A 57671-nucleotide genomic window follows, 5' to 3' on the forward strand; every position below is an offset into this window, starting at 1 on the left:
TTCGAGGCCACAGTGCAGGTCACCGCCACGTCGGTGACGTTCGCGCTGCCTATCGTGCCGCTGCCATTGCTGACGTTGCAGACCTGGCCCGCAGGCTGGGTGCCCACCGTGACCGCATAGCTCGCACCGCCAGTCAGGCCGGTCGGGAAGGTGAACGCACCATCCGCGGCGACTGGCAAGGTCTGCGCGCCGGCATTGAGCGAAAGCACCAAGCCCGAACCCGTGAGACCGCTCACGCTGCCGCCCACCGTGTAGGTGGCCCCGGTCGCGGTGGTCGGGATCAGGCACCACTCGGCGAGGCTGCCGGTGTCGCCGCCGGCATTGTCGCTCGCCGTCAGCGTCCAGGTGCCGTTGAACGGTGCGCCCGCAAACACGGAATTGATCGGATTGTTCGGCTTGACCACACCCGACAGCGCCGGCGGCGTCGCATTGCACTGCCCCTCGACCGGGGTGGTCGCGGCATCATCGAGCACGATGTCGAAGTCATTGTTGCTGCAACCGAAGCCCGAACCGGTGTAGCCCGGACGGTCGACCATCATCACGTTGCCCGCACCGCGCGAGAGCTGGAACTTGAGGTCACCCACCCAAGTGTGCGTGCCCTTGATCGAGACCTTGAGATTGGTCAGGGTCGAGGTATCAGCCACCGTGATCGAATTGCTCAGACCGGTCGTGTTGTTGTCGGGAATCGCCGTGTTGACCGTGCTGCAGATCAGGTTGGCGGTGGTGAAGCTGAACACCGTCGACGTGCTCTGGCCGCAGGTGTTGTTCGCCTTGACGCGCCAGTAGTGCAAGGTGTTCGGCGCCAGCTGCACGTTCGAGGTCCAGCTGTTCGTCAACGTCGTGCCGGTGGCAACGATGTTGGTGAACGCGGAGTCGGTGGCAACTTCGATGACATAGCCCTGCGCTTCGGGATCGGAGGCCCAAGCGAACGCCGGCATCGTTGCCGTACCGGTGGCGCCGTCGGCAGGCGTGGTCAGCCCAACGGCACCGGGAATCGCCGCGTTGACGTTGAGCGTGGCGCCCGTGCTGTGGCTGATCGGCGTACCGCCGCTGGAGATGCCATCGATGCTGAACAGGTAGCTGCCACTGGCAAGGCCCGCGGTATTGCCGATCGTGAGCACGCTGACCGCAGCCGGGTCGGCCGGCGTGACCGGATTGACGCTGAAGCCGCTGGTGGTTGCGCCAGGCAAGCTCGAGGTGCTGAGCGTGACCGGATCGGTGAAGCCATAGAGACTACGCACGCCGATCGAGTAGCTGGCGGGCGTACCGGCACAGATCGACATCGAGCCCGGCGTCGGCGACAGCAGGTAGTCCGGATCGGTGCTGAGATCGAAGTTGCCGGTGACCGCCAACGCGAATGTCTGCGGGCCGGTCGGCACGTTGATGCCGCGAACGCGGATCTGGTACGGACCAGCCGCAGGCGTATCGAACTGGATACGCTGCATGGTGTTGATGCCGTCATAATCCGTCGTGGTGATGCTCTGCGTCGGATTGGCATTGTTGACGTTGTAGCCCGCCGGCAATTTCTGCGTCCAGACATCGCCGTTGGGTGCCTGCACTTCCAGGCGCAGCGAGTTGACGGTTGCCGGACTCGCATTGACGGCGCCGGGAACGTCACTCCAGTTCAGGACGAAGGTCAGGCGCTGGCTGCCGACTGCGGTGACCTGGAAATTGGCCACGCCACCTGTCTGCAGACCGGTGGTCTCGTCATGGATGAACAGCTTGCTGGCATCCCCCGCGAAGAACAGCGAATCGTCGAGCAGGATGCGGCCATAACCCTGATCCTGACCCGGGTTGGCGTTGGCACCCGTGCCGGTCATCTTGAACGCACCGGCGGCGAGGATCGCCTTGATCAAGGCACCCGAAGGATTGGGTATCGCATCGCCCGGCGTCTTGACACCGCTCGGGTAGAAACCATTGGCAAGATAGTCGCGCACGAGCGCTGCATTGCCCGCCGCGGTCGGCGTTGCCATCGAGGTGCCGCTCATCGTCACGGTACCCGAAGCGCTGCGTCCGGCCGAGATGATGCTGCTGCCCTGGGCGTCGAGATCAGGCTTGGTGCGGCTGTCGAGCGTCGGGCCGCGCGAGGAGAAGCTCGCCATGTTGTTGCCGGCGGTGCCGCGACCGGTCGCGCCGATCGTCAGCACGTTCTTGGCGTTGCCGGGGCTGCCCACGTTGTTGCCGTTGGGGCAGGCGGTGGCATCGTTGCCTGCCGCGAACACCACCAGCAGGTCGTCGCGATCGGCCATGACCGAATCGGCGTCGCGTGCCATCTGGTCATAGGTCACGGTGCATCCGGAAACGCATGCTCCGAACTGGTCGGTACAGCCACCGCCCCAGGAATTGCTGTGGATGCGCGCGCCGTTCTGATAGGCCGTGTCGGCTGCGTGGTAGGGCGTGCCGCCCATGGTGTTGAGATAAGCGAGGTTGGCACCCGACTCCTGCATCACGAGCTTGGCGTAGGGCGCCATGCCGACCAGGTTGCTGGTGCCGTTGGGAGCCGGCAGGCCGGCACAGCTGTTGCCCAGATCGAAGCCGTTGTCATTGCCGATGATCGAACCGGCAACGTGGGTACCGTGGCCGTGGTTGTCTTCCCAGCCCGTGCCGGAAAGGCCCGACCACTTGTAGTAGGCCACGACCTTGCGCGCGGCGTAGTTAGGTGCCGCAATCACCGGGCAACTCGCACCCGTGGTGCAGATGTCGATCGGCATCGTGTGGTTGGGATCGCTGAACGCGATGTTGTCCATGTACACGCCGGTATCGAGCTCGCCGATGATCTGGCCGCAACCGTAGATGCCCTTGTCCCAGACCGAGTACGTCGGCGGCGAAGAGATGTTGCTCTGGTGCAGCCAGTGGCCCTGCGAGTTCGACGCTCGCACCGGCCTGTGGAAGCCGACCGCGAGCACGTCGTCACGCAATGCAAGTGCTTCGATCGTGTTGGCCAGCTGCGCGCGCGCAAAGGTGGCGCGCACGCGCACATCATCGCCGCTGTTGATGACCTGCGTGGCCAGCACGCCGGGAATGCTCGAGAACGCGCTCTGCAGACTGACGCTGCCAGCCTGGCTGTCGAGCGAGATTTCCAGCGCGTCGATGCCCAGGCCGCTGACGATGTTGCCGGCCTTGAGCTCGTTGTAGATATTCGGGTCGATCTTGAGCGCCGGCATCAGCGGGCCGCTCCAGTTCACACCGTCGATCGCGTGCATCGCATGGTCGCGCTCGGCGGGCATGCGCACGATGTAGGCGTTGTAGGGCGCATAACTGATGATGCGCGCGCCGGCCGCTTCGACCGCAGCACGCTGCGCGGCCGTGATCGGACCGGAGAACTTGACCAGGCGCAGGCTCGAGTCCTTCACCGCATCAAGCGAAAGCAGATTCTGCAAATTGGCTGCGGACGTCGAAGCCTCACCCGTGCAGACATTCTGCTGGGCACCCGCGAACGACACCAGACAGTCCTGTTCGCCCGCGCTCGCTGCCATTGGCAGCGCCAGCACGATGGCGAGGGACAAAAGATTACGCATGGAATTTCTCCCCAGAAAAGTACGATCGACACGACCACGACCACGACCACGACCTTGCCATCGGCAGACTGCACCAGCGGCATGGCCACACCATTGCCATCTTTGGCATCGGATACAGCCCCAACACCCGCGACATTGCCTCACGGCAGTTCGCAACAACAACCCGCCAAGTCACATTCCGGGCGTCCCGTCGATCCGCGCAAGGCGCGTACCGGCAATCCCGAACCGCAACCCAAGCCCGCGGCACGGGACACGCGGATCGACTCGGTCCGCGCCCGCACAGCGAACATCGTGCAAGCCTAACACGGCAAGCTTGCTTCGGCCCATGCTGCATCTGCCGCATTTTCTGCGCGAACCTGTTCCGGAACACGCGCACCAGCGCAGTGCACCCATGCAGCCAGCGCAGCTCTGCCGTCAGGGTTGCCTGCCCCCATTTTTGCATTGCGTGCGCTGGTCGCTCGGCCCCGCACCCGGCTGCTTTTCGCCGATCTCCGCTTGCCAGGCGGCTGTGCGACTTGATCGGCGTTGCCCTAGACTCCGCGATCATGCTCAAGATCGACACCCACGCCCACATCCTGCCGCCGGACTGGCCTGATTTCGCGTCTCGCTTTGGCGAGCCCCGTTTCCCGGTGATGGTGCATACCGAGGGGCGGCACCGGATCTACAAGGACGGCAAATTCTTCCGCGAGGTCTGGGCCAGCGCCTTCGATCCCGAAGTGCGCATCGCCGACTATGCGAAATTCGGCGTCGACGTCCAGGTGATTTCAACCGTACCCGTGCTGTTTTCCTACTGGGCCCAGCCACATCAGGCGCAGGAGCTGCACCGCTTCCTCAACGAGCACACCGCCAGCGTCTGCCGGCGGTTTCCGCGCAACTACATCGGCATCGGCACGGTGCCGCTGCAATCGCCAACGCTCGCCATCCGGGAACTGGAACGCTGCATCGACGAGCTGGGTCTGGCTGGCGTGCAAATCGGATCGCATTGCGGCCAATGGAACCTCGACGCTGCCGAACTGTTCGAGTTTTTCGAGGCCGCCGCGGCGCTGGGCGCGGCGATTCTCGTCCACCCGTGGGACATGATGGGCGCGGAATCGATGCCCAAATACTGGCTGCCGTGGCTGGTCGGCATGCCGGCCGAGCAGGCGCGCGCGATCTGCTGCCTGATCTTCGGCGGCGTGCTCGAACGCCTGCCCAAGCTGCGCCTGTGTTTCGCCCACGGCGGCGGCGCATTCCCGTATACCATCGGCCGCATCGAACATGGTTTCCGCATGCGTCCGGATCTGGTCGCCACCGACAATGCGCGCAATCCGCGCGAGTATCTTGGCCGCATCTGGTTCGACTCCTGCGTTCACGACCAGGCCGCGCTGCGCTACCTGCTCGACGTGGCAGGCACCGAGCGCGTCATGCTCGGCAGTGACTATCCGTTCCCGCTGGGCGAACAGGCGCCGGGCCGCGCGATCGCGGACTTGGGGCTGCCCGCCGACGACCAGGCGAGGCTGTTCCACCGCAGCGCGCTCGATTGGCTCGACCTGCCGCTTTCCCGCTTTGCCAACCCGCCGGAGTGACCCTGTGAAATCCCTGTCAATCCCGACTCTCGCTGCCACGCTCGCACTGGCCACATCGGCCCTGTGTGCGCAGACTTCGCCGCAAACCGATTATTCGCTCAACGATGGCAAGGTGAATTTCAAGGCGCCTTCGCCGTGGAACTCGGTGATGGAAAAGAAAGAGGGCAATCCGCAGGCGATTGCGTTCTTCATCCCCGATCCAGGCGCACAGGGAAGCGAAGACAGCACGACCGCCACGGTCAAGACGCGCCAGCTTGCCGATGCGTCGGCATTTGCGGCAACCATCCAGGAGGAATTCGAACGCGCACGCTCGCAGAGCGGCTTCGAAATCGACCCGGCGAACAAGGATGCCGGCGTCCGTCAGTATTTCGTCACCCGCGGCAAGACCCGCTACCGCGTGCGCGATGTCGCGCGACTGGTCGGCAATATCGCCGTGGAAGTGCGCTGCCAGCGGCCGCTGCCCGCCGCCGCGCAGGCGGCCTGGACGGCGCAGTTCGACGCCGATTGCGAACGCGTGGTTGCTTCGATCACACCGTGAGCACGCAGCTGGATCCGCCACTTGCCGAAAACGATGCGCTGGCTCGCGACGCCGCAGATCCGCTGGCCGCCCTGCGTGACCGGTTCCTGATCCCGCCTCACGACGCCAGTCACCCGCAGGCTTATTTCTGCGGCAACTCGCTCGGCCTGCAGCCACGCGCGACTCGTCAGGCCGTGCTCGACGAACTCGACGATTGGCGAGACCTCGCGGTCGAGGCGCACTTTCGCGGCCGTCATCCGTGGATGCCCTACCACCAGTTCGTGCGTGACGACCTGGCGCTGCTGGTCGGCGCACAACCGCAGGAAGTGGTGGCGATGAACTCCCTCACCGTCAACCTGCACCTGATGCTGGTGAGCTTCTATCGTCCCGACGCAAGCCGCAATGCGATTCTCATCGAACGCGGCGCGTTTCCATCGGACCGCCACGCAGTCGAGTCGCAGATTCGCCTGCATGGTCTCGATCCGGCGCAGGCCTTGATCGAAATCGACGCCGACGAAGCCGAAGGCACGTTTTCACCCACTGCCATCGCCCGCGCGATCGATGAACACGGCGCACGCACCGCGCTGGTGCTGTTGCCCGGCGTGCAATACCGCACCGGCGAGTCATTCGACCTCGCCGCGATCACGCGCAGCGCGCAGGCCCGGGGTTGCCGGGTTGGCTTCGACTTGGCCCATGCAGTTGGCAACGTGGCGCTCAACCTGCACGATGCGGGCTGCGATTTCGCCGTCTGGTGCAGCTACAAGTACCTCAACGCCGGGCCGGGCGCGGTGGCTGGCTGCTTCGTCCACGAGCGCCATGCACGCAGCGATTTGCCGCGCCTGGCCGGCTGGTGGGGGCATGACCAGGGCACGCGCTTTCGCATGGAGCCCGGTTTCGTCGCCGCACCCGGGGCCGATGGATGGCAGTTGTCCAATCCACCGATCCTCGCGCTGGCCCCGCTGCGCATCTCGCTGGAAATTTTCCGCGAGGCGACGATGCCTGCGCTGCTGAAGAAATCACGCAGCTTGACCGCGTACTTCGCCGAACTCATTCGCGCGCACCTCGGCGACGTGCTGCACATCGTCACGCCCGCCGACCCGGCGCGTCGCGGCTGCCAGCTCTCGCTGCGCGTGCGTGGTTCACGCGAGGCGGGCCGATCGCTGTTCGAGCATCTGACCCGCCACGGCATCATCACCGATTGGCGCGAGCCCGACGTGATCCGCGCCGCGCCGACACCGCTGTACAACTGCCACCTCGACTGCCTGCGCTTCGTGAGCGTCGCGCGCAGCTGGGCCGACGCGCAGCGCTGAGCATTACAGCGCAAGGCCAATCCGGAATGCACAAAGGCCCGCACAGGGCGGGCCTTTGCAAATCTGCATCGCCAGGCGAAGTTCAGAAACGCATGCGCGCAAACAGCGATGGTCCGTGGAAATCGATATCCAGCGCCGCACTCGAACTGATGCGTTCGCGATACAGGCTTACCGCGGTCTTGCCGTACTCCACCGCAAAACCGACATTGTTGAAGGGGAACCACTCGACACCGGCACGAATGTCGTAGAGATGGCCCGACAGCGAGCCGCCATTCTTCTTCACGCCGCCCGCATCCACGTACAGGCGCAGCGAATCGGAAAACGCATGCTTGTAGGCCAGTGTCAAGGTCGGCGCAACCGCCGTGCCACTCCAGCTCGTATGCTCGCTCACGGGCGGCATGCCGTTGATGATCGCGGTGCCGTCGAGCTGGAGTTCGGCGCGGTAGAACGCGGCGCCCACGCCAACACCGAACACGTCGGCGTTGCTGCCGAACCACCAGTGATAGGCCGCCGAACCGAGCGAGACATCGAAGTCGCTATGCAGACCTGCCTGCAGATCGTAGATGTCGCCATCGTATTCGAACATGCCCGAACGCGAGTGGTTCTTGGAACGTCCCAATGAGTAATAGTCGAAACTGAATCCCTGCGAATCGAACACCAGCAAGTCCAGACGCGCGTGCCCGACAGTCTGGCTGCCCTTGCCGAGATCGATCTTCGACAGCGACCCCACCGACGTGTGGGTGGCGTCCAGATCCGCACGCGTGTCGAGCACCGAACCACCGATCCAGACGCTGATGCGATCAAGCGCCTGCGCGGGCTCTGCCTGCGCCACACCGCACATCGTCATCGCCGCTGCCACCGCGCTCACGGATTTTTTGACCCAGCCTGCCGTCATCGTCGTTCCCCTGGATTGATTGCAAATGCGAACGATCCATGGTGGCGCCAAGCCCCTCGGTTTGTAAAGGGGAATCGCGCGGGCGCGCAACTGGAGATCAGGGTTGCGCGGCAGTCGCTGGAACCTCATCGACTTCGTCGGGTGCTTCGACGCGATAGCCGCGCTCCACAAGGGCCGACAAATATTTTTCGTCGCCGATGATGTCCGAGATAGGCAACAGCGCTACCGTGCTTGCATGGGTCTCCAGCGCCTTGCTCGCAGCCTCGATCCAGGCCTGCTTGGTCTGCACACCGACGTCGCCGAAATCCTTGAGCACGGTCGCACTCTGCATCGCCTCCATGCATGCCACATACTGGTTGGTGTATGGCAAGGCGCGCAGCGCATCGATATCACCTGTAGCCCAGGCATTGGCGCGCAACTTCATGTTGTCCAGATCGGCCTCGATGCGATCGAGTGTCTTGCTGAAGCAGTCGAGGTCATCGAGCGTGGAATGCTTGAACTCCTTGATCGCGGCACGCGGCTGCTTGACCTCCACCGTCACCTTCACCGCAGTCGGCTTGATGCCGGCCTGTTTGCTGAACGCCGCGACCCGCTCACCGATCAGATCGTTGCCGCCGGTCATGCCGTTGCGCTTGATCGCCTCGCTGTAGAGTTCCATCGCGGCAAACAAGGGCCGCCATTTCTCGACCTTGTTGCCTCGCCCCAGATAGCGCTGTTTGAGTGGCTGCCAGCGTGCGTACTGCTCGGCCGGCACGATCTGCGCGAGCTTCTTGCCGTCGGGATTGTTGCGAATGCCGATCAAGGACGGGATCAAGGCCAGACGGCCCCAGAACCCGACGCCGGACTTGATGTACAGCCCCGGCGACAGCAGCACGGCCTGCGACTGCGCGACGCGCTCTTCGACTTCCCTGGCGCGCCACTGCATCTTCTGCGGCAAGGGCGACTGAGTGCCCAGCACCCACAACACATGATCGCCCTTGCTCACCTTCCACAGACCGGGACCCGGTTGCTCGCCGGTCACAACCACGGTATCGAGCTGGGCCGTGGTGCCGTCGGCCGTGGCTGCAGGCGGCTCCTGCGCAAGCGCAGGGACACTCGAAACAAACAGGCACGACAACAGACCGGCGAACAGTGCGCGCATGGATAGCTCTCGGTTCAGGGGCACGCAGTGTTCCTGAACCGGGCGTCCGGATGCGTCAATATTTCGTTGCCGCGCGTGCCATGTTCATCGCCGATAAAGACACCCGGTGAAACGCGTCAAACGCTGCGTGCGAGTTCGCCTGCGACCTCGCGTGCCGCGGCGAGCGTCGCGGCGATGTCCGCGCGCGTATGCGCGGTCGACACGAACAGGTTTTCGTAGGCGCCAGGATGGAACAGCACGCCGCGCGCGAGCATGCCCTGCCACCAGCGACGGAAGATTTCCTGGTCGGCACGGCGCTCGGCATCGCGGTAGTTGTGGATCGGCTCGCGCGCGAACCACACCTGCATCAGCGGACCGATGCCGACCACATAGGCCGGCAGGCCCGCGTCGGCGAGCACCTGGCCCAGGCCCGCGCGCAGTTCATCGGAAACCGCATCGAGCTGTGTGTACAGACCCGGCGTTGCGAGCTCGTCGAGCGCCGCATTGGCCGCGGCGATGGCGATGCCGTTGGCGCTGTAGGTGCCGGCCATCGACACCGTGCCATTGGCGACCAGCGCCATGATGTCGGCGCGTCCGCCCATCGCTGCGACCGGGAAGCCGCCGCCGATGCCCTTGGCGAACACCGAGAGATCCGGCTTGATGCCCAGCCGCGCCTGCGCGCCACCCAGTCCCAAGCGAAAGCCCGTGATCACCTCGTCGAAGATCAACACGATGCCGTGCTTGCTCGTGATCTCGCGCATGGCTTCGAGATAACCCGGCTGCGGCAGGATGCAACCGGTATTGCACATCACCGGCTCGGTCAGCACGGCGGCGATCGAGCTGCCTTCGCGCTGGATCGTCTCGGCCAGTGCCTGCGGATCGTTCCACGGCAGGATGATGAGATTGTCTTCGACGCCGCGCGGCATGCCCGGGCCCTGCGCCACCGCGATCGGATGCGCATCGGGACCGGCCTTGTCGATCGCCGGGTGCTTGCTCCAGTACACGCCATCGGAAAAGCCGTGGTACATGCCCTCGAAGCGGATGATCTTGTGGCGCCGGGTGAACGCACGCGCAAGGCGCGTGGCATACAACACTGCTTCGGTACCGGTGTTGCACAGGCGCACCTGGTCGATGCTCGGCACCGCGTCGATGACCTTCTGCGCGAGACGCGCCTCGTCTTCGGTCGGCAGTGCGAACACCGTGCCGCGGTTCTGGATGAAGTCGACCACCGCCTGCGTCACGCGCGGCGGGCGATGCCCGAAGATCATCGGGCCGAGGCCGAGCAGGTAGTCGATGTATTCGTTGCCATCGACATCGGTGACGCGTGAGCCCTGCCCGCTTTTCACGAACAGCGGATACGGCGACCAGCCCGACCAGGTTGCGCGCGCGGTGCTGTTGACGCCACCCGGAATCAACTTGCACGCCGCATCGAACAACTGTGCGCTGCGCCTGGTGTCGAGACCGGCAACCAGATCGGTGGTGGATTGAGCGGTGTTGTCGATGTTCAAGGCAATTGCTCCGGAATCAGGATTGTGGCGTGCACAGCGCGCAGCGGATCGCCGCCTTGCTTGCACTCGGCATGAAGCGAAATCGTCGCGCCGCGAGGCGGTTCAGGCCACCCGCAGCGATGGCAGCGGCGTGGGCGCGGCATGCAACGCGTCCAGCTCGCCGGCAAGCAGGCGCGGCAGCAAGGCAAGTGCGTCGGCGAAGCCGTCGATGCGCAGATGGGCGATTCCGGCGGCGCGACAATGCTCGACCAGACGATGCTTGGCGAACACGAAATCGGCGCTGCCGGCGACGCAGAAATCCGAGGCGCCATCGCCGATCACCAGCACCCGCTGCCGCTCGCCGTGCGCAATGGCCGAACTTGCGCATTTGCAATTGCCGCTGCGGCAATCGACGTTGGCGTAGGGAAATTCGAGCCGCCAACTGCGTTCGCCGCTGGCGATCAGATGATTGGCTGCTACCGGCAGGCGCGCGAGACCGTTGCGACCGAGGATGCGGCGGATCGAATAATCCAGCCCGTCGCTGAGCACCGTCATCGGCAGGCCTGCCTCCTCGACAGCAGTGGCGAACGCCGCGAAGTCACGGTCGATCGACATCTGGTCCAGGTGTGCATCGAGTTCGGCACGGCTGACGTCGAGCAAGGCGATCTGCTGCGCCATGCATTCACGCGAGCCGATCTCGCCGCGCTTCCACGCCTGTTCGATCTCTTCCCAGCCGGATCGCGCAAAGCGCACCAGCAGCGTATCGGTGATGTCTTCGACGGAGATGGTGCCGTCGAAATCACAAAGAATGGTCCAATTGGGCACGCGCTAACCCCGCAACCGGCCACCCGATTGCACCGTGGCGCAGGGTAGAAAAACCGTCTTTCCTGCGGCTTTCACCCGTACCGCGGATCCGGGGCGCGTGCACTGCGCAACCCGGATCGCCGCTTGGTCTCAGGGTACCGCCGCGGGCATCCCCACGGGCGGAATCGGCTGCGCGCGCAGTGGCGGCACCGGGTTTCTGGCCAGTCGTTCGGCAAGATTGGCAAGCGCGGCTTCGAGTTGCGCGTCGTGACCGTGCGCGGTGGCCCACGGCAGGTTCTCGACTGCAATGTCGGGCGCAACACCACGGCCCTCGATCAACCAGCGTCCCTGCAGATCGAACTGGGCCGTGTTGGCGACGCGCGCCAAGCCCTTGTCGACCAGACGATTGCCATCAGAGAGCCAGATGCCCGCACCCGCCGTACGCATGCCGATCACCGGGCCGAGCTTGAGCGCGCGCACGCCCGCGGTGAAGGTTTCGCCGTCGGAATAGGTGAACTCGTCGGCAAGCACGACCAGATGTCCGCGGAAAGCCTGCTGCATGTTGGTGGTCGGTGCACCATGCGGCGGTTGCCAGAACTCCCAGGCGCGGCGCAACAGCTTCTCGATCACCCAGCTGTCGATGTTACCGCCGCGATTGCGGCGCACGTCGATGATGAGACCGTCCCGATCGTATTGCGCGTAGAACTCGCGGGCGAAGTTGGCGATGTCGTTGGGGCCCATCGCGTACAGGTGCAGGTAGCCGATGCGGCCTTTTCCGGCTTTTTCCACCTTGGCTAGATTGCCGCGCACCCAGTCCCCATAGCGCAGCATCGCGTCTCGCTCGGCGCTCACCGGGCGCACGATCGCTTGCAAACCCGCACTGCCGCGTTTGACGTCGAGCAGCACCTGCTGCCCCGCCTGCGCCGCCAACGCGCGCGCCAGCTCGCCCACGGTGGCGACGGCGCGGCCATTGACTGCGCTGATCACGTCGCCTTCACGCACGTCGGTGCCCGGCTGGGCCAGGGGCGCGCGCTCGTTCGGCAACTCGGCGTCGGTGCGCCAGATGTGATCGACGCGCATGCCGCCATCGACGGCCTGCAGCTTGGCGCCAAGGAAGGCCGCGGCTGGCGCTGCCGGATCGCCCCGATAGTCGCCGCCGCGCACCTGTGAATGCAGGATGCCCAACGCCGAGCTCATCTGGCCGAGCAGGTCATCGAGTTCGAGGCGATCATTGACGCGCGCGACCAGCGGCAACAAGCGCGTGCGCACTGCCTTCCAGTCGACGCCGCGCATGTCCGGCGCGAAGGAATAGGCCTGATGCATGCGCCAGGCATCATCAAACATTTGCCGCCATTCGGCGGCGGGATCGATCGCGATTTTCCAATCCGAGTAGGCAATGCGCGCGTCAGCCATGTCGTCGGGCGCCTTCGCTGCGGCATCGAGCAGAAGGATCTCGCCGAGCTCGCCCTTGGCGCCTGATTTCACCACCAGCAGACGTTTGCCGTTGCCGCTCGATACGAAGCCGCGCACGTCGCCAAGAAACTTCGTGAGCTTGCCGTTGCCGGCCTCAATCGCGGCCGTGCGCAATTCACCCTTGCCGAAACTTCCGGCGGCACGATCGAGCACGTAGAGCCGTTCGCCGGTGACAGCGAGATCGCTGTAATTTCCAGGCTCGATGCCGGTATCGATCAACCGCTGCGAGAGGCCGGCAAACTCGACCGCGGGCAGCACGACCTTCTTCTCGCCGCCTTTCCTGCCCGCACCGTCCTTGCCCTTGTCGTTCTTGCCGCCTTCGGACTTGCCGGCCTTCGCTTCGACAGGCGCAAGTTCGTCGACAGGCTGAAATGGCGAGCGCAGGCCCGGCTGCAGCGCGAGCGCGAAGATCCGTGTGCGCTTGTCGAACATCGGCCCCAGGTTGCGATCGCCCCAGGGTGCGCCGGGAGTCGGCACGAAGTTGCGATTGCTGAGGAAGTACAACCATTGACCGTCAGGCGAAAACGCCGGTTCGACCGATTCATAGCGGTCGCTGCTGAGCGGCTGCGCAGCGCCACCGGTGGCCGAAGCCAGGAAAATCTGCGGCAGCTGCCGCGCCGAAGCCGGCCGTGACCACGCCAGATAGTGGCCATCGGCCGACCAGGCCACATCGCCATAGGCCTCGTCCTCGCCGAACGGGGATTCGTCAATGACACGATTGTCGCCCTTGTCGAGATCGAGGATCGACAACCGCGCACGCTTGTCGGAATGCGCGAGCCAGCGTCCATCGGGCGAGGGCCACAGATGCAGTCGATAGCTGCCGTCGTCGGCGAGCAGCAGTTTGCTCGTGGCCGAACCATCGGCTGGAAAACGGCGGATTTCACTGCGGCCATCCAACTCGGTGATCGAGAATACCCACTTGCCATCTTTCGACAACACCGCTTCGCGCAGTCGCGCATGTTCGGGCACGGCGAGGCTTGCGCGACGCAGGCCCTTGGTGCCGGTGACCACGGCCTGACCGCGTGCGCCGAGCACGACGCGCGTGCCATCGCCATCGGTGGCCACCTGATCGATCCACTTGGCCGGCTCGCCGATGAAGCGCTCGCGGCGCTGCAGGAAATCCGAATCGAGCGTGATTTCGAGCTGACGATCGGTGCTGCTGGCGATGTCATACAGATGCAGGTCGGCACCGAGCTGGTAGACGATGCGACCGCCATCGAGTCGCGCGCCACGCACGTCGAAATCCTTGTACCGGGTGAGCTGACGACGATCACCGCCCTTGTCGTCCATGCTCCACAGGTTGGCACGCCCGCCCACATCGCTGACCACGTACAGCCGCCCCTGCCACGGCATCGGTTGGCTGATGTTGGCATCCATGTCGGCAGCGATGCGCACTGCCTCGCTCTTGTCGTCGGTGGCCCAGTGCCAGAGCTGGGCCATGCCGCCGCCGCGATAACCGACCGCGTTGTCGCCCGACACCGCGAGACCGAAACGCGTGAACCACGCGCTCTTGCCATCCTCGGCATAAGCGAGCTCGCGCGCATCGGCGAGCGGAATGTCGCGACTCTGCCCGCTGGCCGGATCGACGCTGCGCAAGGCGCGACTCATGCCCGGCCCGATCACATAGTCGCTGGCGTAGATGACTTCGCCGTGCGGCCCGAAACCCGACAGCCAGGCGCGACTGGCTTCGAAGGTCAGACGTTGCGGCTCGCCGCCGCTGATCGGCATCTCGTAAACATCGGGCGCACCGTCGTAGCTGGCAACGAAGGCGAGCTTGCGGCCGTCAGCCGAAATCACCGGCTGCGTCTCGGCGGCCGGATGCGTGGTCAGACGCTGCGCCGCGCCGCCCTTGGCCGACACGCGCCACAGATCACCTTCGGAAACGAACACGACCGTGTCGCCATGCAAGGCCGGTTCACGGTAGTAGCCCGGCGCGGCCAGCGCCGTTCCGGCAATGCAGGCGCAACCGGCCAGGGTGAGCAAAGACACGCGCTTCATCGGATTTCCCCATGACTTGCGAACGCCCGAGCATGGCAGGGCCACCCGAGCACGCAAGGGCCGGTGGTCACGGGTGCACACGCTCGTCACCCGGGAAACTGCATGCGCTCGAGGATCTGCCGTGCCAGCGCGGCCGCAACGCCATTGCGCACCAGCCAAGCAACCAGCACCAGATTGGCCGCGACGCTGAACCAGAAAACGATCTGGAACGAAGTCTTCGCCGTCTTGTGGTGATGTCGTTGTTGCGCAATCAAGGCACCCGGCCACCCGCCGAGCACGTCGAAAAGGTGCAGCCTTGCTTCCGGCGTACGCCATTGATCCTTGCGGGCTGCCGACTTGTCGATGCTGTAAAGAACGTATGCGAACACGCTCATCAGCGCATAAGCTGCCGGCACGATCCAGGGCAGATCGCCAAGCAAGGCCGCAACCGTCACGCCCGCCAGAAACAGGCAGGCAATCAGGATTCGCGGCAAACGCCGAGGCGACCCGCTCGCGCGGGCTGCCTGCCCTGCGAATCGAGCCATCTCCGCCCGGGGACGGCCACGCTCATCCCTGGCGAGTTCGAAGGTAATCACCTCGCCATCCGCAGGTCGCCGCGATCCAGGCTGAAACGCCTTGATATGCACGAAGATGCGCATTCGACCGCCCTGCGCGACCACAAAGCCAAATCCTTTCTCGTCATTCCAATCGGAGATTTTCCCAGCGTGACGCATCCGGCCTCCTGCAATCAGGAATCAGCTGGGCAAACGCCAACGCGGCGCACGCGCTTCGCACTGAACCGCTGCAACGGCGCCGCCACGACCTTGCACGCCCCGCTCGCCAGCGTCTACTTCGCAGCGCGCGGGAACCGCACCAGCACGCGCTGGCCGATGCGGAAATCACCGCCTTCCAGGCGCAGCACGCAGTCGACCGCATGCACGCCGGCGCGCTCGATCGGATCATCGGTGAGGCGACTGGGGCCGAACACCTCGCCCACCCGCAGCACCTGGGCCATCACCGGCTTGCCGGTATCCGAATCGCGTATGACTTCGGCCTGCATGCCGGGCTTGATGAGATCGACATAGGCTTCGTTGAGTTCGGCGCGCACGATGCGCGGACGATCGGGCAGCAGCTCGAACAAGGCGAGGCCACTGCTGGCAGTGACCACATCACCCACATGCACGCGACGCTGCACGATGCGGCCATCGGCGACCGCGCGCAGGCTGCGCGCGTCGACTTCGGCCTGTGCCTGGCTCACGTGCTCACGCGCAACCTCGACCGTGGCTTCGCCGGCGAGCAGTTCCGACTTGAGCACGGCGAGCGCGGTCGCAGCCTCGTCGGCGCTTTGACCACTGCTGGCCCCGGATTTGGCCGCCTCGCCGGTGCGCTCCGCGAATTGCTGCGCGGGGCCGAGCCGTGCCTTGAGTACGCCAAGCTGGGCCTGCGCCTGCGCCAGTTCCGCGCGCGCGATCGCCAGCTCGCTGTGCGCTTGTACTGCATCGAGCGTGGCCAGCACCTCGCCGGTCTTGACCAGATCGCCATCTTCGACGCGCACGCTGGCGATGCGACCATCGCGCGGCGCGGTCACCGCGATGATGCCGCCTTCGACATCGACCTGGCCACGCGCCATCGCCAGCCATGCCGATGCCGGTGCCGAGCCGGGCGGCGTTGCCGATTCGCCCGATGTACAGGCACACAGCGCGGCCGCAAGCACGGCAGGCAACAGCAAGTGGGCGCGCAACAGGCTCATCAGGGAACATCCTCGGCAGCAAACGGCCGCACTCGGCGGTCGGAGAGTATCTTGCCATCCTCCATTGCCAACACGCGATCGGCATGGCTGATCAAGCGCGGATCGTGGCTCACGCACAGCACCGTTGCGCCATGTGTGCGCGCGATGCGGTGCAAGGTGTCGATCACGATCTGGCCGTTGGCAGCATCGAGCGCACTGGTGGGTTCGTCGGCAAACAGCAGTTGCGGTTCCTTGGCCAGCGCACGCGCGATTGCCACACGCTGCTTCTCGCCGCCTGACAGTTCAGCCGGACGCAGGCGCATGCGGTTGCCAAGTCCGACTTCTTCAAGCGCGGATTGTGCACGCCTGCGCGTCTGTGCCGCGTCATAGCCCAGGTAATCAAGTGGCAGCATCACCTGTTCGAGCGCGCTCAACGCGGGAAACAGATTGAAGCCCTGGAACACGAAGCCGGTATGTTGCAGGCGAAAGCGCTCGAGTGCTTCGGGACGCAGGCGCGCGAGATCCTCGCCGAGGGCGAATACGCGCCCGTCATCGGGACGCAGCAGACCCGAGAGGATTGCCAGCAGGGTGCTCTTGCCGCAGCCCGACGGGCCCGAAACCAGGCTCAATTCCGCTGCTTCGATTTCGATCGAAAGATCGCGCAGCACATCGGCGCGCACCGAACCGGTGACGAAGGACTTGCTGATCGACTCGGCGACGAGAGAGGCAGCCATGACTCACCGCAACAACAGGGCCGGATCGGCCTTGCGCAAGGTGCGCAGCGCGGCCAGGCCCGACAGCAGGGCGATCACCATCACCAGCACGGCGCAAACCAGCACGATCATCGGCGACAGTTGCGCAGGCACGTCGCGGCGTTGCGCGAGCGCGACCACGATCAGGGTTCCCAGCCCGCCTACGAGGATGCCGAAGGCGCCAACCCAGGCAGCCTGCTCGAGCACCACGCGCCGCAGTGCCCGCACACCCACGCCCAGCGCATGCAGGGTCGCGTATTCGCGGATCGAACCGGCCACCGCGCCCATCAGGGTCTGGCTGGTGATGACCGCGCCGACCAGCACCACGACGAAGGCAAGGAACATCACACCCAATCCGGCGCCCGTTTCGAACATCCAGTAGAGCACCGCGCGACGCGCGAAATCATCGCGCGTCCAGGCCTGGAAGCGACCGGCCGTGCCTTGGGCATCCAGGCGCGCCTGCACCGCGTCAGCTTGCGCTGGATCCTTGAGCTTGACGACGTAATAGGCGACCTGCTCCGCATGTTCGCCATTATCCAATCGCCGCGCGGTGTCCAGCGAAGTCAGAATGTTGACGCCGCCCAATGCGCGCAGGCCGTTGCCGACTCCGACGATGCGCACGCGATGACCATTGAGGATCGCTTGACCGCCGATCGCCAAGCCGAGCTTGGCCAAGTCTGCGCGATCGACGATCACGCCATCGGGTTCATTCAGGCGTGCGCGCAAGTCGGGCGTCAGGGCGTCGGCGAACATCAAGGCATCCGGCCGGGTGTCGATGCCCGAGATGAATACCGACACGCCGCCCTTGTCGGCCGGCCCACGCCAGTCACCGTCGAGCCAGTTGAACGGCTCGACCCGCGCGACCGCTGGATCCATCAGCGCTGCCAGTTGCGCCTGTGCCGAAATCGGTCGGCCCAGCTCGATGCTCTGCGTCCCCGGAAAACCGAGCCACAGATCGCCGCCTGACTTGCGCACGTAGACCGCGGCGCTGCCGAAAATACCGAGCACCAGCGCCGCCTGCACCAGAAGCAACAATCCCGAGAAGGCGACCGCAAAGCCCGACGGCAGGAATCGCCGCCATTCGTGGATCAGGGTTCTGCGCGCGAGCGGCACCATCAGGGCGCGTCCCCGTGTGGCAGGGGCGCGCCGCCGAGCGCCTTGTACAACGCAACGAAAGCGATGCCGCGATCCTGCTGCGCAGCCAGCAGATCAAGCCGAGCCTGAGCGAACGCCGACTCGGCATCCAGACGTCCGAACGCATCGCCCAGACCCAGGCGCTCGCGCGTGGCCGCGGCTTTTGCTTCCCGCTCGAGCGGCGCCACCGCCTGCCGCAGCGCCAGCTCACGCTGGCGTTGTTGCTCCAACGTGGCCAAGGCTGTCTCGGCCTCGGCCACACCCTCGACCACCGCACGTCGGTAGGCAAGCAGGCTGGCAGCCAGTTCCGCATGGCGCGCCTCGGTGATGTTTTCACGCTGTCCCCAATCGAACAGGGGGATTTCTATCGCCGGCCCGAAGGTGACGATACCGGCGGCGTCGGACAATCGGGTGTGGCCGATCACCTTTGATGCGTAGGTGAGCGCGCCGCCCAATCCCAGCCGCGGGAAGCGGTCGGCCCGCGCCAGGCCGAGTTCGCCGGCCATCCTGATCACCTCGGCTTCAGCGCGACGGATTTCCGGGCGGGTGCGCACGAGATCGGCGGGCGCGCTGCTGATGCCAGCTTCACCCAGCTGCGGCAAATCCTGTGTCGCGGCAAGCCAGGCCTCGGGCTCGACTTCGCCAAGCAAGGCGGTCAACTGACGACCTGCGCGCACCAGCGCCGACCGTTGCTCAAGCACGGCAGCCTGCGCCGCTGCCTGCTGCGCCTGTGCGCGGGCCAGTTCACCGGCTGCGGCAAGGCGCAGCCGCACACGTGTCGCCATCAGCTCGCTGCGTCGCTGCGCTGACTGCGCGAGCGGCGCCAGCACCACCTCGCGTTGCTGCGCGGCGCGCAGTTCGAGATACGTCTTGACCACCTCGGCGACCACGCTGACGCGCGCCGCTTGCGCCTGCGCCAGTGCGGCTTCGTGACTGCCGCGGGCAATCCGCGCCTCGCTTTCGCTGCGCCCGAACCAACCCAGTTCCCATTTCGCGTCGAAGCCAAACTGGAAATAGCTCGCGCTGCTGTCCGGCGTGGGTTCGGAATAGGTATGAAAGCCGACCTGCGGCAGATGCGTGAGCCCGCTTGCCGCGGCCAGACGCCGCGAAGCTTCGACCCGCGCCACTGCCTCGGCCACGCTGAGGTTGTGGGCCAGAGCGCGTTCGACCAGCGCATCGAGCGTGGGATCTCCGAATGCCTTCCACCACGAGCGCAGCTCGACCGCAGTCGGCGCATCGCCCTGCCGCCAGCGGGCCGGCACCTGGTCAGGCAAGTCGGGCAAGGGCAGCGCCGCGCAGGCCGCGAGCGCGACGGCCAGCACCGCGACCGTCAGCGGCTTCCAGCTGCCGCGGCGGCACGACCGCGCCAAGCGCCCGAGGATGGGAGTCAAAGTGAACAAGAGGATGCAGGCTTCTGAATCGCCGGAGGGTGGCAGTGTAGCCAGACCGGGCATCGGGGTGGAATCCGCACCCGGCCTCGCAACGATCCTTCCGCGCCTGACAAGCCTGCGTGTCCACAGCTCCGGATCGACCGTGGCTGGCTGCCATTTGCCAGAGGCCATCGTGGCCATGTCCAGGCTTCAGGTCAGTCTCGAAATGACTGTCTTCAGCGCCGTCCGATCCTTGTCATCGAATCTGCCAAGGATGTTTTCAGACGCGGCCGCAAACGAGTTGCTGGCTTCTTCAAAAGTCCGCTTCCCTGCCGCGGTCAATGCGACAAGGCTTGCCCTTGCATCCCGGGCCGACACCTCCTTGGACACCAAACCGATCTTCTCCATCGGGTTGAGCACGCGGGTGACCCCGGACGCAGTCAAGCCGACTTTCCCGGCAAGATCGATTCGTCGCAGATTCCCGCTCGGAGAATGCCGAAGATGCAAGAGAACCAAATACTCGGTGAGCCCGAGGCCGTGCGCGACCAGCGCTCTGCCAAGTTGACCCTCCACGTGGCCTGCGGCGCGCATGAGTCCGATGAGGGGATGATCCGGTGAGGACATGAATTTGTTTGCGTAGTGGTTGAGTCGGCAAGCATACACACTACTGCTTGTTAGCTCAAGTATCACGCAAACATTCCGTGCGCGATGCCGTATCGCTGTGCGTCCGGAGTCGGCACCTCGATTCCCAAGCCTTCGTGGTGAGACGCGCAGGGATCGAAGCATGAACAGCCCGGACGGTCCGACGACCCGGAGCGTGCTTCGCGACGGCGCCTCGCCCCGGCCGGCGGCCGAGCCCGACACCCATCCACCCCGAATGGAGACCCCGGCCACAAGGCGCGCCAGGCCAACCGCGCAGCCGCCAAACCCGGCGCTTTGCTGCTCGCATCCACTGCGCTATGGTGCTCGGCTCATATCGCGCCCTGCCGCTTCCCATGCTTGGCAAACAATTCCGCACTCTTTGCACCGCCTGCCTGCGCCTGAGCTGGCTGTTTGCCCTGCTGCTGCCTTTGGGCGCGCGTGCGGACGGACTGCTGGTGTTCGCGGCAGCCAGCCTCAAGCCAGCGCTGGATGGGATCCTGGCCACGCCCGACGTGCGCGCCCTCGGCAAGATCGAAGTCAGCTATGCCGCCAGTTCCCAACTCGCACGGCAAATCGATGCGGGGGCGCCGGCGGCGCTGTTCATCAGCGCCGACGAGGAATGGATGGACTGGCTGGCGAAGCGCAAACGGATCGTAGGGCAGACGCGCATCGACTTGCTCGGCAATGCGCTGGTGCTGATCGCGCCAAGGGACAGCTCGGTGCAGGTGGCCTTGCATCCGGGCGTGGATCTGGCCGCCGCGCTGGGCCGCGATGGCCGCCTCGCACTGGCCGAGCCGGGCAGCGTGCCGGCCGGCAAGTACGCCAAGGCGGCGCTGCTCGAACTCGGCGCCTGGAGCGGCGTTTCGCAGCGTTTGGTCGCTGCCGACAACGTGCGCGCGGCACTCAACTTCGTCGTGCGCGGCGAGGCACCACTGGGCATCGTCTACCGTTCCGATGCAGTCTCCGAGCCCGCGGTGCGGATGGTTGCGGGTTTTGCTGCCGACAGCCATCCGCCGATCGTCTACCCGGCCGCAATCATTGCCGGCCATGATTCACCCACCGCACGCGCCTTGCTCGCGGCCCTGCGCACACCCGCGCAACAGGCGCTGTTTCGCGCCAAGGGCTTCGATGCGCCACCGGCGCAACTTCGATCCACATCGCAGCCGTGACCGCATTGACCGCCGATGAGTGGCAGGCGTTGCTGCTCAGTCTGCGCGTGGGCCTGATTGCCGTGGCCGGTTCACTGCCTTTTGCGCTGGGTCTGGCCTGGCTGCTTTCGCGCCATCGGTTTCCCGGCCGCATCCTGCTCGAATCCCTGCTGTTCCTGCCGTTGATCCTGCCGCCGGTGGTAACCGGCTATGCCCTGCTCGCGCTGTTCGGTCGTCACGGCCCGCTCGGCGAACTGCTCGCGCAGTTCGGCATCGTCGTCGCCTTCCGCTGGACCGGCGCGGTGATTGCTGCCGCGGTCATGGGCTTTCCGCTGCTGGTGCTGTCGGTGCGCGCGGCCTTCGATGGCGTCGATCGGCGCTTGGAAACCGCCGCGCAAACGCTGGGTGCGGGTGCCTGGCGGCGCTTTGCCACGATCACCTTGCCGCTGTCACTGCGCGGCATTGCCGTGGGTTGCGTGCTCGCCTTCGCACGTGCCTTCGGCGAATTCGGCGCAACCATCAGTTTCGTCTCCAACATTCCCGGGCAAACCCGCACCCTGCCGATCGCGATCTACGAGCTGCTCAATTCGCCCGGCGGCATGCCCGGCGTGCAGCGACTGGCGATCGTCGCGCTGGTTGTGGCCCTGCTCGCCAGCGCGGCCGCGACCTTCATCGCCGGTGGCATGCCGTGGCGCAGGCGCGACCATGCTTGAACTGAACCTGCGTCACCGCCTGGGTGAGCTCGAACTCGACCTGGACCTGCGCAGCCAGGCCCGCACGCTCGCACTGTTTGGTCATTCGGGCGCGGGCAAGACCAGCGTACTCAACGCGATCGCCGGGCTGCTCGCGCCGCAGTCGGGTCGCATCGTGCTCGATGACCGTGTCTTGCTCGACACCAGCGCCGGCATCGACCTGCCGGTCGCGCAGCGGCGACTTGGCTACGTGTTCCAGGATGGCCGCCTGTTTCCGCACATGAGCGTGCGCAAGAACCTGTTGTACGGCGCACGCGAGCAAGGCATCCGGCCGCGCGAGTTCGACTCGATCGTCGGCCTGCTCGCGCTCGATCCCCTGCTCGAGCGCCGACCGCCGAGTCTTTCCGGTGGCGAGCGCCAGCGTGTCGCGATCGGCCGCGCCCTGCTCGCCGATCCGCGCGCCTTGCTGCTCGACGAACCCTTGAGCGGGCTGCACGCCGAGGCCCGCGCGCAGGTCCTCGATCATCTGCGCACGCTCAAGCGCGAACTGCAGGTTTTCACCGTGCTGGTATCGCATCATGCCGACGAAGTTGCCGCGCTCGCCGACGAGGTCGTGCAGATCCGCGAAGGCCGCGTACTCGCGCAACTGCCGGCTGCTGAATTCGCGAGCCGCGCCAGCACCGTCGCACAGTCGATGTCCTGATGCTTCACCCGCCCCGCGGGTTTGGTTAGGCTAGACCTCTGCCAAACGATCGTTTGAGGCCGAGATGAAGTCGATTGCCACCGTGCCCGTGTTCGCGCTGGTCGCGCTGCTGGCTGCCTGCAGCAGTGGCCCGACCCGCAAGGTCCATCCCTCGACTGCGAGCATCCAGCAGATCGTGGTGCAGGCCGATGGCCAATGGCGCGTCACCTTGCGCATCCAGAACTACAGCACCTTTGCGATGCATTTCTCCGCCGTCGATGCCCGACTCTCGATCGGCGGTCGCGACGCCGCAACGCTCAAGTTTGCACCTGACATCGACATCGTCGGCAGCAACAGCGACGTGGTCGAGACCCGTGTAACGCCACAAGCCGGCACCACGCTGATCGGCAATCTCGACTACACGCTCAAGGGCACCATCTCCACAACCGACCCAAACAACGAATTCAGTTTCACCACCAACAGCCATCTCACGCCCGCGCCCGGCTTGCCCGACACCTGGCGCTGAGTGCAGCACCCACGTACTCCTTTTGCAGCTATCGCAGGAAACCTCGCCATGAACCGCTACACCGCTCCGCTTGCCGATCTGCGCTTCGCGCTCCACGACGTGCTCGGTGCCGATGCGCTGTATGCACGCCTGCCCGGCTGCGAGGCCGCCAGCCGCGACGTGATTGACGCTGTGCTCGAGGAAGGCGCGAAGTTTGCCGAGCAGGTGCTCGCACCGATCAACCAAAGTGGCGACATCGAAGGCTGTCATTTCGATGCATCCACGCACAGCGTGCGCACGCCCAAGGGCTTCAAGGAAGCTTTCGCGCAGTATGTCGAAGCCGGCTGGATCGGCCTCACCGCCAAGGAGCAGTTCGGCGGTCAGGGGTTGCCCGAGACCGTTGGTGCCGCACTCAAGGAAATGATCGACGCTGCCAACCTGTCGTGGGGCAACTACCCGATGCTTTCGCACGGCGCGGCGTCCGCGCTCGAACACCACGGTGAAGACTGGCAACGCGAAGTTTTCCTCAAACCGCTGGTGGCGGGGCGCTGGACCGGCACCATGTGCCTGACCGAGCCGCATTGCGGCACCGATCTCGGCTTGCTCAAGACGCGCGCCGAACCCGAAACCGACGGCAGCTATCGCGTCAGCGGCACCAAGATCTTCATCACCGCGGGCGAGCACGATTTCGTCGACAACATCCTGCACCTGGTGCTGGCACGGCTGCCCGATGCGCCGCCCGGCGTGAAGGGCATCTCGCTGTTCCTCGTGCCCAAGTTCAAGGTCGCCCGCGATGGCACGGTCGGCGAACGCAATGCCGCCGTGTGCGGCTCGATCGAACACAAGATGGGCATCCACGGCTCGGTCACCTGCGTGATGAATTTCGATGGTGCGCAAGGTTGGTTGATCGGCGCGCCACACAAGGGCCTGATGGCGATGTTCACGATGATGAACACCGCGCGCCTGGCCGTCGGCCTGCAGGGCCTGGGGCTGTCCGAACGCGCCTGGCAGAGCGCGCTGGGCTATGCGCGCGAGCGCCTGCAGATGCGCGCCTTGTCGGGTGCAAAATTTCCAGACAAGCCCGCCGATCCACTCATCGTGCATGGCGACGTGCGGCGCATGCTGCTCACGCAGAAGGCACTCATCGAGGGTGGGCGACTGCTCGGCCTGTATGCCTATCTCAACGAGGACATCCGCAAGCACGCCAGCGACCCCGCCGAACGCGAACGCGCCGAGGCGCTGGTGTCCTTCCTCACGCCCATCGTCAAGGGCTTGCTCACCGAAGCGGGCATCGAGTGCACCTACGATGCCCTGCAGATCTTCGGCGGCCACGGTTTCATCGCCGAGAATGGCATGGAGCAGTACGCACGCGACGCGCGCATCACCACGCTCTACGAGGGCACCACCCAGATCCAGGCCAACGACCTGCTCGGTCGCAAGGTTCTGCAGCTCAAGGGCGCCGGACTCAAGACTTTCCTTGCCGAGATCGGTGCGTTCTGCACCCAGCATGCCGGCAATGCGGCACTGGCCGAGTTCATTGCTCCGCTCGGCAAGGCCGCGCAGGAATGGGGCGCGCTCAGCGTCGAGATCGGCCAGCGCGCCGGTGGCGACGTTGAGGAAGTGGGTGCGGCCGCTTACGACTACCTGTTCTATTCCGGTTACGTCGCGCTCGCCTACTTCTGGGCACGCGCGGTCGTCGCTGCCGATGCATCGGCGCATGCGGATGATTTCAAGCAGGCCAAACGCCTGACCGCGCGCTTCTACTACGCGCGCATCCTGCCGCGCACACAGGCGCACCTGGCCGCGATCCGCAGCGGCGCGGCCACCCTGATGGCGATGAGCGATGCGCAGTTCGGCTGAAGCCGAACGCATCGCGCACGACGCCGCTGCAATGCGCAGGAAGTGAACGCACGCTGCGCGGCGCGGCCGATTTGTTCTATGCTGCGCGCGGCCCGGGCAGGGACGAGCCACCGGATTCGGTCACGAGGTCGGAGGTTACATGCTTGCGGAAGTCCGCTTTTCCGGCGACATCCACAGCACGCGCATGCTCTCGCTCGATGCCAGCGGACGCATCCTCGACTGGATGAGCTGGCAGGACGCGGCCTGCCTGTACGTGCGCCGCGCGGTCGCCTGGACGCTCGGTGAGCCCTGCCTGACGATCCACGGCGGCCTCAACCAGCGCAGCGGCCTGCGCAGCACCCTGGCCCTGCATCCGATCATCGCCAGCACCGGCCATGCGCGCGCGCGCGCGATCGACCCGGCCCCCGCGCTCACCAATGCGGCCTTGTTCGCACGCGATCGCATGCTGTGCCTGTACTGCGGCCATGCCTTCAGCCGCGGCGAACTCACCCGCGACCACGTCATGCCGGTCTCGCGCGGTGGGCGCGACACCTGGGTCAACGTGGTTACCGCCTGTTGGGCCTGCAACGTCAAGAAGGGCAACCGCACGCCGCAGCAAGCCGGCATGCCCCTGCTCGCAGTGCCGTACCGGCCGAGCTGGGTCGAGCATCTGATCCTGTCGAACCGCAACATCCTTGCCGACCAGATGGAGTTCCTGGTCAGCCACCTGCCGCGCGAACGGCGTCCGCAATAGCGTGACCAGCGAGACCGCTGCCCGCATCGCGCGTCTGCGGCTGTTCGCGCAGATCATGCGCCATCCCTCGGCGATCCTGCTGCTGGTGCAGATCATCGCCCTGCTCGCCTACCCGTTCTTCGAGGGCACCCAGGCGGGTACCGCCGTGTTCAACGTGTTCGGCGTCCTCGTGCTGCTGCTCGCGCTGCGCATGATCAACCGCACCGCCGGCCGCCTGCGCCTGCTGTTCGCGCTGGCGCTGGCGGTGTCCGCGGTCACTGCCAGCCTCGCGGCAACCGTGGGCGGCTACGCCGCGCTGCTGCCGTGGGCCGCGGCCCTGGAATCCCTGTTCTACTTTCATGCCGCCAGCTGTCTGGTCGCCTACATGCTCGCCGATCGCCGCGCCACGCGCGACGAATTGTTCGCCGCCGGCGCGACCTTCACCCTGCTGGCCTGGGCCTTCGCCCATCTGTTCGCGCTGTGTCAGGCGCTGCAGCCCGGCTGCCTCGCCGCCGCGGTCGATCCTCACGCACCGCGCGGCTGGACCGAGCTGCTGTTTTTCAGCTTCGTGCTGTTGTCGAGCACCGGCATTGGCGACATCATTCCGCTGACGCCACTTGCGCGTGCGATCGCGAGTTTCGAGATCTTCATCGGCGTAATGTATCTCGCACTGGTGGTGTCGCGCCTGATCGGCCTGACCCTGCTCGACGCACGCCAGCCACCTGCAGCCTGAGCGCGGCAGGTCGACGCCAGTCCCGTCCACTTCGCAGCGAATGCCCAGCTTGCCCTCCGTTGCCTGCCGATTCCACCGATGACCCAATCGAAAACCGAACAAGGCGCGGGCGCCCGCGTCGAAAACCTCGCCAGCACCGACGCGCTGCCGGTCGCGCCGGATCTGGGCTTCGCGCTCAATGCCGCGCACATGCCGCGGCGCTCCACCCTGGTCGATCGCCGCGTGGTCGCAATCAGCCTCATCGCCGGCCTGATCGCAGTCGCAGCCGCCTTGATCGCACGCGCCCTGACTGCGCTCATCGGCCTGGTCACGAACCTTGCGTTCTACGGCCGTTGGTCGACCGAGTTCGTATCACCCGCGGGGCATCAGCTCGGTGCCTGGGTGATCGCGGTGCCGGTGGTCGGCGGCCTGATCGTCGGGCTGATGGCGCGCTGGGGTTCGCGCGCGATCCGTGGCCACGGCATTCCCGAAGCGATGGAGCAGGTGCTGCTCAACGAGTCACGGATCGCGCCACGCATCATGTTTCTCAAGCCGGTATCGTCGGCCGTCGCGATTGGAACCGGCGGTCCGTTCGGCGCCGAAGGTCCGATCATCGCCACCGGCGGCGCACTCGGCTCATTGATCGGTCAGTTGCTGCGCGTGACTGCCGTCGAACGCAAGACCCTGCTCGCCGCCGGCGCCGCCGCGGGCATGGCCGCGGTGTTCGGCTCGCCGCTCTCGGCGATCATCCTTGCGGTCGAGTTGCTGTTGTTCGAGCTCAAGCCGCGCTCGCTGATCCCGGTCGCACTCGCGGCCGTGATTGCGACCGGCGTGCGTCATGCGCTGGTTGGTACCGCGCCGGTGTTTCCGATGCCGGTGGTGGCCGAACCCGGCGGCGCCGCGCTCGCGGGTTATGTCCTGCTCGGCGCCCTGATCGGTTTCGTCAGCGTCGCCACCACGCGCATCGTGTATGGCATCGAAGACCTGTTCGAGAAACTGCCACTGCACTGGATGTGGTGGCCGGCGCTGGGCGGCGTCGTGGTCGGCGTGATCGGCTGGTACGCGCCGCTCACCCTGGGCGTGGGCTACACCAACATCGAGGACATCGTCGCCGGGCGCCTTGGCCTGATGGCGCTCGGCTCGCTGTGCGTGTTGAAGTTCCTGTCGTGGTCGATCGCGCTCGGCAGCGGTACCTCGGGCGGCACGCTCGCGCCGCTGTTCACGGTGGGCGGTGCGCTCGGCGCGATCGTCGGACTCATGCTTGCGAACTGGATGCCGCAATGGGGCATCGATCCACGACTGGCGGGGCTGGTCGGCATGGCCGCGATCTTCGCCGGTGCCTCGCGCGCCCTGCTCGCCTCGATCGTGTTCGCCTTTGAAACCACGCGCCAGCCGGTCGGCCTGCTGCCGCTGATCGGCGGCTGCACCGCCGCCTATCTGGTGTCTGCGCTGCTCATGCGCAACACCATCATGACCGAGAAGATCGTGCGGCGCGGCGTGCGCGTGCCCAGCGAATACGCCGCCGATTTCCTCGAACAGATTCCTGCCGGCCAGGCCTGCACGCGCGATGTCGTCACGCTCGTTGCAGACCATCGCATCGGCGCGGTGCGCGAATGGCTCGCCTCCGGCACGGCCGAGGCTCACCATCAAGGCTATCCGGTCATCGGGCCACACGGTCAACCGATCGGCGTACTCACCCGTCGCGATCTGCTCGACGCCCGCCATGACGCAATGCAGACCGTCGCCAGTCTCATCCGTCGCGCGCCACTCGTGGTCGGTGAACAACACTCGCTGCGCGAAGCCGCCGATCACATGGTTGCCGAGAACGTCGGCCGCGTGCTCGTCGTCAGCGAAGAAACCAGTCCGCGCATGATTGGCATCCTCACCCGTGGCGACCTGCTCGCCGCCCATGCGCGCCGCCTGCACGAACACCGCGACGCCCGCCGTCAACTGCGCGTGCGCACGTTGCTGCGGGGAAAGCCAAACGCTTCCTGACGCAAGAGAACACGGAGCGGGTGAACGCGATCTTGCGCTCTGACGTGACGCGATCAAATTCCCCCGTCCCCTTCATTCGAGTCTACCCACGCTCGCGAAGCCGGATTCGCGGTCAGGAAACCCGCGCCTTCAGTCAACCGCGCACCGGTCGATTCAAGGTCGCGCCGCAGCCTTCACGGCCAGCTTGCATGCAAGGCCGACACCCGCTTGATCTGCGCGTCGATACGGTGCGATCACAGCCGCGAGGATTCAAGCTCGATGTCGGCGTTCTTCCATGCGAGCTTGAATCGACGCTCGGCGTCGGCGGACTCCTTGCCCTGCGTCTTGAGGCTCTGTGCCAATCCGAACAGGGACCAGCCGTTCTCCGGATTGCGCTGAAGTTCTTCCCTGTACACGTCCTCGGCATCTGCCGCGCGGCCGGCAGCCAGGAGGATGGCGCCCAGGGTATGCCTCACCGGTGCATGCCAGCCCGGAGGTTCGTCGTAGGGAATGCCGTCTTCGATCGTGGTCGCCTCGCGCAATGCGCTGACAGCCACCTCATGTTGGCCACGTGCCGCCGCCAGTTCCGCGCTCAATGTGCGTTCTGAAATGCGTGCCGAATGACTCAAGGGATAGCGGTCCCATACCAGCAGCTTTTCCATCGCCGGATCGTTGGCAAGCGGACGCAGGGCGGCAAGATGCTCGTCTGCCTGACCGAGATGCCCCTTGCGGACCGCGGCCATGCCCTGCGCGTAGTGCCAAATCGCGGTGACGTAGGGCAAGTCGGGCGCCGGGTTGCCTGCCGCGGAAACCTCGTCCCAGCGACCAAAACGCACTCGCTCGAACCACGGCGTCAGCCAGTAATGCTGCAAGCCGGCGAATCCGGGCTGGCGCATCAAATCCTGAAGGTCGGTTCGCTGTGCCGTGGCCGCTGCCGATGATTTGGCGAGCGCACTGCTGCCTTCCATGCTGGCGGCAAACCAGAGGAAATGGTGGTTGTGCGGTACATAGCCCAGTGGATAGACACCTTGCGTGTTGCCGCGGCAGATCGCGAGATAGGCATCATCGGCCTCGATCGCGCGCTGATTGGCGATCACCGCGTCATGCCAGCGCCCCACCCGCGCGTAGATGTGTGCGGGCATGTGCACGAGATGCCCCGAGCCGGGCACCAACTCGCGCAATCGATCAGCGGCATCGACGCCCCGTTGCGGATCAGCCGAGGCCTCCACGGCATGCACATAAAGGTGCAAGGCACCGGCGTGATCGGGGCTGCGCGCAATCACCGACTCGAGAAGTTCGACGACCTCCGCCGTGTTGCCCTTGGGCTGAAGCTGCGCGTCGTAGTAATCCCAGGGCTGCAGATCCATCAATGCCTCGGCATGGAGTACCGCGGCGTCGAGGTCCTGCGGGCGTTGTCGCACCAGTTCACGCGTTGCCACCGCATACGCCTCGTCGAGCGCCCGACGATCCTGCGGCGGTTGCTGCGCATATCGTGCGGAAAGCGCGGTGATGAAGGCTTGCTCGCGCTCACTCGCCTTGGGCGCGAGAGCGATGGCCTTCTGCAGTCGCGTCCATGCATCGTCATTGTCCGCCGGATCCATGCCCGCATTGACGTGCGGCCCGAGCACCAGCGAGGCACCCCACCAGCACATGGCACATGCGGGATCGAGTTCGGCAGCCTTGAGAAACGAGCGTTCGGCAGCGTCGTGATTGAAGCCGAACGTCAGCATCAATCCCTGATCAAACCAGCGCTGCACTTCCGGATGACTGCTGGTGACCGGAAACCGGTGGCTGCCCAATCCATCAAGCAGATTCGCACCAACCGCCGCAAGTTCAGGGGCAGACACCTTGGCGACCTCATCGGTGGTGGCGGGCTTGCGGCAAGCGGCAAGCGCGAGCAGGGCCAGGACGCAGGGCAGGAGCCGAGTGCTCATGGTTTTCATGCATGTCCCCAGAGGGTGGAATTCAGCGTGATTCGACGGCGCCACGGGCGGGCATTCCAGCGCCGATCCGGCCCGGGCGGCAGCGAGCCGCCATCTTCCTTCGGGCCGGGGAACGGTGCAATGTGCATGCACGACTCCATCCAGCCGGGTTCCTGCAAGATCGCGCCGGGGAGCAGCCAGGCCAGGCCTGATCATGCTGCATCGACCCGGAGAGACCTTCGCGGGCCGGCCGCGGACGCACGTACTTGTCGGTGGAATTTGGCGCCCAGATCCACGCTCGGTTTGCGGTGGTCGCCTGCACCGCCCGCTGTCCGGCCATCGGCGCCGGTCCGGCGTCGCCACTGGCATGCAGCTGAACACCGCGGCGCCTCCGGCCCGTCCGCAAGAAGCCCGCGACCCGCCCGGCGTTTTCCTTGCCCCGGCCGCGCATGCGTCCGACAATAGCGCCATGATTGACAGTCAGCGTTATCCACGCCTCGCCCGCATCGACTCGCCGGCGGACCTGCGTGAGTTTCAGGAAAGCGAGCTTCCGCAGATCGCGCAGGAATTGCGCGACTACCTGATCGAGTCGGTGGCGGCTTCGGGTGGGCACTTCGGTGCCAACCTCGGCGTGGTCGAACTGACCGTGGCCCTGCATTGGCTCTACGACACGCCGACCGATCGCCTGGTCTGGGATGTCGGCCATCAGGGCTATCCACACAAGATCCTAACCGGCCGCCGCGACCGCATCACCACGGTCAAGAAAAAGGATGGCGTGGCGCCGTTCCCCAAGCGCGACGAAAGCCCGTTCGACAGCTTTGGCGTGGGTCATTCCTCGACTTCGATCGGCGCCGCGCTGGGCATGGCGATCGCCGCACAGCGCAATGGCGATGCGCGCCGGATCGTCGCGGTGATCGGCGACGGCGCGATGACCGCGGGCATGGCCTTCGAGGCGCTCAATCACGGCGGCGACGTCGAGCCGGACATGCTGGTCATCCTCAACGACAACCAGATGTCGATCAGCGAGAACGTCGGCGCGCTGACCAAGATGCTGGCGCGGCTGATGTCGAGCCGCACGCTCAACAAGATCCGCGAGCGCGGCAAGTCGATGATGAAGCGCGATGGCCTGTTGTGGCGCGCGGCCAAGCGCTGGGAGGAGCATGCCAAAGGCATGTTCGTGCCCTCGACGCTGTTCGAGGAACTGGGTTTCCATTACACCGGCCCGATCGACGGCCACGACATTCCGCAACTGCTGACCACGCTGCGCACGCTCAAGGAACTCAAGGGCCCACGCCTGTTGCACGTGATCACCACCAAGGGCAAGGGCTACGCACCGGCCGAAGCGCATCAAATCGAATATCACGCGGTCGGCCCCTTCGATCCGCATCAGGGCGTGCTGAAGAAGGCCGCGCCGGCCAAACCGAGCTACACCGAAGTATTCGGCGACTGGCTGTGCGACATGGCCGCCGCCGAGCCGCGCCTGTACGGCATCACGCCGGCGATGCGCGAAGGCTCGGGTCTGGTGCGGTTTTCCAGGGAATATCCGCAGCGCTATCTCGATGTCGGCATCGCCGAGCAGCATGCGGTGACGCTCGCCGCCGGCATGGCCTGCGAGGGCGCCAAGCCGGTGGTGGCGATCTATTCGACCTTCCTGCAACGCGGCTACGACCAGCTCATCCACGACGTCGCCTTGCAGGACCTGGACGTGCTGTTCGCGATCGACCGCGCCGGCGTGGTCGGGCCTGATGGCGCCACGCATGCGGGCAGTTTCGATCTGTCCTACCTGCGCTGCATCCCCAACATGATCGTGATGGCGCCGTCCAATGAGGACGAATGCCGCAAGCTCCTCACCACCGGCTTCCTGCACAGCGGTCCGGCCGCGGTGCGCTACCCGCGCGGCACGGGTACGGGCGTCACGATCACGCCCGAGCTCGTGCCACTGCCGATCGGCAAGGCTGAAGTGCGTCGGCGTGGTCGCGGCATCGCCCTGCTCGCATTCGGCGCAATGGTCACGCCCGCCGCAAAGGCGGCCGAGACGCTCGATGCAACGCTCGTCGACATGCGCTTCGTCAAACCACTCGATGAAACCCTGCTGCACGAACTGTCCAAGTCACACGCGGCCTTCGTGACGATCGAGGACAACTCGATCATGGGCGGCGCCGGCAGTGCGGTCGGCGAATGGTTGCACGCGAGCGGCCTTGCGCTGCCCCTGCTCCAACTGGGTCTCTCCGACGCCTTCCTCGAACACGCGAGTCGCGACGAACTGCTTGCCCATGAAGGGCTGGACGTCGCCGGGATCGAAGCGGCCGTGCGCAGGCGCTTTGCCGATCTGCTTGCGGCCGCGGCGCTGCGCAACGCCGTGTAGGGCAAATGCACTCAGGCGGCGTAACCGCCAGCGACACCCTTGGTGACGAGCGCCACGGCATCGTGTGGATGCAGGCTTTCGTGGTGCGCGGCGCGAACGCGGAAGTCGACGATATGCGGGTCGGCATCGAGCACGCGCTGGATGCGCCGCGCGGCGTCCTCGCAGAACATGAGGTTCTGTCCGTTCGCCAGCGCAAATGCCTGTTCATCCTCGCGCTTGACCGCAGTCTGCACCGGCGTGCGCAGCGTGCTTTCGACCGCGTCGATCCAGGCATCGAGTGCGAAGCTTGCGCCTTCAGCCAGCCGCAGTTGCAGTTGCGCACTGCTGCGCTGGCTGTGGGGGGTGGCAACGATGCCCTCGCTGCTGCCGAGCCAGGCGAGCACGGCGTCGCGATCAAGCGGCGCAGCCAGCGGAAAATCCTGCGCGAATTGCTGCTGGATCAATTGCCGCGCGAGCGCCGCCGATGCCGGGCAAGTACTCGAATACGTGATCTCGAGTCCGGCCTCGGCCACGAAGTTTTCGCGCACGAGACTGGCCGCGACTTCAACCGGATAGGAGCGCCAGCCACTGTGCGCGCTGGCCAGCGCCGCGCGGCGCACCAGATGATCGAAGCGGATCCGCACGCGCGCCCGCGTCGAAAGCTCGGCGTGCGAATGCAGGAACTCGCGCAGCAGGCGCCGCAGTCCCGTCGGGGCGAGCGGCTCGACCGCGAGGTGCCGTTCGAGCAGGAGGTACAGGCGCGACATGTGGATGCCGCGCGCATTGCTGCTGGACAGATCGACGAAGGCATCCACGCGCGCGCTCACACGCTGCGCGCGACCCTCGCCATCCAGCACGAGCACCGGCATCTCGATGCATTCCATGCCCACCGCATCGAGCGCGCCGGCGTGATCGGCATGGCTTTCGAGCGCGATGTCGGGCAAGGCGCGGACGGAGGATTCTGGGGCAGACATGGGATCAGCGAGCGGGGCGTCGGTGCCGGATGGACTGAACGCATTGTAATTGGAGCGCGGCGCGGACATCTCAAGGGCTCGCCAACGCGGCTCCGGCGCGACGTGCACGCCAGGCGGCGAGCGTCGCGCGCAATGGCACGCGCGCAAGTCGGTCACACAATGCCTGCAAGGGCTCGGCGGCAGCCTGCGCGCGCCGCAGGCGCCAGCGATCGGCGCTGAGCGTCGCCGCGCTGATCGGGTCGAGTCCGTGCGGATCGACCGCATCGGCGTGAACGCGCAGTGCATCCAGCCATTCGCGCAGAAGCTCGGCCGAAGCCACGCCGGGCCGAGCGAGATCGCCACGCGCAAGCCGATGGCGTGCGAGCAGGTCGAGCGGCAGCGGCAAGCGACCCGCCGTCAGTGCGGCGGCCAGATTGGCGCATTCGCGCACGACACGGGCAAGACTGCGCGCCCGGCTCAGTGCTGCGACATCGAGCGGAGAAAACAACTGCGCCTGAATCCGTACCAGCGGCTGATACAGGGTGGCGAATTCGGCCAGCAGACCGTCCCCATCGCTGGCGGGCGCGGCCTCGCGCAAGCTGAAGGCCGCCGCGCACACGGTTTGCCACGACTCTGGCGCAACTCGCGCCAGCGGCACGGCGGCAGCCAGCGCCTGGGTCAGGGGATGACTGGCTTCACCTCGTCCGGCCGCGGCCAGTTCCTCCGTCCACCATTGCAGCTTGAACAGCGCCGGCTGCGGCTCGGCGATGCCGAACGCGGCGTACTCGAGCTCATGAACGAGGCAGGCGAAGGCCGCTTGCGCCGCGCGCAGCGGCTGCGGCGTGAAGGCCAGCGCAAGCTCGAGCTCGGGCGCGGTCTGTGCCCACTTGCCGATGAAGCTGCCGAGCACGCCGTCGTCGTCGACTTCGCTCATGCCCCGAGACCAAGCGCGACAATCAATTCGATCGGTGTGTCGACGATGCCATCGGCCTGCCAGGCCTGCGGCGGCTCGCCATCGAGATAGCCCCAGCCAGCGACTAGCGTGCGGGTTCCGGCAGCGCGTCCAGACACGACATCGCGCAGGTCATCGCCGACCATCACCGCCTCGGCGGGCATGACGCCGAGCTGGGCGCAGGCATGCAGCACTGGCGCCGGATCGGGCTTGCGAACCGGCAAGGTATCGCCGGTCACGAGCACGGCACTGCCGGCGAAAAACTCCATCTGCGCGAGCAGTGGCCGTGCCAGCCAACCCGGCTTGTTGGTGACGATGCCCCAGGCAATCGAACGCGCGGCAAGCGCTTCGAGCACCTCCTGGATGCCGTCATAGAGTCGCGTGTGTTGCAGCATCGCCACCGAATAGATGTCGAGAAAGCGCGGCAGCCACTGATCGATCATTGCTTCGTCGACTCCGGGCAGGCCCTTGCGCAGCATCGCGCGGCCACCAGCGGAGACGACCCGGCGCACATCCTCGAACGCTGGCTGCGGCGCACCCAGTTCGATGCAAAGTGACTGCACCGCGGCGACCAGATCGGGCGCCGAGTCGATCAAGGTGCCGTCGAGATCGAACAGCACCGCGCGCGGCGGCTGGTTCATGCAGGGCGCGTCGCGCAGGCGAGATAGTTCACCGCGACGCTGCGCGTGAGCCAGGCGCGGTGCGTGAATGGATTCCAGGCCAGGCCCGAGATGTCGTCGACGACCAGACCTGCGACGCGCAGTGCCGCGGCCAATTCGCTCGGCTTGATGAACTGCGCATAGTGATGGGTGCCGCGCGGCAACAGCCGCAGCAGATGCTCGGCGCCGAGGATCGCCGCGCCGAACGCAATCGGCGTGCGATTGAGCGTGGAAACAAACAGCTTGCCGCCAGGTTTGAGCATGCGCGCACAGGCGCGCACCACGCTGCCCGGATCGGGCACGTGTTCGAGCATTTCCATGCAAGTGATGAGATCGAACGTGGACGGCATCGTCTCGGCGAGCGCCTCGGCCGATGTCTCGCGGTAATCGACTTCGAGTGCAGACTCGTGCAGGTGCAGGCGCGCGACATCGAGCAGGGCCGGCGCCAGATCGATCGCGGTGACCTGCGCACCGGCGCGCGCGAGCGCCTCGCTGAGCAGTCCCCCCCCGCAGCCGACATCGAGCGCACGCGCGCCCTTCGTCGCGGCACGCCCGGCGACATAGGCCAGCCGTACGGGATTGAGATCGTGCAGCGGGCGCATCTCGCCCAGCGGATCCCACCAGCCAGCTGCGAGGCGCTCGAACCGGGCCGTCTCGGCAGGATCGACGTTGCCGGCAGTCGCGGCGGCAGAAGTCATGGCGCCAGACGCTCGCGCCAGCGCCGGGCCTTGTCCATCAGCTCGCTCGCATCGAGCCCGGTCAGTGCGCGATCGCGCAACTGGCGTCGGCCGGCAATCCAGACATCGCTCACCTGATGGCGACCGGCGGCATAGACGATCTGCGAGGTCACGTCGTAAAGCGGCTGGGTTTCCAGGTCATCGAGACGGATCGCGGCCAGATCGGCCTGCTTGCCCACCTCGATGCTGCCGATGCGCGCCTCCCAGCCGAGCGCCCGCGCGCCGCCCAAGGTGGCCGCCCGCAGCGTGGCGGCAGCATCGAGTGCGCGGGCGTCACCCGCCACGGCCTTGGCGACCAGTGCCGCACTGCGCATCTCGCCAAGCATGTCGAGGTCATTGTTGCTGGCACAGCCATCGGTGCCGATGGCGAGATTGACCCCACCGCGGCGCAGCTTTTCGGCAGGACAGAAACCCGATGCGAGCTTGAGGTTGGATTCCACGCAGTGCACGACCGAAACACCGGCCTCGGCGCAGGCGGCGATCTCGGCATCCGTGAGCTGGGTCATGTGCACGGCGATCAGATGATCGTTGACCAGACCCAGAGACTGGATGCGCGCGAACGGGCGCGCGCCATGCTCGCGGCGCGAGTCATCGATTTCCTGTGCGGTCTCGTGCAGGTGCAGGTGCACCGGCAGGTCGAGCTGGTCGGACAACACGCGGATGCGCTCGAAACTCGCATCGGCCACGGTGTATGGCGCATGCGGCGCAAGCGCAGTCCCGATCAAGGCCTCGCTGCGATATTCGTCGTGGACGGCCAGTCCCTTCTCGAAATACTCGTCGCGGCTCGCGGCCCATGCGGTCGGGAACTCGATCACCGGCAGGCCGACCATTGCGCGGAAACCCAGACGCCGATAAGTCGCGGCCTGCACGTCGGGGAAAAAATAGTTCTCGTTGCAGCACGTGGTGCCGCCGCGCAACATCTCGGCGACCGCATACTCCACCCCGTCGCGCACGAACTCCGCGCTGAGCGCGCGCGCCTCGGCCGGCCAGATGTGCCCCTGCAACCATTCCATCAGCGGCAGGTCATCAGCGAGCCCGCGCATCAGCGCCATCGGATTGTGGGTGTGCGCGTTGATCAGGCCTGGAATCAACGCGTGCCGTGCCAGCTCCACCCGCTCGCGCGGCGCAAAGCGCTCACGCGCCTGCGCCAGCGGCAGCACGGCAAGGATCGCGCCGCGCTCGATCGCAACCGCATGGCCTTCGAGAACGACGCCCTGCGGTTCAACCGGGATCAGCCAGCGCGGCTCGATCAGCAGGTCGATGGGTTGCGGCGATGCAGGCATCGGCGCGTCATTTGACCCGCGACATGTACTCGCCGGTACGCGTGTCGACCTTGATCTTTTCGCCTTGGGCGACGAACAAGGGCACACGCACCACCGCGCCGGTCTCGAGCTTGGCCGGCTTGCCGCCACCACCCGAGGTATCGCCACGCACGCCAGGATCAGTTTCGCTGATTTCCAGTTCGACGAAGATCGGTGGCGTCACCGTGAGCGGCGCGCCGTTCCACAGGGTCATGATGCACACTTCGTTGCCCTTGAGCCACTTGGCAGCATCGGCCATCGCGTTCTCGTCGGCGGCGATCTGCTCGTGCGAAGTGGGGTCCATGAAGTGCCAGAACTCGCCATCGGAATAGAGGAACTCCATGTCGGTGTCCATGACGTCGGCGGCATCGACCGAATCGGTCGATTTCATCGTCATTTCCTGGGTGCGACCGTTCTTGAGGTTGCGATACTTGACGCGGGTGAAGGCTTGGCCCTTGCCGGGCTTGACGTACTCGGTGTCGACGATCGTGCACGGATACCCGTCGACGATGATCTTCTGCCCGTTCTTGACATCGTTCATGCCATAACTGGCCATGCGCAACTCCTGATATGAAAATTCGTGAACGCGCCACGCCGTGGGCGCGAATGCCGCCTGCATCCCGATACAATGGCCGGACGAACCATCCGGTCGGTCAAGCAATCCCGCCATGATACCTGCTAGACGCCCGGTCGCGCAGCCAATCCGTTGGCAACAACTCTGGCGCGAAGCGGTCACCAATGCCCTTGAGCTGCTCGATCTGCTCGGGCTGTCGGCGCACGCCGAGAGCTTGCTGGCAGACGGCGACGCAGGCTTCCCGACCCGCGTTCCGCGCGGCTTCATTGCCCGCATGCGTCACGGCGATCCACGCGATCCGCTGCTGCTGCAGGTGTTGCCGCGTGCCGCCGAAGCCCTGGATGTACCCGGCTTCAGCGACGATGCGGTCGGCGATCTGGCCGCTCGAAGCACCAGCGGCGTATTGCGCAAGTACCACGGCCGCGCCCTGCTGATCGCCACCGGCTCGTGCGCGGTCAACTGCCGCTACTGTTTCCGCCGACACTTCCCCTATGCCGAGGAAACGGCCGCCGCAGGCCACTGGCAGGCGGCGCTCACCAGCATTGCCGCTGACACCTCGATCAGCGAGGTGATCCTGTCCGGCGGCGATCCCCTGTCCCTGGGCACAGCCAAGCTCGCCGAGCTGGGCGCCGGACTGGCGCGGATACCCCACGTACGCCGCCTGCGCATCCACAGCCGCCTGCCGATCGTGCTGCCCGAGCGCATCGATGAGGAATTCTGCAGCTGGCTCACCGACCTGCCGCTGCAGAAGGTGATGGTCGTACATGCCAACCACGGCAATGAAATCGACGCCGCGGTGAGCGCCGCCTGTGCGCGTCTGCGCGAGTGCGGTGCGAGCCTGCTCAACCAATCCGTGCTGCTGCGCGGGGTGAACGACAACGCGCCGGTGCTGGCCCGGCTGTCCGAGCGGCTGTTCGCCGCAGGCGTGTTGCCCTACTACCTGCACCTGCTCGACCGCGTGCGCGGCGCCGCCCATTTCGAGGTTGATGCTGCCTGCGGGCGCAGACTGATCGAAGAGCTGCGGGCATGCCTGCCCGGTTATCTGGTGCCGCGCCTGGTGCGTGAAATCGCCGGGGCGTCCAGCAAGATTCCGCTCGAAACCGCACCGATGATGGCGCCCGATGGCCGAATCGAGTAAATATCCACCCAAGAACCCGGTCGTGCTCGCACACGCCGGCCTGCCATCGGCCAGGACGCCGGCCTTTGCTCGTGCATGCGTCCGGGCCGATCTTCCCAGCCTGGCCGTTCACTGACCCTGACGCTTCCCCATGACCAAACTCAATACGCTCATCAGGCTCCTCATCGTCGACGATTCAGTCGAAAGCGCCGAGCAAATCATCAGCATCCTGCGCAACGGCGGCATCGCGGTACGACCGTCGCGCGCGACCAACGAGGCCGAGCTCGAGGCCGAATTCGGGCAGCAGCCACCCGACCTGGTGGTGGTCACGCTCGACGGCACCAGCCTGACGATGCCGCAGGTGCGCGACATCGCCGAACGCAGCGGCCGTGACGTCGCCCTGATCGCCACCGCCACCAGACTGGTCGACGATGCGATCGTGCAGGCGTTCAAGGACGGCGCGCGCGCGGCGATGCTGCGCACCTCGCACGAGCATGTGCAGATGGTGGTGCGGCGCGAGTACGACGGCCTGATCATGCGTCGCAGCGTGCGCCGGCTCGAAGCGGCCTTGCGTGAATCCGAGCGGCGTGGCGATGCCCTGCTCGATTCCTCACGCGATCCGATCGCCTTCGTCCATGAAGGCATGCACGTGCGCGCCAACAAGGCCTATCTGGAAATGTTCGGCTACGACAGCTTCGAAGACCTCGAAGGCATGTCGATCCTCGACATGATCGCCGCGCCCGATGCCGACGACTTCAAGGCCCTTCTCAAGCGACTGTCCAAGGGCGAAAAGCCGCCGCAGCGCCTCAACCTCAAGGCGCAGCGCGGCGACGGCTCCACCTTCGATGCCGCGATGGAGTTTGCCGAGGCCAGCTTCGAGGGCGAACCCTGCCAGCAGATCACATTCCGTCTGCAGGCCTCGGATCCGGCCCTGCACGAAAAGCTCGACGAACTGCGTACCAAGGATCTGGTCACCGACCTGTTCAACCGCACGCATACGATCACCGAGCTGGAAAACGCCTGCGCGCGCGCCGCCAATGGCACCATCGATCAGGCGCTGCTGCTGGTCGAGCCGGACAATTTCCGCAGCGTGCTCGACAGCATCGGCATCGGCAACGCCGATCTGCTGCTCGGTGACATCGCCACCCTGTTGCGCAAGCAGCTCGACGAGGACGACATCGCCGGCCGCGTGGGCGACCATCTGTTCGCACTGCTGCTCGGCAAGCGCGATGCCGAAGCCACCAGCAAGTTCGCCCAACGTCTGCACGCTGCATTTGCCGAGCACATCTTCGAGGTCGGCAAGCGCTCAATCAGCCTCACCGCGAGCATCGGTGGCGTTCTGCTCGGCGAGAAGAACGCACGCGCAGACACTCTCATGGCCGATGCCGCGACCGGCCTGCGCCAGGTCCAGACCGAAGGCGGCAATCGCGTGCATATCCACGACCCTTCGGCGCAGGACAAGGCCGCCGCCGAAAGCACAAAGCGCTGGGTCGGCCTGATCGACCAGGCGCTCGCCACCGACGGCTTCGTGCTTTACCACCAGCCGATCATCAGCCTGCACGGCGCCGAAGGCGATTTCTACGAAATCCTGCTGCGCATGGCCGGACCCAAGGGCGAGATTCCGCCCGGCCACTTCCTGCCGATCGCCGAACGCAACGGACGCATGCCGGCAATCGACCGCTGGGTGATTTCCAAGGCGATTCAGGCGATCGCCGAACGCGAACGCGCCGGCCACCGGACCACCTTCTTCATCAAGCTCACGCCACAGTCACTGGAAGACCAGACCTTGGTGCCGTGGATCGCGCAGCAGCTCAAGACCGAACGCCAGCGCGGTGATTCGCTGGTGTTCGAAATGCCCGAAGCAAAGGTGGTGACCAGCCTCAAGCAAGCGCGTGCGTTTGCCAAGGCACTTGAGCAGATCCATTGCCAGTTTGCGCTCGAACAATTCGGCGCCGGGCTCAATTCGTTCCAGTTGCTCAAGCACGTGCCCGCGCACTACCTGAAGATCGACCGCCATTTCATGGCCGACCTGCCCAAGCAAAAAGAGAACCAGGAAAAGGTCAAGGACATCTGCAATCAGGCGCATCAGGCTGGCAAGCTCACCGTGGCCGAATTCGTCGAAGACGCCGCCAGCATGTCGATCCTGTTCGGTTGCGGCGTCAACTTCGTGCAGGGCAACTTCCTGCAGGAACCGGAAAAAGTCCTCAGTCACGTGGCCTGACGCACGCTCCGGCACCAGAAGGAAACGGGCAGCCGCGGCAGCGGCTGCCCATCACGGTCAATCGCGGATATCAGCGCGCACGCAAGGCGGCAATGCGCTCCTCGAGCGGCGGATGACTCATCAGCAGGCGAGCGATCCCGCCTTCGCCGGAAATGCCGAACGCGGCGAGTGCCTTGGGCAGGCTGCTCTCGCCCTGATTGCCGGCCAGGCGCTGCAAGGCGGCAATCATCGACTCGCGCCCGGCCAGGTTCGCGCCGCCCGCATCGGCACGGAACTCGCGCCAGCGCGAGAATGCCATCACCACCAGCGAGGCGAGCATGCCGAGCACGACCTGCAGCACCATCACGATCGCGAAGTAGGCAATGCCGCCACCGCTGTCACGGTTGCCGCTGATCGCCCGGTCGACGAGCGTACCGATCACGCGGGCGAGGAAGATCACGAAGGTGTTGAGCACGCCCTGCAACAGCGCCATCGTCACCATGTCGCCATTGGCGACGTGGGCGATCTCATGCCCGAGGACGGCATCGACCTCGTTGCGCTCCATGTTCTGCAGCAGGCCAGTGCTCACCGCCACCAGCGAACTGTTGCGCGTCATGCCGGTGGCAAACGCATTCATGTCGGGCGCGTCGTAGATCGCCACTTCGGGCATGCCGATGCCGGCCTTCTCGGCGTGGCGGCGCACGGTATCGACCAGCCATGCCTCGGTGGCATTGCGCGGCTGGATGATGACTTGCGCGCCGGTCGTGAACTTGGCGATCCATTTGGACATCGCCAGCGAAATGAACGAGCCACCCATGCCCATGACCGCGGACAGGATCAGCAAGGCCTCGAGGTTCAGACCGCCGCGCCGATAGGCGTAGACGTCGATGCCGGTGAGCTTGACGACGATCGTCAACAGCGCCATCACGGCCAGGTTGGTGAGCAGGAACAGTACGATACGCTTCATGCAGAACCCCAGAGTAGAACGTTGGATGCAATGCCCATGCTACGCGATGTGCGCGCACTTGCCTTGTGATGGGGGAGCGCCAGAGGCTTTCAAGCTTCATGCCGGCAAGACCCCGGGGGATTGGACCCGGACCGTCACCGCGGGTTCCCGCGGATGAGCGGCTATCGCGGTCGCTTCGCACCTTCGCCGACCGGCCGCCTCCACCTGGGTTCGCTGGTCGCCGCACTCGGCAGTTGGCTGTTTGCACGCGCCGCAGGCGGGCAATGGCTGCTGCGCATCGAGGATCTCGACCACGACCGCGAAGTCCCCGGCGCGGCGCAGGACATCCTCGCCACACTCGCCGCGTTCGGGATGCAGTCCGACGGACCGGTGATCGTGCAGAGCGAGCGGATCGAACGCTACGCGGCGGCGCTGCGCGAGTTGCAGGATGGCGGTCACGCCTATGCGTGCTGGTGCAGCCGCTCCGATCTGGAGCCCCACGCGGGAATCCATCCTGCGACCTGCGTGGCAACGCCCACTGCCCGCACACCGGCGTGGCGCCTGCGCGTAGGCGGCGCAGTGATCGGCTTCGATGATGCAATCTGCGGCGCGCAACGACAGGACCTTGCCCGCGCCGTCGGCGATTTCGTCGTCTGGCGCGCCGACGGCGTGTGCGCCTACCAGCTTGCAGTGATCGTCGACGATGCGGCCCAAGGCATCACCGATGTCGTGCGCGGCGCCGATCTGCTCGATTCCACACCGCGCCAGATCCTGTTGCAGCAGATGCTCGGCCTGCCCCGGCCACGCCATGCACACCTGCCACTGGTGCTCGATGCCCAGGGCGGAAAGCTCGGCAAGCAGGATGCGGCATGCCCGGTCGATGCAGGCGATCCGCTGCCCGCACTGCGTGCGGCTCTGCGTCACCTTGGCCAGATCGTTCCGCCTGCCGACTCGGTCGATGCGCTGCTGGAACAGGCCGTGCGCGGCTTCGATATCCACCGCATCCCGGCCAGCTCGGCCGGCGATCATGTCGCAGCGCATAATGCATCGCGCTGACGAATCGGCACACACTGCACATTCAAAAGCGAACTTCGCCGTCCATTTTTCCAACAGGAGTCAGTCATGACGACACGCGTCGCCCTCGTCACGGGCGGTACCGGCGGCATCGGTACCGCAATTTGCAGGTATCTGGCCTCGCAGGGCCACAAGGTGGCCACCAACTATCGCGACGAAGGCAAGGCTCGCGCGTGGCAGGAAGCGCAGAAGAAGGCCGGCTTCGACTTCGGCCTGGCCAAGGGCGATGTCGCCGATCCCGCCACCGCCGAGGCGATGGTGCGCGAGGTCGAGCGCCAGCTCGGACCAGTCGACATCCTCATCAACAACGCCGGCATCACCCGCGACACCACCTTCCACAAGATGAGCGCAACGCAGTGGCAGGACGTGATCTCGACCAACCTCGGCTCGTGCTTCAACGTCACCCGCCCGGTGATCGATGGCATGCGCGAGCGCAAGTGGGGCCGCATCGTGCAAATCAGCTCGATCAATGGCCAGAAGGGCCAATACGGCCAAGCCAACTACGCAGCCGCCAAGGCCGGCATGCATGGCTTCACGATTTCGCTGGCGCAGGAAAACGCCAAGTTCGGCATTACCGTGAATACCGTCTCGCCCGGTTATGTCGGCACCGACATGGTGATGGCCGTGCCCGAGGACGTGCGCAGCAAGATCGTCGCGCAGATTCCGGTGGGGCGCTTGGGTGATCCCGACGAGATCGCCTTCGCGGTCGGTTTTTTCGTCGACGACCGCGCGCGCTGGATCACCGGTGCGAACCTCGCGATCAACGGTGGCCAATACATGGGTTGGTGATGCGCGCGCTGATCCGACGCCCTCCGGCGTCGGATGCGCGCATCACCAGGTGAGGCATGGATGCCGAACGGGCCGCGTCCCAGGGACGGATGCTTGCCACGCCTTGCGCTGACCCGACGCCCTCCGGCGTCGGATGCGCGCATCACCAGGTGAGGCATGGATGCCGAACGGGCCGCGTCCCAGGGACGGATGCTTGCCACGCCTTGCGCTGATCCGACGCCCTCCGGCGTCGGCTGCATGCGCTTTGCCCCGGACGGTGGCTGCAGCGCCCGCCAGGTGAGGCAGGTCGAGCGCAGGCGCAGGGCCGAGTGGGCGAACGGGCACCCTTGGCCCGCCGACCCGGCTCGGTCCAGCCGATCATCCTCGCGCGGCGCGCACCCGTGGCCGCGGCCGCCGCTCGACATCGGCCGAAGCATCGCAACTGGTGCGCCGCACCACATTCTGCTAGCGTGGCGGCATGACCACGTCCCGCATCATCAAGAAGTATCCCAATCGCCGCCTCTACGACACCGAGATCTCCAGCTACATCACGCTGGAAGAAATCCGTCAGCTGGTGCTCGACAACGAGGAATTCGAAGTCCGCGACGCCAAGACCGGCGAGGACCTCACACGCTCGGTCTTGTTGCAGATCATCTCCGAGTACGAGGATCGCGGGCAGCCTATGTTCACCAGCAAGCTGCTGTCGCAGATCATCCGCTTTTACGGGGACTCGATGCAGGGCTTCATGGGCGCCTACCTCGAACGCAGCCTGCAGGTGTTTCTCGACCAGCAGACCCAGTTCCGCAGCCAGCTCAACAACATGCTGGGACAGGGTCCGTGGTCGATGCTCAATGATCTCACCGAGCGCAACATGGACATGTGGAAGTCGATGCAACAGGGCTTCCTCACGGCCGCGGCCAGCAGCATGCGCGGCAACGCCCCCGACACCGGTGAGCGTCCCAAGAAAGACTCCAAATCCTGATCATCCGGCCTGCCGCAGATCGGCCGCGCCTCCGCGCCGCTGTCTGCCGTGCGTGCCCGAACTTCCGAGAGGACATCCATGAACGATCGCGTCGCCGTCGTCACCGGCGGTATTGGCGGACTGGGCACCGAAATCTGCAAGGCGCTGGCGCGTGCCGGCCGCAAGGTCGTTGCCGCCGACTTGGCAGCCCGCAGCGAGCGGGTGGCGGAATTCCGTACCGAAGTTGCTTCCTTTGGCGAGCAGATCACCTTCGAGCCGCTCAACGTCGCCGACCGTGACGATTGCGCAAGCCTGGTCGATCGCGTCGGCAAGCAGCACGGTCCGGTGTCGATCCTCGTCAACTCGGCAGGCATCACGCGTGACACCAGCCTGCGCAAGATGGATGACGCGCAGTGGGACGACGTGATCCGGATCAATCTCAGTGGCGTGTTCAACATGTGCCGGCTGGTGGTCGACGGCATGACCGGCCAAGGCTTCGGTCGCATCGTCAACATCTCTTCGGTCAATGGCCAGACCGGCCAGTTCGGCCAGACCAACTATTCGGCGGCCAAAGCCGGCCTGCACGGTTTCACGATGGCGCTTGCGCGAGAAGTGGCGAAGAAGGGCGTCACCGTGAACAGTATTTCGCCGGGCTACTGCGACACGCCAATGGTGCGCGCCGTGCCCGAAGACATCCGCAAGCAGATCGTCGCCTCGATTCCGGTTGGCCGTCTGGGCGAGCCGCGCGAGATCGCGCGTACCGTCAGTTTCCTCACCGACGAGGATGCCGGCTACATCACCGGCGCGAACATCCCGGTCAACGGCGGCTACTTCATGAGCTTCTGAGCCGCTCGCGCGCGGCTCATTCAGTAGTCATAGCCGTCGATGAAGATGAAATCATCGGGCGTGCGCACACAGTCGTAGGTCACCGTCATCGGATCGCCCGCCTCGACCACTTCGAAGTCGGTCGGACGGATCCCGTACAGCGAGTGTGAATCGATGTCGATGTCGGCATCCGACCACTTGTGCGTGGTGAAGGCATCGGCCTCGGCCGTGAGCGGAATCCCGCCGCCGTCGGAAAGAAACATCCCGTACTTCTTGAGCGAGCGCAGGATCACGCGCACCGCCTCGTTGCTGCTGAATCCGTTGATGTCGAACGAGGCCTTGAGCCGCAGCCGCGAACCATACGGCACGGCGTCGGGATGGGTGTCGGAGGTCGCGGTGGTGCCGTGCGAGGCCGGATGCACGTACTTGTGCCGCATCATCCGATTGTTGCCGAGGATGAAGCGGATCGCGTGGCCGAAATCGCCCTGGGTCTGCATCGCCGCCCACACCTCGTCGGCATTGAACAGCAGCGGCGCCACCGGAAATCCCGCACCATCGGCACTGGTGCAATGCTCGCCACGACCGTAGCGAGGGTAGACCTTGGTCAGGTCCCAGCGCAGCCCGCAGATCGTGTCGACGCCGCCGGCTCCGGCGGCATTGACGCCGTACGCCTCATAAAGAATCTTGCTGCTGTCGTTGACCACCAGCAGATGGCAGTCGTTGTCGCTGGCATCGCAGTCATAGCCCGGTGGATCGGTGCCCTCGATGCCGCCTACCGCGGGCAATGGAAACGCCATGCCCGGCGCATCGCAATCGGGGCTGTAGTAATCATCGGGATCCGGCCAGGCAACCACCGGCACAGTCGTCGTCGCAGCATTGGCATGCAACACGTACATCCCGAAATCGATCTGGAAATCGAAGTTGCGCGTATCGCCCCAACCCGACGAGGAAAACGCAGCCAGATGCGTCATCATCGCCGCCGAGTTCGGCCGCAGCGGTGCCTGACTGACATCGACGTTCCAGATCGCATTGGGCTGGGTGAAGCGCGGCAAGGGCGCCGCCACCACCGATGATCCGGAGAGCAAAGCCATCAAGACCAGTGCACGCATTTCAGATCCTCCCGGCCACATGATCGACGCCACGCCATCACAAAAACCGTGACGGCTTGCGCAAGCCGAGCTACCAGACCAGATCGGCCGGCACGTCGTCTTCGCTCGCCGCGTGCGGATCGCACAACAACACCAGCGCCTCGGCATCGATCGCCTGCGCCGCCAGCGCCACTTCACGAGTCACCAGCAGATAGCGCCCCGCCAGTTGCACCACCGCCAATTCGCCGCCGTTGAGGCGTGGCAATTGCTCGGCGGTGACGTAGATGCGGCGGATCTTGTTGTGATGCGGAAAATGTCGCGGAATGTCGGCCTCGGCGACACCTTGCCCGGCGGTCGCGAGCAGGGCCGAGAGTTTTTGCCTGCGTTCGCGTTTTTCCTTCGCGCGCGCCTCGGCTTCGCGCTGCTCGCGCTCGCGCGTCTCGCGCTCGTCCTTGCCGCGCAAGGCGTAAGCCTTGGCCAGATCGATCTCATCCCGTGCGTGCGGCGCCTGCGATCTCGGCTTCGCCTGCGGGCGCCCCGGCCCTTGCGGTTTACCGCTTGCGCCCGCTCCTGACTTGGCCGGCCGCGGCTTGGCTTCGACCTTGGGTGCCGGCTTGAAACCGGCCTTGAGCAACTGATCGCGCAGGGAATCGGACATGGATTGCAGACTCGGCACAGCCATCACGGGATTGCGGCGCAAAAGCTTACACGATCAGGGACGGCCACTTTGGAAGTTCCGGAGCCGGCAACCAGGCAGGCAGAAAAGGTCTGCCCCGCAAGCCGCGCTCACGGACGAACGCATCAATAATGCGGTGGCGGCGGCTCGTCCTGTGCGGCCGACCCGAGACTGCCGCGCACCGCCTGCAGATCGATGCGCAGCGCTTCGATCGCATTGCGCAAGGCGAGCAGGTTGCGGTCGTGGGCTGCCACGGTGTCGCTGAGCACGGCCATGGTGTCGTCGATGAACGACACACGTACTTCGAGTTCGGTCAGGCGTTGTTCGAGTGTGGCCGTCATCACGCCAAACCGGGCAGTTTCTCGATCAGGTGGCGGCCATGACGCGCACCGATCGCGCCGCGCGATTCACGCTGGGCAAGCGCCAGATCAGCGGCCGCCATCTCGCGCACGAGTTCAGCGAAGCTGGTCTTGGGCGTCCAGCCCAGGCGCTCGCGCGCCATGCTTGGATCACCGAGCAGGGTTTCCACTTCGGCCGGGCGGTAATACTGCGGATGGATGCGCACGATCACATCGCCGACCTTGACCTGGAGGCTGTCATCGCGCAGCGATTTGACTGCAGCGTACTCGTCGGCACCGGCGCCGTGGAATTCGAGTTCCATGCCCATCTCGCGCGCAGCGAGCACCACGAATTCACGCACCGAATGCTGCTGCCCGGTGGCAATCACGTAGTCGACCGGCTCGTCCTGCTGCAGGATCAACCACTGCGCCTCGACGAAGTCGCGAGCATGGCCCCAGTCGCGGCGCGCGTCGAGATTGCCCAGATACAGGCAGTGCTGCAGACCACTTGCAATGCGCGCGAGCGCACGCGTGATCTTGCGCGTGACGAAGGTCTCGCCGCGAATCGGCGACTCGTGATTGAACAGGATGCCATTGCAGGCATACAGGCCATAGGCTTCGCGGTAATTGACCGTGATCCAGTAACCATAGAGCTTGGCGACGCCGTAGGGCGAACGTGGATGGAACGGCGTGGTCTCGCGCTGCGGCACTTCGCGCACCAGACCGTAGAGTTCCGAGGTTGAAGCCTGATAAAAGCGGCAATGCTCGCCGAGGCCGAGGCTGCGGATCGCTTCGAGCACGCGCAAGGTGCCGATGCCGTCGGCATTGGCGGTGTATTCGGGTTCTTCAAAGGACACCGCCACGTGACTCTGCGCGGCCAGGTTGTAGATTTCGTCGGGGCGCACTTCCCGCACCACGCGCAGGATGCTCAGCGAATCGGTGAGGTCACCATAGTGCAGGTGCACACCGCTGCGCGTGTCGTCGAGTTCGTGATGCAGGTGGTCGATGCGCTCGCTGTTGAAGGATGACGAGCGCCGGCGCAGGCCATGGACTTCATAGCCCTTGGCCAGCAGCAATTCAGCGAGATACGCGCCGTCCTGCCCGGTCACGCCCGTGATGAGTGCGCGCTTGTGCTCCATCCAGCCCATGCTCCCTGACGAAAGCGACGATGGTAGCGGGCAGTGGCAGCGAAAAACAGCCTTGTTCCCGCCTCAAGGCCTGTTCTGGGTGCGAATGCTGCGGCCCCGTCCGATGCCGTAATAGGCGAGCCCCTCGGCCTCGACCACGGCCGGTTCATAAAGGTTGCGGCCATCAAACACGACCGGTGTGCGCAGGCATGCACGGATGCGCGCGAAGTCTGGACTGCGGAAGACCTTCCACTCGGTGACCACGACCAGGGCGTCAGCGCCTTCGAGCGCGACGTAGGGTTGAGCACACAGCAGCAGGTCTGCACGTTCGCCATACAAGCGGCGCGTCTCTTCCATCGCCTCCGGGTCATGTGCGCGCACCGTGGCACCCGCCTGCCACAGGGCTTCAAGCAGGACCCGGCTGGGCGCCTCGCGCATGTCGTCGGTATTGGGCTTGAAGGCCAGCCCCCATACCGCGATCCTGCGGCCGGCAAGCGCCCCGTCGAAATGGTCTTCGAGCATGCTGAACAGGCGGTTCTTCTGCGCCACGTTGACTGCTTCGACCGCATCGAGCAGGCGCGGCTCGCAGCCTTGCCCACGCGCAGCATGGGCGAGTGCTTTCACATCCTTGGGAAAGCACGAGCCACCATAGCCTGCGCCCGGATAGATGAAGTGATAGCCGATGCGCGGATCCGAGCCAATGCCGCGGCGCACCTGTTCGACATCTGCGCCGACACGTTCGGCGATGGAGGCGATCTCGTTCATGAAACTGATCTTGGTCGCCAGCATCGCGTTGGCCGCGTACTTGGTCAGCTCGGCCGAGCGCACGTCCATCAGCACGATGCGTTCGTGATTGCGGTTGAATGGCGCATACAGGCTGCGCAGAAGTTCGACCGCACGCGCGCTGTCGCTGCCGATGACGATGCGATCGGGGCGCAGGCAGTCCTGCACCGCATCGCCTTCCTTGAGGAATTCGGGATTGGAAACCACGTCGAAGTCGATCGCGGCCCCGCGCCGAGCCAATTCCCCGGTGATCGCCGCGCGAACGGCATCGGCCGTTCCGACCGGCACCGTGGACTTGTTGACCACGACCAACGGACGACACATCACCTGCCCGATCGTGCGCGCGACCGCGAGCACATGCGACAGGTCGGCGCTGCCATCCTCGTCGGGCGGCGTGCCCACGGCGATGAACGCCACCTGTGCCTGGGCCAGTGCCGCAGCTGCATCGTCGGTGAAGCGCAATTGGCCGCTGCCTTGGTTGCTGCGCACCAGCGGCGCCAGACCCGGCTCGAAGATCGGAATCTCGCCGCGCTGCAGTTGCGCGATCTTGGCGGCATCGATATCGACGCACACCACGTGGTTGCCCACTTCCGCCAGACAGGTTCCGGTGACCAGGCCGACGTAGCCGGTTCCGAAAATGGTCACTTGCATGAACGCACACCAAGATCCGAAGGGTCGGCAATTCTAGCCTGTGTGATCGACCGTCGGCCCTGCACGGCGCGTGTGGACGAGAATCCTCCTTCGGGCCCTTGCCGGACCGCTCCGAGCAGGCCAACCGCCGGGCACCGCCGCGCAATTCAAGATTCCCGATCGCGGCAGGAGGATCCGCGACCCCAGGCTTCCCCGGCCATCCCGCCTGCGCGCGCTCCAATCCGCATAGCCCACGGGCCCGCTTTTTTCGTCTTTCCGCAAACGGCGCGGCGAAGCAAAAAAGAAGGCGCGCCGGTTCGCGGCGCGCCCTCGTGAACTGCGTGAAGCCGGCGAACTTACTTCTTGGCCGGTTCTGCCTTGACCGCGGGCTTGGCGGCAGCCGCGGGCTTGGGCGCCTCGGCAGGCTTTTCGATGTCGAGCAGCTCGACTTCGAAGATCAGCGTCGCGTTCGGGCCGATCTGGCCGGGGCCATTCTCGCCGTAGGCAAGATCGGACGGCACGAACAGCTTGTACTTGGAGCCCACCGGCATCAGCTGCAGGCCTTCGCTCCAACCCTTGATCACGCCATTGAGCGGGAAGGTCGCCGGCTGACCACGGTCGTAGGAGCTGTCGAACTTCTCGCCGTCGATCTTGGTACCCAGGTAATTGACCTTGACCGTATCGGTGGCCTTGGGCTTGGCGCCCTTGCCTTCCTTCTCGACCAGGTACTGCAGGCCTGAGGCCGTGGTCTTGACGCCGGCCTTGGACTTGTTCTTGGCAAGGAAGTCGGCGCCTTCCTTCTTGTTCTTGTCGGCAGCGGCCTTCTGCTCGGCAACGCGCTTGGCCTGGAGCTGCTTCATGAACTCCTGACGCACCTGCAGCGCCTCTTCCTGGGTCAGCGCGGTCTTCTCGCCCTTGAGGGTCTGCTCGAGCGCCTTCTCGACCACTTTGATGTCGATGTCGTCCTTGATCTGGGTGAGACCGCGGCCGATGTCCATGCCGACCATCGTGCTGATGTTGTTCTTGTCGACGGCGACCGTCGGCGCCGCCGGCTTGGCCGCTTCCGGCGTCTTGGCCTTGTCGTCGGCGTAGGCGCCGATGGCGAAACTCGCCGCCAGCGCGGCAACAAGGGTCTTCTGCATGAAACGCGTCATGGTTGCTCCTGAAGTGAAGAAATGCCGGTCACTGCCAATCTGGCATCACGCACGGCTTAATCCGGCCGCTTGTGCGGGACCGCGTATTGTGAACATCGCCTCCGGCCTTGGCAAACCCGGAACGCGCGCCTTGGACAGCGCCGCGGCGATTTGGTTTCACGGCCGCGCCGGCCCGGATGCCGCCGAGGTCGGCCCCGCAGAATCAGACACTTGCGACGCCACAGCCGCGGACTGGCGGTGAACCCTGCAAGGATTCACCGCGCCCGGACTCACAGCAGGGCCGCGCGCTTGAGCGCGAGATAGTGCTCGACCAGCGCCGCGGGCAATTGCGCGCAGGTCACATCGAGCACATCGGCGCCCTGCGCCCGCAGCATCGCATGCACCCGTCGCCGTTGTTCGATGTACTGCGCCATCGCGCCAAGGTGGATCGCATCATCGAGGTCTTGCACCTTGGCTCGCCGACCCAGATCGACGACGTCCTCGCGCAGGCTTGCAACGCACACCAGATGACGCTTGCGCAATTGGCGCACCGCACCGAGCAGATCCTCGATGTCCTCGTCGCGCGCATTGGTGACCAGCAGCACCAGGCAACGTCGCGGCTGGCGCGCCGAGAAAGTCGAAACGGCCTCGAGATAGTCGGTCGCCACGGCCTTGGCCTCGAGGTCGAACAAGGCATCGAGCAACACGTCGATCGTGCCCAGTCCACGCCGCGGTGCGACGAACCGCGCATCGCCTCCGCTTGCCTGCAGGCCCACCGCATCACCTTGGCGCAGGGCGATCCACGCCACCATCAGCGCGGCATTGAGCACATGGTCGAAGTGCGACAGGATGCCGTCCCGCGCGAGCATGCGCCGACCGGTATCGAGCAGCAGCATGACCTGTTGATTGCGCTCGTCCTGATATTCGCGCGAGATCAGCTTGCGCATGCGCCGGGTCGCCTTCCAGTCGATCTGGCGCATCGAATCGCCCAGGCGGTATTCGCGCAGCTGCTGGAAATCGGTGCCTTCGCCACGCCGACGCTTGAGATGCGCCCCGATCACGCGCGTGACCTGCTCGGTGCCAACCAGGGCCAGTCGTGCAAGCGGCGCAAAGTTCGGATACACGCGCAGCCGCTGTCGCGCCTCGACCACGCGCTGCTGCTGCCACAACCGCAGCGGTGAATGCAGGCGCAGCATGCAGCCGGCGAACTCGAAGCGACCGCGCTCGGTGGGCGTGAGTCGATAGACCAGACGCAGTTCGCGCTGCACCGGAATCTCCACGCATTGCGGCTGGTCCTGTACCGGCCATGCGCCGGGATGCAGGTCGTGCACATCCAGACGCAGTGCCTGATGTCCGTCGTGACGCAAGCGCAGTGCGATCTCGCGCTCGACACCGACCGGCACCACCGCCGGCGCCTCGCGTTCGACCACGGGTGTCGACAAGCGCTGCAGTTGCCGGACATCGACAATCGCGAGCACGGTCAGCACCACGGCCGCAACCGCAAGTGCGGCAGCGGGCAGCAAACCGGCCGCGACCAGCACGCCAAGTCCGGCGAGGCCAAGCAGGGCGATGACGAATGCGCGCGAGGGCATCACTGGCGCGGCGCTTCCACCTTGAGCAGGAGTGCTTCGAGCACGTCGTCGACGCGCCGCCCTTCGATCTGCATCTCCGGCGCCAGACTGAGTCGATGCCGCAGCGCGGGTCGCGCGATCGAACGTACGTCATCGGGCGTGACGAAATCGCGCTCGCCAAGCACCGCCTGTGCCCGCGCCGCGCGTACCAGCGCCAACGAACCGCGCGGCCCGGCGCCCATCGACAAGCCCGGCCATTCACGCGTCGCGCGCACGATCCGCACCGCATAGTCGAGCACCACCGGATCGACGCGCACCTGCGCCGTACCCAATTGCATCGCCAGAATCTGCGCCGGACGCACCACCGCGCGCACCCGCGACAGGTCGAAATCGTTGGCACTTCGGCCTGCGCTGATCGCCTCGACCATCCGCACTTCCTCGGCAAGCGGCGGATAATTCATGTGGATCTTGAGCAGGAATCGATCCAGTTGCGCCTCGGGCAAGGGATAAGTGCCTTCCTGCTCGATCGGGTTCTGGGTGGCGATCACGAAGAACGGCGGATCGAGCACGAAACTGCGCGATTCGATCGTGACCTGGAGTTCCTGCATGGCTTCGAGCAGGGCAGCCTGGGTCTTGGCAGGCGCGCGATTGATTTCGTCGGCCAGCAGCAAGTTGGCAAATACCGGTCCACGGCGGATGCGGAAGCTCTCGCTCTTGGGATCGTAGAAGGCGTGCCCACTGACGTCGCTGGGCATGAGGTCGGGCGTGAACTGCACGCGCGCATGCGTGCAGTCGAGTGCGCTGGCGAGCGACCGAACCAGCAAGGTCTTGCCCAGTCCCGGGACGCCTTCGATCAGCACGTGGCCGCCGGCGAGCAAGGCCACCAGCAGTTGATCGAGGACCTCCGCCTGGCCGATGAACGCCTGCGCGACCTGGCTACGGATCGCCGCGCAACACTGGCTCAGTGCCGCGCCAGTCATCGGCGCGACCGGCGGCATCGGCTTGGCGGGGGTGGATTCATCGCTCATGCGCACATTCCTTGGATTGATGGCCGCCCGAGGCAGCCTCGTGGGTCACGGTTCTGGATTGCCCGCAGGCATTGATGGAGCATTGCTCATTCATCGCAGGCCGAGCTCATCGAGTGCCTTCACGGTCTGCAGGAAGGCATCGGACCGGTTGATATCGGCCGGCTGCAGGGCTTGGCGAACGAAGGCGATCGGCCGACCGCGCAGCTTGGCGACTGCCGCAATCAAGTCCTCGCCGTCGAGCGCGGCAACGGCCGGATCTTCAAGCCGCAGTCGTTCGTCGAACGCGCGCCGCAAGGGCGCATACAGCGCGCTCGCCTTGCGCTGACGGATGATGAACTCGCCGGCCGCGTCAATGTGCTCGCGCAAGGCGCGCCGAGGTGCGACGGGCGCCGGCAGCAGCGGCCCCAACCGGCGGCTGCGCAGCCACAACCACGCCAGCAGGGCCAGCAACGCCGGCACCAGCGCCTGCCAGGCATGGCGGGCCAGCAACACATGCAGCGGCGGCAGGCTGCTCGCATAAACCAGATGCACACGGCCGCCCTGCAGCAAGGGCGCAAGCAATTGCCAGCTCAGCTGCGCGTTGCGTGCCTTGGACAAGTGCTGGTTGTCGAGAAACTGCAGATCGCCGATCACCGTCCAACTGCCCTTGCCCAGGAATCGCCGGCCCATGAAGTAGCCTTTTTCGGCATCTCCGACCAGCAGGTCGAAATTTTCGTCAGAGCCTTCATCGAAGGTGAACGTCCTGAAACAATCCGGCCGCATGTTCGCCTTGCTCCGGGTCTGCCCAACCGCCGACTCGGCCATGTCGACGCAGTGCATCCGCATGCCACGCTTGATGCCAAGCGCTTCGATCAGATCGCCATCCCTGCCCTCCACACCCGGCGGCACCGCGAACAGCAATCTGCCGCCATTGCCCATCCAGTCGAGCACGGCATCCACTTGCGCCTCACTCAAGGTGCGCACATCCGAACCCAGCACCAGCGTGTCGTGATCACCCATCGTCATCGCCGCGAAATCCAGCCGCGCGCGCGAGCTGACCTCGTGACCACTGGCCTGCAGGGTTTTCTTCAATGCGTAAAGCGGGTTGTATGCCGCTTCGCCCTGCAGCGGCGCATCCTGGTCGACCTCCACGAGTTCGTGACCGCTCAACCACCAGGCGCCGACCGCAACGACCAGCAGGGTGAAAAGGACGATCATCAGGAGATTGCGGCCTCTTTGCGTCATGGCACCACTGCCCTGTCTCGCTGCCAAGCGACCAGCAGGGCTTCGACTTCGCCGGGGGCCGCTGGACGCTGCGCATACGCCGTCGCTTGCCATGCGCGCACAATTCGCGCAAACAGGCCGGCGTAGGCGGAATCGGTCAAACCACGCGCACTGCGCAGACAATCGGCTTCGGTGGCCCCGGGCGGCAAGGGCGTGCCCAGCGCCACCACCAGTCGTTCCACCCCGGCGCGGTAGAGCAGCGCGAGGGCATCGCGCACGCGGTCGGCTTTCAGCAGCGCGCGCACCGCCCCTTCGATGTCGACGGGCAAAGGCTCGCGCGCCCGGATTCCATGCAGGCTCGGGGCCTGCTGCGTCCTGCGCACTTCGACACGCTCGGTGATCCACGGCAACCAGCGCCGCCAATTGGCGATGACGAGGATCAACAGTCCGGCGGCGATGATCCACAAACCGTAATGAAACACGAATCCGACGACCTCGCCGATCCGCCGGATCCATTCCGGATTGCTTGCGGTTTTGCGTTGCCCGGACTCCGATCTGGAGCGCCATTGGCTCACACGTTTGGTCGGATGCAGATCCTGACTTGCGTAGACCTTGCGCACCGCGGCCTCGAAGTCCTTGCCATCGTCGCGCCAGGCGTCACCGAAACTGTCCTGGATCGGCACGAGTTCCGAATGTTGCCCGTCAGCCTTCCCGACCGCTGGATCCGCGGCAGTCCCGGCGGTGGGCGACGCCTGCGCCGGCTGTCCGGATTCGCCGTCCACATGCACAGTCCACGGTGCCTCGCTGCCCGGATGTTCCTGCGGCGATGCCGCCACAACAGGCCTTGCCGTACCCAGGCCCAGTCCGCAAGCGAGCAAGATCGCCCCCGTGACCGACGCGAGCCGGGTCGCAATGCGGCGAAAGGCCAGCTCGATATCCCAAGCTTCCAGTTGCATGCGGCGGTTGAGATAGAGCCCGAAACCGGCGCCGATGTAAAACGGCTCGATGATGCAAGTCGCCGCCCAGAATGCGAGGTTCGACAGCAGTTGCGCCCACGGCGGCGGATTGTCGAACAAGGTCGAAAAGGTTGCCTGCACCGATTCATCGAGAAATTCGACCGGCACAAACATCAGCACCAGAACGATGAAGGAGAAATACATCATCGCTTCGAGGTTGGCGGCGACCAGGGTCACCGCACCCGCGGTGGTGCCATCGCCGCGGCCAAGTACCTGGGCGCGCTCCTTGCGCTGACTGCCGTGCACGCCTTCGAGCAGATCGATTGGCAGCAACAGCGCGCGCAGGGGATGCAGGCGCCGCCAGGTCAACCATGCCGCGGTCGCCGGCCAACCGCGGGACCACTGCGCGGCAAGCGCCTCAACCACGCTCGGCATCTGGCCGAACACGGCGCGCGCAAGCACGAACACGAGGCCGCGATCGAACAAGGGCTTGAGCCACCACATCACGAACGGCGCCACGCTGAGCAGCCCCAGCAGCCATGCCAGACCGTTGATGAGGATGAATACCGGCAAGGTCGTCAGCACCCAGACCGCAAACACCCGCGCCGCATTCGCACGCACGATCGCAAAGCCCAGGTCCGTGGCCTCCCAGGCCGATCGCGGGCGCAACTGGATGCGCAGATCGTCGACAAGCATGCGTCAGGGCCCCGTATCGCCTGACCGGATGTCGCGTCCGCCACGCCACAGCCAAGCCAGGATCAGCACCCACAGCAGGCCGCCGACGCCGTACTTGACCGATGGCGGAACCCACAGCTTGGATGACCAGTAGGCCTCGATGAATGCGGCAAAAACCAGCATTGCGAAGATGCCAAGCACGAGCTTGGCGCCGATCACGCCCGCTTCGACCAACGCCCGAGCGCGCGAGCGGCGACCTGGCGCGACCAAGGCCATGCCGACCTGCAAGCCCGCGCCGCCGCTGATGACGATGGCAAGGAGTTCGGGCGCGCTGTGCCCGGCCACGAAACTCCAGAACGGTTCGCCATAGCCGATCGAAGTCAGATGCCCGGCCACGGCGCCGATGATCGTGCCGTTCAACAGCAATACGAAGATCGAACCGATACCCGCAAGCAAGCCGCTGGCGAAAGTGCGAAAACCAATGCTGATGTTGTTGAAAATGTAGTAGCCGAACATCGTCAGATCGGCGCCCTCGCTGCGACCGATGCGATC

General features: G+C 65.6%; 50 protein-coding genes (1 of these 50 running past the window's edge). 19 read left to right on the plus strand and 31 right to left on the minus strand.

The window, feature by feature from the left end:
* On the minus strand, positions 1-3518 hold a 3518-nt coding region (locus tag KF759_RS05215; RefSeq protein WP_291223353.1), incomplete at its 3' end, for a S8 family serine peptidase.
* Between KF759_RS05215 and KF759_RS05220 the strand changes: the two genes are divergently transcribed.
* The 3 genes from KF759_RS05220 to kynU are packed head-to-tail and all read left to right on the plus strand — an operon-like array spanning position 3476 to position 6910.
* Positions 3476-5083, plus strand: coding sequence for an amidohydrolase family protein (locus tag KF759_RS05220; protein WP_291223354.1), 1608 nt, complete (start codon positions 3476-3478; stop codon positions 5081-5083). The two genes, KF759_RS05215 and KF759_RS05220, sit on opposite strands and share 43 nt — an antisense overlap.
* Before the next feature lie 4 nt (positions 5084-5087).
* On the plus strand, positions 5088-5621 hold the full coding sequence (locus tag KF759_RS05225; RefSeq protein ID WP_291223355.1) for a hypothetical protein: 534 nt from the start codon (positions 5088-5090) through the stop codon (positions 5619-5621).
* 8 nt (positions 5622-5629) lie between these two features.
* Positions 5630-6910 (plus strand): kynureninase, encoded by a 1281-nt coding sequence (gene kynU / locus KF759_RS05230; protein WP_291223505.1) that lies wholly within the window; start codon positions 5630-5632, stop codon positions 6908-6910.
* 82 nt (positions 6911-6992) lie between these two features.
* Here the strand turns inward: kynU and KF759_RS05235 are convergent, their stop codons facing one another.
* The 11 genes from KF759_RS05235 to KF759_RS05285 all read right to left on the minus strand — a co-directional run bounded on the left by KF759_RS05235 (position 6993) and on the right by KF759_RS05285 (position 20275).
* Positions 6993-7805 (minus strand): hypothetical protein, encoded by an 813-nt coding sequence (locus KF759_RS05235; RefSeq protein ID WP_291223356.1) that lies wholly within the window; start codon positions 7803-7805, stop codon positions 6993-6995.
* Between the two features lie 97 nt (positions 7806-7902).
* Positions 7903-8946 carry a TraB/GumN family protein gene (locus tag KF759_RS05240; protein WP_291223357.1) on the minus strand — a complete coding sequence of 348 codons (1044 nt, stop codon included), beginning with the start codon at positions 8944-8946 and terminating at the stop codon, positions 7903-7905.
* Between the two features lie 116 nt (positions 8947-9062).
* The gene (locus tag KF759_RS05245) at positions 9063-10433 is read right to left on the minus strand and encodes a glutamate-1-semialdehyde 2,1-aminomutase (protein WP_291223358.1); all 1371 of its coding nucleotides are present in this window, start codon (positions 10431-10433) and stop codon (positions 9063-9065) included.
* A 102-nt stretch (positions 10434-10535) separates the two neighbouring features.
* The gene (locus tag KF759_RS05250) at positions 10536-11237 is read right to left on the minus strand and encodes an HAD-IB family phosphatase (RefSeq protein WP_291223359.1); all 702 of its coding nucleotides are present in this window, start codon (positions 11235-11237) and stop codon (positions 10536-10538) included.
* A gap of 129 nt (positions 11238-11366) precedes the next feature.
* On the minus strand, positions 11367-14687 hold the full coding sequence (locus tag KF759_RS05255; RefSeq protein ID WP_291223360.1) for a S41 family peptidase: 3321 nt from the start codon (positions 14685-14687) through the stop codon (positions 11367-11369).
* Positions 14688-14773: 86 nt separating this feature from the next.
* On the minus strand, positions 14774-15400 hold the full coding sequence (locus KF759_RS05260) for a DUF1294 domain-containing protein (RefSeq protein WP_291223361.1): 627 nt from the start codon (positions 15398-15400) through the stop codon (positions 14774-14776).
* A 113-nt stretch (positions 15401-15513) separates the two neighbouring features.
* Positions 15514-16416, minus strand: coding sequence for an HlyD family efflux transporter periplasmic adaptor subunit (locus KF759_RS05265; protein WP_291223362.1), 903 nt, complete (start codon positions 16414-16416; stop codon positions 15514-15516).
* A complete protein-coding gene (locus KF759_RS05270) occupies positions 16416-17129 on the minus strand; it encodes an ABC transporter ATP-binding protein (protein ID WP_291223363.1) in 714 nt (237 codons plus the stop codon). The genes KF759_RS05265 and KF759_RS05270 overlap by 1 nt, the downstream gene beginning before the upstream one ends.
* 3 nt (positions 17130-17132) lie before the next feature.
* Positions 17133-18263: an ABC transporter permease gene (locus tag KF759_RS05275; protein WP_291223364.1), complete on the minus strand. Its 1131-nt coding sequence runs from the start codon at positions 18261-18263 to the stop codon at positions 17133-17135.
* Positions 18263-19681: an efflux transporter outer membrane subunit gene (locus KF759_RS05280; protein WP_291223365.1), complete on the minus strand. Its 1419-nt coding sequence runs from the start codon at positions 19679-19681 to the stop codon at positions 18263-18265. Before KF759_RS05280 ends, KF759_RS05275 begins: the two co-directional genes overlap by 1 nt.
* Positions 19682-19861: 180 nt before the next feature.
* Positions 19862-20275, minus strand: coding sequence for a MarR family winged helix-turn-helix transcriptional regulator (locus KF759_RS05285; protein ID WP_291223366.1), 414 nt, complete (start codon positions 20273-20275; stop codon positions 19862-19864).
* A 371-nt stretch (positions 20276-20646) separates the two neighbouring features.
* Between KF759_RS05285 and modA the strand changes: the two genes are divergently transcribed.
* The 8 genes from modA (at position 20647) to KF759_RS05325 (ending at position 28599) form a co-directional block, all read left to right on the plus strand.
* On the plus strand, positions 20647-21462 hold the full coding sequence (gene modA, locus KF759_RS05290) for a molybdate ABC transporter substrate-binding protein (protein ID WP_291223367.1): 816 nt from the start codon (positions 20647-20649) through the stop codon (positions 21460-21462).
* Positions 21459-22154 (plus strand): molybdate ABC transporter permease subunit, encoded by a 696-nt coding sequence (gene modB, locus KF759_RS05295; RefSeq protein ID WP_291223368.1) that lies wholly within the window; start codon positions 21459-21461, stop codon positions 22152-22154. Before modA ends, modB begins: the two co-directional genes overlap by 4 nt.
* Positions 22147-22836, plus strand: a complete 690-nt coding sequence (locus tag KF759_RS05300) for an ATP-binding cassette domain-containing protein (RefSeq protein WP_291223369.1) — start codon at positions 22147-22149, stop codon at positions 22834-22836. Before modB ends, KF759_RS05300 begins: the two co-directional genes overlap by 8 nt.
* Before the next feature lie 64 nt (positions 22837-22900).
* A complete protein-coding gene (locus KF759_RS05305) occupies positions 22901-23341 on the plus strand; it encodes a hypothetical protein (RefSeq protein WP_291223370.1) in 441 nt (146 codons plus the stop codon).
* A 48-nt stretch (positions 23342-23389) separates the two neighbouring features.
* A complete protein-coding gene (locus KF759_RS05310) occupies positions 23390-25180 on the plus strand; it encodes an acyl-CoA dehydrogenase C-terminal domain-containing protein (protein ID WP_291223371.1) in 1791 nt (596 codons plus the stop codon).
* A 139-nt stretch (positions 25181-25319) separates the two neighbouring features.
* Positions 25320-25913, plus strand: a complete 594-nt coding sequence (locus KF759_RS05315; RefSeq protein WP_291223372.1) for an HNH endonuclease — start codon at positions 25320-25322, stop codon at positions 25911-25913.
* 55 nt (positions 25914-25968) lie between these two features.
* The gene (locus KF759_RS05320) at positions 25969-26625 is read left to right on the plus strand and encodes a potassium channel family protein (protein ID WP_291223507.1); all 657 of its coding nucleotides are present in this window, start codon (positions 25969-25971) and stop codon (positions 26623-26625) included.
* A gap of 78 nt (positions 26626-26703) precedes the next feature.
* A complete protein-coding gene (locus KF759_RS05325; protein WP_291223373.1) occupies positions 26704-28599 on the plus strand; it encodes a chloride channel protein in 1896 nt (631 codons plus the stop codon).
* A 233-nt stretch (positions 28600-28832) separates the two neighbouring features.
* Here KF759_RS05325 and KF759_RS05330 read toward each other — a convergent pair whose 3' ends face one another.
* Positions 28833-30512 (minus strand): hypothetical protein, encoded by a 1680-nt coding sequence (locus KF759_RS05330; RefSeq protein WP_291223374.1) that lies wholly within the window; start codon positions 30510-30512, stop codon positions 28833-28835.
* A 457-nt stretch (positions 30513-30969) separates the two neighbouring features.
* Here KF759_RS05330 and dxs point away from each other — a divergent pair, with 457 nt between their 5' ends.
* Positions 30970-32865 carry a 1-deoxy-D-xylulose-5-phosphate synthase gene (dxs, locus tag KF759_RS05335; RefSeq protein ID WP_291223375.1) on the plus strand — a complete coding sequence of 632 codons (1896 nt, stop codon included), beginning with the start codon at positions 30970-30972 and terminating at the stop codon, positions 32863-32865.
* Positions 32866-32876: 11 nt separating this feature from the next.
* On the opposite strand, the gene folE2 is transcribed toward dxs, so the two are convergent.
* The 6 genes from folE2 to efp form a co-directional block, all read right to left on the minus strand.
* Complete coding sequence (gene folE2, locus KF759_RS05340) at positions 32877-33818, minus strand: GTP cyclohydrolase FolE2 (RefSeq protein ID WP_291223376.1); 942 nt, start codon at positions 33816-33818, stop codon at positions 32877-32879.
* Between the two features lie 70 nt (positions 33819-33888).
* Positions 33889-34731 (minus strand): squalene/phytoene synthase family protein, encoded by an 843-nt coding sequence (locus tag KF759_RS05345; protein WP_291223377.1) that lies wholly within the window; start codon positions 34729-34731, stop codon positions 33889-33891.
* Positions 34728-35390, minus strand: a complete 663-nt coding sequence (locus KF759_RS05350; RefSeq protein WP_291223378.1) for an HAD-IA family hydrolase — start codon at positions 35388-35390, stop codon at positions 34728-34730. Before KF759_RS05350 ends, KF759_RS05345 begins: the two co-directional genes overlap by 4 nt.
* Positions 35387-36106, minus strand: coding sequence for a bifunctional 2-polyprenyl-6-hydroxyphenol methylase/3-demethylubiquinol 3-O-methyltransferase UbiG (ubiG, locus tag KF759_RS05355; RefSeq protein ID WP_291223379.1), 720 nt, complete (start codon positions 36104-36106; stop codon positions 35387-35389). Before ubiG ends, KF759_RS05350 begins: the two co-directional genes overlap by 4 nt.
* Positions 36103-37428 (minus strand): TRZ/ATZ family hydrolase, encoded by a 1326-nt coding sequence (locus tag KF759_RS05360; protein WP_291223380.1) that lies wholly within the window; start codon positions 37426-37428, stop codon positions 36103-36105. The genes ubiG and KF759_RS05360 overlap by 4 nt, the downstream gene beginning before the upstream one ends.
* A gap of 7 nt (positions 37429-37435) precedes the next feature.
* On the minus strand, positions 37436-38002 hold the full coding sequence (gene efp / locus KF759_RS05365) for an elongation factor P (protein WP_291223381.1): 567 nt from the start codon (positions 38000-38002) through the stop codon (positions 37436-37438).
* A 112-nt stretch (positions 38003-38114) separates the two neighbouring features.
* Between efp and epmB the strand changes: the two genes are divergently transcribed.
* Positions 38115-39158: an EF-P beta-lysylation protein EpmB gene (gene epmB / locus KF759_RS05370; RefSeq protein ID WP_291223382.1), complete on the plus strand. Its 1044-nt coding sequence runs from the start codon at positions 38115-38117 to the stop codon at positions 39156-39158.
* A gap of 130 nt (positions 39159-39288) precedes the next feature.
* Entirely contained in the window at positions 39289-41358 is a 2070-nt protein-coding gene (locus KF759_RS05375) for an EAL domain-containing protein (protein WP_291223383.1), read from the plus strand.
* Between the two features lie 70 nt (positions 41359-41428).
* On the opposite strand, the gene htpX is transcribed toward KF759_RS05375, so the two are convergent.
* Positions 41429-42304, minus strand: coding sequence for a protease HtpX (gene htpX / locus KF759_RS05380; protein WP_291223384.1), 876 nt, complete (start codon positions 42302-42304; stop codon positions 41429-41431).
* Between the two features lie 153 nt (positions 42305-42457).
* Between htpX and gluQRS the strand changes: the two genes are divergently transcribed.
* The 4 genes from gluQRS (at position 42458) to phbB (KF759_RS05400) (ending at position 45932) form a co-directional block, all read left to right on the plus strand.
* The gene (gene gluQRS, locus KF759_RS05385) at positions 42458-43339 is read left to right on the plus strand and encodes a tRNA glutamyl-Q(34) synthetase GluQRS (RefSeq protein ID WP_291223385.1); all 882 of its coding nucleotides are present in this window, start codon (positions 42458-42460) and stop codon (positions 43337-43339) included.
* A 66-nt stretch (positions 43340-43405) separates the two neighbouring features.
* The gene (gene phbB / locus KF759_RS05390; RefSeq protein ID WP_291223386.1) at positions 43406-44146 is read left to right on the plus strand and encodes an acetoacetyl-CoA reductase; all 741 of its coding nucleotides are present in this window, start codon (positions 43406-43408) and stop codon (positions 44144-44146) included.
* A 457-nt stretch (positions 44147-44603) separates the two neighbouring features.
* Positions 44604-45107: a polyhydroxyalkanoate synthesis repressor PhaR gene (gene phaR, locus KF759_RS05395; protein WP_291223387.1), complete on the plus strand. Its 504-nt coding sequence runs from the start codon at positions 44604-44606 to the stop codon at positions 45105-45107.
* Positions 45108-45185: 78 nt separating this feature from the next.
* Positions 45186-45932 (plus strand): acetoacetyl-CoA reductase, encoded by a 747-nt coding sequence (phbB, locus tag KF759_RS05400; protein ID WP_291223388.1) that lies wholly within the window; start codon positions 45186-45188, stop codon positions 45930-45932.
* 20 nt (positions 45933-45952) lie between these two features.
* Here the strand turns inward: phbB (KF759_RS05400) and KF759_RS05405 are convergent, their stop codons facing one another.
* From KF759_RS05405 to KF759_RS05430, 6 genes are all read right to left on the minus strand, one after another.
* A complete protein-coding gene (locus tag KF759_RS05405) occupies positions 45953-47020 on the minus strand; it encodes a hypothetical protein (RefSeq protein WP_291223389.1) in 1068 nt (355 codons plus the stop codon).
* A 70-nt stretch (positions 47021-47090) separates the two neighbouring features.
* Positions 47091-47657: a DUF2058 family protein gene (locus KF759_RS05410; RefSeq protein WP_291223390.1), complete on the minus strand. Its 567-nt coding sequence runs from the start codon at positions 47655-47657 to the stop codon at positions 47091-47093.
* Positions 47658-47800: 143 nt separating this feature from the next.
* Positions 47801-48016 carry a SlyX family protein gene (locus KF759_RS05415; protein WP_291223391.1) on the minus strand — a complete coding sequence of 72 codons (216 nt, stop codon included), beginning with the start codon at positions 48014-48016 and terminating at the stop codon, positions 47801-47803.
* Positions 48016-49152, minus strand: coding sequence for a GDP-mannose 4,6-dehydratase (gmd, locus tag KF759_RS05420; protein ID WP_291223392.1), 1137 nt, complete (start codon positions 49150-49152; stop codon positions 48016-48018). Before gmd ends, KF759_RS05415 begins: the two co-directional genes overlap by 1 nt.
* A gap of 72 nt (positions 49153-49224) precedes the next feature.
* On the minus strand, positions 49225-50574 hold the full coding sequence (locus KF759_RS05425) for a UDP-glucose/GDP-mannose dehydrogenase family protein (protein ID WP_291223393.1): 1350 nt from the start codon (positions 50572-50574) through the stop codon (positions 49225-49227).
* Positions 50575-50909: 335 nt separating this feature from the next.
* On the minus strand, positions 50910-51707 hold the full coding sequence (locus KF759_RS05430) for an FKBP-type peptidyl-prolyl cis-trans isomerase (protein WP_291223394.1): 798 nt from the start codon (positions 51705-51707) through the stop codon (positions 50910-50912).
* Between KF759_RS05430 and KF759_RS05435 the strand changes: the two genes are divergently transcribed.
* The gene (locus KF759_RS05435; protein ID WP_291223395.1) at positions 51694-51948 is read left to right on the plus strand and encodes a hypothetical protein; all 255 of its coding nucleotides are present in this window, start codon (positions 51694-51696) and stop codon (positions 51946-51948) included. The two genes, KF759_RS05430 and KF759_RS05435, sit on opposite strands and share 14 nt — an antisense overlap.
* 28 nt (positions 51949-51976) lie before the next feature.
* Here KF759_RS05435 and KF759_RS05440 read toward each other — a convergent pair whose 3' ends face one another.
* The 5 genes from KF759_RS05440 to KF759_RS05460 all read right to left on the minus strand — a co-directional run.
* Positions 51977-53278, minus strand: a complete 1302-nt coding sequence (locus KF759_RS05440; protein ID WP_291223396.1) for a DUF58 domain-containing protein — start codon at positions 53276-53278, stop codon at positions 51977-51979.
* On the minus strand, positions 53278-54237 hold the full coding sequence (locus tag KF759_RS05445; RefSeq protein ID WP_291223509.1) for a MoxR family ATPase: 960 nt from the start codon (positions 54235-54237) through the stop codon (positions 53278-53280). Before KF759_RS05445 ends, KF759_RS05440 begins: the two co-directional genes overlap by 1 nt.
* A gap of 138 nt (positions 54238-54375) precedes the next feature.
* Complete coding sequence (locus KF759_RS05450) at positions 54376-55509, minus strand: DUF4350 domain-containing protein (RefSeq protein ID WP_291223397.1); 1134 nt, start codon at positions 55507-55509, stop codon at positions 54376-54378.
* Positions 55506-57140 carry a DUF4129 domain-containing protein gene (locus tag KF759_RS05455; protein ID WP_291223398.1) on the minus strand — a complete coding sequence of 545 codons (1635 nt, stop codon included), beginning with the start codon at positions 57138-57140 and terminating at the stop codon, positions 55506-55508. Before KF759_RS05455 ends, KF759_RS05450 begins: the two co-directional genes overlap by 4 nt.
* A 3-nt stretch (positions 57141-57143) precedes the next feature.
* Positions 57144-57671, minus strand: the 3' portion of a protein-coding gene (locus tag KF759_RS05460) for a stage II sporulation protein M (protein ID WP_291223399.1). It continues 477 nt past the right edge of the window; the window shows 528 of its 1005 coding nt (coding positions 478-1005); its start codon lies off the right edge, out of view — the gene reads right to left on this strand; the stop codon is at positions 57144-57146.

Origin of the sequence: Dokdonella sp. (genome assembly GCF_019634815.1) — a bacterium.
GTDB lineage: Bacteria > Pseudomonadota > Gammaproteobacteria > Xanthomonadales > Rhodanobacteraceae > Dokdonella_A.

Bases quoted from the DNA above. Each gene is read 5' to 3' on its own strand.
- KF759_RS05235 (WP_291223356.1), bottom strand. From the start codon at position 7,805: ATGACGGCAGGCTGGGTCAAAAAATCCGTGAGCGCGGTGGCAGCGGCG.
- KF759_RS05240 (WP_291223357.1), bottom strand. From the start codon at position 8,946: ATGCGCGCACTGTTCGCCGGTCTGTTGTCGTGCCTGTTTGTTTCGAGT.
- KF759_RS05255 (WP_291223360.1), bottom strand. From the start codon at position 14,687: ATGAAGCGCGTGTCTTTGCTCACCCTGGCCGGTTGCGCCTGCATTGCC.
- KF759_RS05260 (WP_291223361.1), bottom strand. From the start codon at position 15,400: ATGCGTCACGCTGGGAAAATCTCCGATTGGAATGACGAGAAAGGATTT.
- KF759_RS05265 (WP_291223362.1), bottom strand. From the start codon at position 16,416: ATGAGCCTGTTGCGCGCCCACTTGCTGTTGCCTGCCGTGCTTGCGGCC.
- KF759_RS05270 (WP_291223363.1), bottom strand. From the start codon at position 17,129: ATGGCTGCCTCTCTCGTCGCCGAGTCGATCAGCAAGTCCTTCGTCACC.
- KF759_RS05275 (WP_291223364.1), bottom strand. From the start codon at position 18,263: ATGGTGCCGCTCGCGCGCAGAACCCTGATCCACGAATGGCGGCGATTC.
- KF759_RS05285 (WP_291223366.1), bottom strand. From the start codon at position 20,275: ATGTCCTCACCGGATCATCCCCTCATCGGACTCATGCGCGCCGCAGGC.
- modA (WP_291223367.1), top strand. From the start codon at position 20,647: ATGCTTGGCAAACAATTCCGCACTCTTTGCACCGCCTGCCTGCGCCTG.
- KF759_RS05300 (WP_291223369.1), top strand. From the start codon at position 22,147: ATGCTTGAACTGAACCTGCGTCACCGCCTGGGTGAGCTCGAACTCGAC.
- KF759_RS05305 (WP_291223370.1), top strand. From the start codon at position 22,901: ATGAAGTCGATTGCCACCGTGCCCGTGTTCGCGCTGGTCGCGCTGCTG.
- KF759_RS05310 (WP_291223371.1), top strand. From the start codon at position 23,390: ATGAACCGCTACACCGCTCCGCTTGCCGATCTGCGCTTCGCGCTCCAC.
- KF759_RS05315 (WP_291223372.1), top strand. From the start codon at position 25,320: ATGCTTGCGGAAGTCCGCTTTTCCGGCGACATCCACAGCACGCGCATG.
- KF759_RS05320 (WP_291223507.1), top strand. From the start codon at position 25,969: ATGCGCCATCCCTCGGCGATCCTGCTGCTGGTGCAGATCATCGCCCTG.
- KF759_RS05325 (WP_291223373.1), top strand. From the start codon at position 26,704: ATGACCCAATCGAAAACCGAACAAGGCGCGGGCGCCCGCGTCGAAAAC.
- KF759_RS05330 (WP_291223374.1), bottom strand. From the start codon at position 30,512: ATGAGCACTCGGCTCCTGCCCTGCGTCCTGGCCCTGCTCGCGCTTGCC.
- dxs (WP_291223375.1), top strand. From the start codon at position 30,970: ATGATTGACAGTCAGCGTTATCCACGCCTCGCCCGCATCGACTCGCCG.
- folE2 (WP_291223376.1), bottom strand. From the start codon at position 33,818: ATGTCTGCCCCAGAATCCTCCGTCCGCGCCTTGCCCGACATCGCGCTC.
- KF759_RS05345 (WP_291223377.1), bottom strand. From the start codon at position 34,731: ATGAGCGAAGTCGACGACGACGGCGTGCTCGGCAGCTTCATCGGCAAG.
- KF759_RS05350 (WP_291223378.1), bottom strand. From the start codon at position 35,390: ATGAACCAGCCGCCGCGCGCGGTGCTGTTCGATCTCGACGGCACCTTG.
- ubiG (WP_291223379.1), bottom strand. From the start codon at position 36,106: ATGACTTCTGCCGCCGCGACTGCCGGCAACGTCGATCCTGCCGAGACG.
- KF759_RS05360 (WP_291223380.1), bottom strand. From the start codon at position 37,428: ATGCCTGCATCGCCGCAACCCATCGACCTGCTGATCGAGCCGCGCTGG.
- efp (WP_291223381.1), bottom strand. From the start codon at position 38,002: ATGGCCAGTTATGGCATGAACGATGTCAAGAACGGGCAGAAGATCATC.
- epmB (WP_291223382.1), top strand. From the start codon at position 38,115: ATGATACCTGCTAGACGCCCGGTCGCGCAGCCAATCCGTTGGCAACAA.
- KF759_RS05375 (WP_291223383.1), top strand. From the start codon at position 39,289: ATGACCAAACTCAATACGCTCATCAGGCTCCTCATCGTCGACGATTCA.
- htpX (WP_291223384.1), bottom strand. From the start codon at position 42,304: ATGAAGCGTATCGTACTGTTCCTGCTCACCAACCTGGCCGTGATGGCG.
- gluQRS (WP_291223385.1), top strand. From the start codon at position 42,458: ATGAGCGGCTATCGCGGTCGCTTCGCACCTTCGCCGACCGGCCGCCTC.
- phbB (WP_291223386.1), top strand. From the start codon at position 43,406: ATGACGACACGCGTCGCCCTCGTCACGGGCGGTACCGGCGGCATCGGT.
- phaR (WP_291223387.1), top strand. From the start codon at position 44,604: ATGACCACGTCCCGCATCATCAAGAAGTATCCCAATCGCCGCCTCTAC.
- phbB (WP_291223388.1), top strand. From the start codon at position 45,186: ATGAACGATCGCGTCGCCGTCGTCACCGGCGGTATTGGCGGACTGGGC.
- KF759_RS05405 (WP_291223389.1), bottom strand. From the start codon at position 47,020: ATGCGTGCACTGGTCTTGATGGCTTTGCTCTCCGGATCATCGGTGGTG.
- KF759_RS05410 (WP_291223390.1), bottom strand. From the start codon at position 47,657: ATGTCCGATTCCCTGCGCGATCAGTTGCTCAAGGCCGGTTTCAAGCCG.
- KF759_RS05415 (WP_291223391.1), bottom strand. From the start codon at position 48,016: ATGACGGCCACACTCGAACAACGCCTGACCGAACTCGAAGTACGTGTG.
- gmd (WP_291223392.1), bottom strand. From the start codon at position 49,152: ATGGAGCACAAGCGCGCACTCATCACGGGCGTGACCGGGCAGGACGGC.
- KF759_RS05425 (WP_291223393.1), bottom strand. From the start codon at position 50,574: ATGCAAGTGACCATTTTCGGAACCGGCTACGTCGGCCTGGTCACCGGA.
- KF759_RS05435 (WP_291223395.1), top strand. From the start codon at position 51,694: ATGAAACGCGTCATGGTTGCTCCTGAAGTGAAGAAATGCCGGTCACTG.
- KF759_RS05430 (WP_291223394.1), bottom strand. From the start codon at position 51,707: ATGACGCGTTTCATGCAGAAGACCCTTGTTGCCGCGCTGGCGGCGAGT.
- KF759_RS05440 (WP_291223396.1), bottom strand. From the start codon at position 53,278: ATGCCCTCGCGCGCATTCGTCATCGCCCTGCTTGGCCTCGCCGGACTT.
- KF759_RS05445 (WP_291223509.1), bottom strand. From the start codon at position 54,237: ATGACTGGCGCGGCACTGAGCCAGTGTTGCGCGGCGATCCGTAGCCAG.
- KF759_RS05450 (WP_291223397.1), bottom strand. From the start codon at position 55,509: ATGACGCAAAGAGGCCGCAATCTCCTGATGATCGTCCTTTTCACCCTG.
- KF759_RS05455 (WP_291223398.1), bottom strand. From the start codon at position 57,140: ATGCTTGTCGACGATCTGCGCATCCAGTTGCGCCCGCGATCGGCCTGG.